The organism is Psychrobacter cibarius, from assembly GCA_030686115.1.
Lineage (GTDB): Bacteria > Pseudomonadota > Gammaproteobacteria > Pseudomonadales > Moraxellaceae > Psychrobacter > Psychrobacter cibarius_C.
In genome coordinates this window covers 806,430-864,100 of record CP131612.1, presented here as the reverse complement: position 1 = coordinate 864,100, position 57,671 = coordinate 806,430, and the positions used below count along the sequence as shown (strand labels likewise).

Below are 57,671 nucleotides of genomic sequence, written 5' to 3'. Positions count from 1 at the left end.
CTGGATAATATGCCGTTAATATGGCAGCGGCCATCGGGCTGCGGCATATATTGCCAACACAAACAACCAAGATCTGATCAAACGCTCCCATGACTGACTCCTATATCCCTGAAATCACATTGATTGCTGATGTTGAAGGCAGTATGGCGCTAATAATACGATTCCAGCGCGCCAAGCCAGTTGGATCAACATAAAGAATGTCATTGGCTTGCATGTCAAAACGACTGGCCAAGGCAAAACTTGTGATGCTCTGCATGTCGACATAATAAATATTGGTGTATTGATACTTTGGATTATCCCGAACGATATATACTTTGGCGGCGTTGGCCGTATTAGAATTCAATCCATTTGACTCACCTAATACATGCGCTAGGCTCAGCCCTTGCTCAGGAATAGCAACGGGCTCAATTTTGCCAAATTCTCCCAATACATAGACCTTATTGCGGCTTTGGCTATTGACATGAATAGCATCGCCGTCTTGTAAGTATATTTGATTGGCAGACAGCCCCATTTGATTCAATGATTGGATACCAAGCTTGTAACTTTTGCCTTGACGGTTTAATACGATATGGTTTGAATCACCCGTATCAGTCGTACCACCCGCCATAGAAATAGCGCCATATACTGAGATGGGCACATCTGCGATAGCAAACTCACCAGACTGCTTGACCTCACCATCCACGAAAAACTTACTACCACGGTAATTGATGATTTTGACCTGAGGATCTGAGTATTTGAGATAGCGTTGGAGCTTACTTTGCAAAGTGGCGGTGAACTGCGGCACACTGAGACCGCTGGCTTTGACTCTCCCTATTAAGGGGAATTGTATAAACCCTTGCTGGTCAACGGTCAGACTAGACGTTGAGGCATTAATATCTGGATAATTGGTCAGGATAATATTGAGAACATCCCCTTTAGCAATGCCATAGCTGACACGCCCAGATGTTTTTACTAAATGATATAAATCTCGATCAAGGATGACGGCTTCTTTAGCTGGTAGATTAGCCAAACTCAAAGGTTGAATATAGAATTGTAGACCGTTTTCTGCAGTGAATGTCCCTGACTCGGGTAATTTTCCAGACTGAAGTCCTGAATTTATTGTGCAACTGCTGAGCAATACTGTCAGCAATAAGCAAGACGCACTTGCTATTAAGGAGCGCTTTTGTACAGAAATGAAATATTTATAAACCATAACAGTTACTCATATTTATATTCGTGAATCAAAAATAAGTGCCTTGCTGCTATCAATATATTCATAAAAAAGGATGTATTTATTGAATATACACCTAAACTATACATAACGCAATATTTATAAACATTGATGTAAGAACATTTTTTTAGTTAATTTATTTTAGGTAAACCCTTTTCAAAAAAGGTGTATAGCGCATATCGATAAAAACAAAAAGACAGAAAAATCTAAATCGGCAGACATATTCAACGGAGTTAGCAGTATTTTTTAGGGTTCATGCTGTCAAAAATATAAATTTGGTATTGGTTATACTGCTTAATTGATCTTAATAATATTCGAAGAAATCACTGTTTTATTAAAAAATAAATATAAGCATTTGTGTGCAAATACCTTACTTTTATAACACCCTAATCAACTTTTATTTTAGAAATCTCTTTTAATTTAGCAAACTTTCTTTTATTAATATAAAACGATAAATTGATACCGTTTGTAGATACTGGTTTGCGTGCTAAAGTCATCAAAATAGCGTAGAATAGTCAATCCAATTTTTTACATTGAGAAATGTAAACCCACCGACTCAAGGACATGATTATGAAAGATGAAAAATTACAGAAAGCCCTCGCCCGTATGGGTCTTGGCTCACGCCGTCAAATGGAAGAAGTCATAAAATCAGGGCGTGTTACTGTTAATAACGGACCTGCGACCATTGGTGATCGCGTCGAGCAAGGCGATGAGATTCGTGTTGACGGTCGTCAGATTAAATACACCTCTGAAAACGAAAAGCGTCGCCGTGTTATCGCTTACTACAAACCTGAAGGCGAAGTCTGCTCTGCTAAAGATCCAGAAGGCCGTCCAACCGTTTTTGAGCGTTTACCAAAACTGACTCATGATCGCTGGGTGATGGTTGGTCGCTTGGACATCAATTCAACTGGGCTATTATTGTTTACCAATGATGGTGAGATGGCGCATCGCTTGATGCATCCGTCTGGCGAAGTCACTCGCGAGTACGCAGTACGTGTATTGGGTGAAGTGACTCCTGAAATTGCACGTGCATTAACGGCTGGCGTTATGCTAGAAGATGGCATTGCAAAGTTTGAAGATATCAAAGAAGGCGGTGGTGAAGGCGTCAACAAGTGGTATCACGTCCAACTAAAAGAAGGTCGTAATCGCGAAGTACGTCGTTTGTTTGAATCACAAGGCCTGAAAGTAAGCCGTCTACTACGCACGCGTTACGGTACGATTGCTCTACCAAAAGAGCTACGTACTGGTCGTTTCTTAGAACTCGACAGAAAAGATATCAATACGTTGACCGATCTAGTGAGCTTACGTCCTCGTTATGGTACGGGTCTGCATGGCGCAGCGAAAGAGAAGCAAGAGCGTATCAGAAGCAAGCCGCTTAAAGCGCGTCGCGCTACTGACAGTCGTAGCGACACTCGCAATAGCAGCGCGAAGCCTAAAAGCAGTGCTAGCCCTGCCAGCCGTGGTACGCGCAATACTCGTGACCGCAACGACAAACGCTAATTGTATCAATCTATCCTGATTTTAAATCTTTAATTGATTTAAAGTAGACCACAAAAAAGCAGCCAATGATTATTCATCATTGGCTGCTTTTTTATATAAGTTTTACAAAGAGTCGTTGTCAACCTGACGACTTATATTTAGCTATCGTGGCTATTAATATAATTCCTCATGACTCGTAGCTCTTGCAACTGCTGACTTTCCATTTGTTCTAATAATCTATCTAGACGCTGCTCAATATTATTAAATACCTGCTGTAATAACTGATTGGCTTCTGCCTTTTTTTCATTATCTGCATTGTCCGCGCTTATATTAACATTCGCTAGATAATGATGACTGGCAAGCATTTCAGGCAGCCTAGTGTGTAACATCTTATTCAATAAAAACTGTTGCTCGGTTACGGCAGGCGTTTTATGCTGAGCTTGTAGTGACTTTGGATACGCTTGATAGCGGGTTACTTTTTCATCGATACGTTTTAATTGGCGCAGCTGTGGCTCTGACAAATTTTTCAGGTGTTTTTTATGTAAATTTAGTTGCTGCCAACTAAGTTTGGACAATGACAACGGTGCATCATAATCCTGATAAGTGAGTACACCTGGCGAAATACCGACCGCTTTGTGTAGCGCATGCCAGCCTTTTTTACCCAAATAAAAGGTGGTGACGGTCGTTACAATGCCAATGCCTATTAAGATGCTCATATACCCTTACTCTTCATCGTTTAATCACACCACTTTGCCTTTACAGTTTAATATTCTCAGCACTCACATTCTTACCAGTTGCGCCAGTTGGATTTTCAATCGCTTTAATTTCTATATTAGCACTATTGACACTACTAACATTGCTATCGAGCTTTTGCATATCTGTCGTAGCAGCAGGATTATTAAAGCGTTTTTGTAGATAGCGGTTGGTCGCCAGCAGCTTTTGACCATCTTGATGATAAGAGGCATTCAGTAAATCATCAAACTGAGTATTAATGGTACGTAATACATCTAATAGCGCTTCTTTTCCAGTCACATTAGAGTGCTTGATTTTGGTCGTGTCAGCGCGTGCGCCATCCCCCACATCTAAGTCGTGCAAGCGGCGATAGTCAGTTACAGCAAGTGGCACATGTCTGTCCATTAAATTTTGAATCATAATGTAGGTTTCATTGACCGTGTCTTTATCGTCTATCTTGCCATCATTATTGGTATCGCCATAAATGACCCGCAGCTTTTCCCCTTTTTCATTGATTTGGTCGAGTGCTGTTTTGACTTCAACAGGCAAGCTTTTTTCTGGGATATAACCCAATTGCGGCATCGCTTTGTACTCAAGCATTTTAGGCGCAGTCATTTTTTTGACACCACGATACCCCAAATATAACCCAGCTACTGGTAACACTCCATATAAAATGAACATGACAAACATCGCAGTAACTTGAGTCATTAGAGTATCCTAATTATTGAATAAAATGGCTTGGTAAATTTCTTCTTATTTTAAATAGCTTATTATTCTAAATAAGATAGATGGTTATTATTAAACAAAAAAATAAGGCTCTATTAAAGCCCTATATTGTTATGCATTGCGTCGCTTGTGTGAAAACCATGTTAGGACGTGTCCCTAATTCAATCACAGCTCTGGATTATGTTAATTTTATAATGCCAATTAACAGCCATTATCTATTAGCCATTAACTTTTTGTCCGGCTTTTGACATAACGGTGCGTTGAAGCCAAACGATTCATCACCGTTTGATGCAGCTCATCTAACAATTCATCAAGCTCATAATCAATCTCTAAAAACAAATCCGTCAGCATGTCACCTGCTGTCATCTTGCCTTGCACCATATTGTTTTTGGTGCGGTGCGGGCTAAAACGCTGTAATTGCTCATAATGATGGAGGGCTTCTGGAATGCTCTCTGACACCAGCTTATCGATGACAAATTGGCGTTCATTATGTTGCTGTTGTTGCTGTTCGTTGAGCTCACTGCTCCACTCACGATAGCGTTTTAACTTACCATTGATACGGTCTAGTATCGCAACCGCCTCGATGGGCATAGCGTTTAGGGTGGCTTCATCGACCACATCAACAAGCTCAGTCATAATCGGGCAGCGTCCATGTTTGAGATACCATAAAGTATCGGGATCAAAAGGCGGTCTATTGGTCGGGCGCATCTGAGCGCGATTGGACAGGTAGCGATCAGTCAATGGTGTCGGCGTTCTGATATCACTCACTTGCGCCAAAGCATCACAAATACGTTCGGTGCGTTCAGGCGGCGTCAGTACGGAACGCTGACTGACAGCTTGATCATTTTTATCATTGTTTTTACTATTGTTATCAGTCACCTCTATATCTTGACTGATAGCCATCTCCTGAGCATTTTTGGCTGCTAGCGTTGGCAGGTCATCTTGAGCTTGCCCAAATGACTTTAGCATTCTTGTCAGACTTACCACCATGACCTACCTTGCCCCTCGTCCCGTGCACGCTTATTGCGCTCGTATTGCATAGATTTATCCAATAGCGTATCTTAACAGCTTTTTACCGCGCTGCCAGTAAGCAAACTGTCAACACCTCTCATCCGCCCCATGCTAAGCACACTATTATGAATGCGACCGACTACACCTCTGGATTCTTACTTGGGCTATCGCTCATCATCGCGATTGGCTCACAAAACGCCTTTGTACTCAAACAAGGGCTCAAACGTGAGCACATATTTTTTGTCTGCTTATTTTGCGCGGTCAGTGATGCGCTGTTAATCTCTGCTGGCGTTGGCGGTTTTGGCGCGGTGACGGCGCAATATCCGCAAGTGGTCAATATCGCAAAATTCGCTGGTGTTGTATTTTTGCTATGCTATGGATTACAGAGCTTATATGCCAGTGTGCGCGTCACACATGCACTCACCGTCGAGGGACAAGTCGTCACCAGCTTAAAAAAAGCCCTGTTATTATGTTTTGGCTTTACTTGGCTCAACCCACACGTCTACTTAGATACATTGGTACTCGTTGGCATGGTTTCAACGGGTGCTAGTAGTAAGCTGGCATTTGCAGTTGGCGCAGTCAGCGCCTCATTCTTTTTCTTTTTTGCGTTGGGTTATGGGGCGCGATTACTCAAACCATTATTTGCCAAACCAAAAGCGTGGAATATACTCGATGCTTTGGTAGGGATACTCATGTTGTATTTGGCGTGGCATCTGTACCAAAGTTAAAAACAACGATAAAGGCAAAAATAGGTGATAGGCTAAACCATTAACACAGCTTCTACATATAAGTATAAAAAAGCCAAACACCTTATATAAATGCGTTTGGCTTTTTGGAATCTGACACTTTTACTATTTACGATACTTTTTTACGCTTTTTAGGCTTAACGAAGGTTAAGTTCAAAAAATGCTCAAGCGAGTCATCAAGGACGTCCAACCAAGGCTCTGGCAACTCAGGCGATAGCGTGCCTGTTAACGTAGAGCGATACGCCTTTTCTCTAAAGGTCATGATATTATCGGCTTTGTCTTTTTGCCACTCTTTTAAGATTTCACCCTGTTTTTCAACAGCAAATTCTGGATAATCGGTCGCGTTGGTTAAATCACGAATATAAGCGGCTTGAAAGTCGATTGAATCACTGACCGTCACGCACTTCGCGTAAGTTGCCAACCACTTTTTCTCATCTGCTTCACGGTGTACCAATTCAGGTAACTCGATATCGCCCATCATCACATCACGTGCATACCATGCTTGAGCGTCAAACATATTAAAGGTGAAATACTGATCCTGCATACCTAAATAAATGAGCTTTGGGTTTGGCTGCCAGAAAATCCCTTTGTACAAGTTGGCTGGATATAAGCAGTTATGCGTTTGCAGACGTAACTCATCGGGCATAAAGGGGAAATGAAACAGATAACCGGTACACATAATAATGGCATCAAATTTTTGGCTGCTACCATCGGCAAAATGCGCCACATCTTCTTCAAAATGGGTGACCAAAGGCACTTCTTTGATGCCCTCTGGCCAATCATAGCCGAGTGCTTGCGTACGATAGCTGATAGTGACTGATTTGGTGCCATACTTATAGCACTGCGTGCCAATGTCTTCGGCTGAATAACTACTGCCGATGAGCAAAATATCTTCGTCTTTGAACTCTAAGGCGTCACGAAAATCATGCGCGTGCAGAATGCGACCGGGAAAAGCTTCTAACCCTTCAAAGTAAGGCATGTTGGGCGTGGAGAAATGACCCGTCGCCACGACCACATAATCAAATTCTTCCACTTCTTGCTCATTGGTTTTATGATTCATCACCGTCACGGTGAATTTTTGCGTCTCATCATCGAATGATACCCAACGTACTGGGCATTCAAAGCGAATGTATTTTTGGATATCTTGTTTATCAATACGCCCCATAATGTAGTCTTTTAGGACTTCACGCGGTGGGTATGAGGGAATCGCTTCACCAAAATGCTCGTCAAACGAATAATCAGCAAACTCTAAGCACTCTTTGGGACCATTGGACCATAAATAACGGTACATACTACCGTGAACAGGCTCACCATTTCTGTCTAATCCTGTGCGCCAGCTATAGTTCCACATGCCACCAATAGCGTTTTGCTTTTCATAACAAACTATCTCAGGTAAGTTTTTTGCGCCAGCCAAACGAGCTGCTTCAAAAGCGCGTAATTGTGCTAAACCACTTGGACCTGCACCTAAAATAGCAATTCTTTTATTACTCAAGACTAACTCCTATGATAATAGTTGTCTCTCCACTGTAACATATTTTTATGAATGGTGTTTTTTCGAATACTTTTGGTGATTAATTGGCCATAGCTTAAGACATGACTATTCTCCAAAAATGGCTTCTAACCGAATCTTTGGTTTTTAAATTTGATATGAGTTAACACGTGCTTTTCATTAGGGCGTATTAAATATGCATAAATCGGCACTGTCAGTGCTAGGGTTGAATACTGAACACGCCCATTAAGGAATAAATCAAAAAATTGACGGACAAACATAACGTAGCAGCGTCATTACACTAAATCAGGAAATAAAGTGCGTAAGCCATTAACGATAATTTCGATAGAAACTGCCGCCAATAACATCCCCATAATTCGGCTCATGATGTTCAATCCAGTATCACCCAGCAAGCGACTGATACGACCTGCCGCCATCAGTGCTAGATAACAAAACAGACTGATAAATAAACCAGCAATCAATATGGCAGATACTTGCAAAATACCAGAGACTTGTGAAGAATAAATAATCACCGTCGAGATACCACCTGGTCCAATCATCATTGGAATAGCGATAGGCACAACTGCTGCAGCCATGGTGGGCGGCGCGTCTTGTACATGGTCAACATCGAAGTTTTCTTGATCGGGCTTCACGGGATTACCGTCGCCATTCATCATATTAAGAGCAATCAAAAACACCAAGATACCACCTGCCAGCTGAAACGAGCCGATAGAAATACCAAGTGCCTTTAGTAATGTCTCGCCTGCTACCGTAAAGAAACTAATAGTGATAAAAATCGTCAAACAAGCAACACGCGCCACTTTGCGTCGATTATTCATCGAATAACCACGGGTCAAATCCAAAAATAACGTCAAAGCGCTAAAGGGATTAATCAGTACCATAAAGGCTAAGATTATCTTGATGATTTCAGTATTCACTGAGCGCTCGCTTGTCTATTAGTCAAATCGGGCAAAAAGATAAGGTCATCGTGCGAGTGCAACGATGACCCAATAGATGGTTAACAATAACATTGTAGCTTATATTGTATCATAGGCAGATAAGCTAATTAAATCATTAACTTTGCTTACCTTTCTAGCAGCAGACTATCAACGAAAATAGAGGCTCAACATTGACCTATCAGCCACCATTTGGCGGGTAAAAAACCTCATAAAGCTTAATCGCTAAAACAGGCAGGTGAAGACAGCCATGTTGAAAATCATGCGCTAAAATCAAGACCGATATCTAATGCCGTGGTACTGTGCGTCAAATAACCCATGGCAATAAAATCAACACCCGTTTTTGCTGCTGCTTGCACCGTTTCAGGAGTAATACCACCTGAAGCTTCTGTTCTAGCGCGGCCTTTACACATCGTTACTGCCTGCGCTAGTATTTCAGGGGACATATTATCTAATAGCACCAAGCTCACGCCAGCGTCTAGTGCCTGCGCTAATTGCGCTAAAGTATCGACTTCTACTTCGATGGGAATTAAATGCCCAGCAAAATCTTGGGCTTGTTTAATCGCAGTCTTTATATCACCAGCGATGGCAATATGATTGTCTTTGATTAAAATAGCATCATCCAGTCCCAAACGATGGTTGCGTCCGCCGCCGCAGCGTACCGCGTACTTTTGTACAATGCGCAAGCCTGGAATGGTCTTACGTGTACAAGTAATTTGCGCAGGATACTCTGCCACACTATCTACAATTTTTCTGGTATCTGTCGCAATACCACTCAAGTGGGTCATAAAATTGAGCGCGGTACGTTCTGCTGTCAGTAAATGGCGCGCATTACCACCCACACTAGCCAAGACTGTACCCGCGTCGACCCATTCACCATCAGCAACTTGAGCCACAAACTCAATCTGAGGATCAACCATCGCAAACGATAAACGTGCCAAATCCATACCACATATCACGCCTGCTTGCCGCGCTTTAATCTCTAGCTTTGCTTGCATATCGGCTGGAATGGTGGCTTGTGATGTGACATCTCCGCGTCTGCCCAAATCCTCAGTTAGCGCAGCTTCAACCAAAGGTCTAAGCAATACATCATCCAATGCTGGTTCTTTTTTAACTATCATCTTTAACCCTTAAATAAACGTGGCGTTCATATATGCTGATGCAATTAAACTCAAAATGAGCATAAATATATCGTAAAGTTAACAGCCTCGCAAGGAACCGTCATCATTTTGTGCAGCCGACAGGGTTTTATAATCATCAAAATAAAGATAGCAAGGTAGTCTATCGACTCCTATTTACGCTTAGGCAACTTACTATCCATCAATAAGCTTTGTAGTTCAATATCATGACGAAATCGATAAAGCTTGGCAGGGCGACCACGTTGGGCGCTACTACTCTGTCCTGTTTCCATCACAAGTTTTTGTGAATCTAGCAAACGACGAAAATTTTGCTTGTGCAAGCGCACTCCTGAGAGCGCTTCTACGCTTTGTTGTAATTGTGACAAGGTAAATACATCTGGCATCAAGCCAAAAATAAGCGGTCGGTATTCAATTTTGGCACGCAGCCGTGAAATAGCCGTCGCAATCACTCGGCGATGATCATAATACATCGGCACCCCAATGAGCTGTGACCAGTTTTCAGGTAGCTTATTCTGATGGCTCGATTTATGGCTAGGTTGATGAATGCTTTGATGATTCATTGAATAGCTGGGTGGATAGTTTGGTGCTTCCGGTATCAGTCCCGCTTCATACAGCATCTCATAGCGCAGTAACACATGCTCAGCGACCCACTCTCTATTTTCATAATGCTCATAGGCTGTGTATTCATTATCCGCATTTTCACTTGTGGGCATATCACCCACTAAGAGCGCTTCACTTACACCCCAACATAGACCAATACGCTGACGGCGGCGCTGCTGAATGCCTGAATCTTTAGCGCTATCTGCCCAGCTCAATAATGCTGGCACAATATTATTCATAATGATGCTAGGTATGCCATCCAAATGATTTTCCCAAGGAAAGTAATCATACCAATCGCGCCACAATGCTTGGCTTTGTAACTGCTGCGTTTGTGTCTCTTGCACCAATCCCAAATAGCTCACGTAGACCAGTGCATGACCATCAACGTTGCGCCTATTGGTATCGACAAAGGTGTATAGCTGCTCCAAATAACCAAGTGGTTGCTGTGTTTGCTCCTCAACCCATTGGCGCACACCCGCTTGCAATGAGCGATGCAACGGCATCAATGGACCATTGGGTAACAGCTTTCCTTGATCAACGGTTAAGACCCGAGCGGTATGCTCAGTAATGGCGACTAGCACGGCCACGACTTCTGTAGTGCCACTACCTTGCTGATGCGCGTGTGAATAAGACAACGTCATGACTTTAGTGATTACCTTTTATTTTAATTATTAAATAAAGCTCAACTGCTCAGCTGTTGACCATTTGCTCAGTATAGCTTGAATCAACGATTATCATAGTTCGTGGTTGTAATTATATAAAATGAGTCTTTATAAATCATAAATGTACAAATCATAAATGTATAAAAAATACTTGTATTTATGCTCAAAATGAGCATAATTAAAACATCTGATTAGCCAGCGATATTAATTGACTTATTTTTAGCGGCATATCGCTTGTCGTTACTGCCTAAAAGGTTTGCATCTATGAAAACTTATCCTTACGACGCGCCCATCATGAGTAATGACAATCGTATTGCCACTCAAATGAATATTGAATATGCCAAAGCTAAAATGCCAGCAGACTTGCCGCGTGCTGAACGTCTTATGGTCGAGGAAAACATTAAACAGCTATTAAAAGCGCATAATGCAGTATTGGTCGCCCATTATTATGTCGACCCCTTTATTCAGGATTTGGCATTGGCAACGGGCGGTTGCGTGGGTGATTCGCTGGAGATGGCACGCTTTGGGCAAGCGCATAGCGCCCAGACCTTAGTGGTCGCTGGCGTCCGATTTATGGGCGAGTCAGCAAAAATTTTAAGTATGGAGAAGACAGTACTGATGCCAGACCTAGAAGCCGAGTGTTCGCTTGATTTGGGCTGCCCTGCTGACGAGTTCTCCGCATTTTGTGATGCTCACCCTGAGCGTACGGTTGTCGTTTACGCCAATACCAGCGCCGCCGTCAAAGCCCGTGCCGACTGGGTGGTGACGTCATCGGTTGGCATCGATATCATTCGCCATTTGCATACCAATGGTGAAAAAATCATCTGGGGTCCTGATCGCCATTTAGGTAAATATATTGCTGCTGAGACTGGCACAGATATGCTGCTTTGGCAAGGCTCGTGCCTCGTACATAATGAGTTTAAAGCGACCGAGCTGATGCAATTAAAAGAGGAGCATCCAAACGCCAAAGTGTTGGTGCATCCTGAATCCCCTGATAGCGTGGTGGCGCTCGCCGATGTGGTCGGCTCGACCAGTAAGCTGTTGCAATCGACTCATGAGATGGATGCCGATACCTTTATTGTCGCCACCGATTTGGGTATTTTGCACGAAATGCAAAAGCGCTCGCCAAATAAGCGTTTTTTGGCTGCACCTACTGCAGGTGAAAGCGCCAGTTGTAAGAGTTGCGCGTTTTGCCCATGGATGGCAATGAATGGTCTAAAAGGTATTGAACAGTGCTTGACGCAGCGCAGCGGTGAAGTTTTGATGACGCCTGAGCTGGCAGTCGCGGCTAGAAAACCCTTGCAACGCATGCTTGATTTTGCCGAAACGCAGAAGCAACGTGTGACAGCGAGCGGCGATATTGTCAAAGACCGCGAGCTGTTTGCCAATGTCGGGGCTGCCTAATATGAGCGCGGCATTGACAGCGGAATCATTAGGTCTCGATAGCCCTGCTGCTATGGTACAAACTGACGTACTTATCATTGGCGCGGGATTAGCAGGCTTAAGCACAGCTCTAGCATTACCAAAATCGTTAAACATTACCATATTGAGCAAAGCCGCCTTAGAGATTTGCTCCAGTCATTATGCCCAAGGTGGCATCGCGGCAAGTTTGGATAAAGAGGACTCTGTCGCTGACCATATCACTGATACCCTAATCGCTGGCGCAGGGTTATGCAATGCTAATAATACCAGCAGCATTTTAAGTGCCGGGCAACAGGCAGTGCAATGGCTGTGTGAGCAAGGTGTGCCTTTTACCCAAATACCGCAAGAAGATAATACAAAACCTTTCACCGAGCTACAGACTGAACTACAAACTGCCGACTTACATTTAACCAAAGAAGGCGGGCATGGTTGCAGGCGGGTCGCACATGCGGATGATGCGACTGGTCGACACATAATGGAAGCCTTGACTATAAAGGCGAAAAACGCTGCCAATATCACTATTTTACCTTATCATGAAGCGCTGAGCCTTTTAACAGACAGTGCCAATACAAATAAGCAATGCCAAGGGGCGCAAGTTTTTGATCATAATAATCAACGACAACTGACTTTTTATAGTCGCGCAGTCGTACTGGCTAGTGGTGGCATGGGTCAATTATTTAAGCGTGCCAGTGCACCCAACGTCTGTGTCGGCGATGGTGTGATGATGGCCTGGCAAGCAGGCTGCCGATTAGCAAATTTAGAATTTATCCAATTTCATCCGACGGGCTTAGCAGTGGCAGACAGCAGTTTTTTAATATCTGAAGCCTTACGCGGTGAAGGGGGGCATCTGACCTGTCCACAAACCGGTGCGCGCTTTATGTTGGAAATTGATGAACGGGCAGAATTGGCACCACGCGATATCGTCGCTCGCGCCATCGCTGAGCAGATCAGTAATAACGGACTTGGCTACGTACATTTAGATGTCAGTCATTTACCAGATCAATTTTTACGAGAACACTTCCCACAGATTTATCAAACATTATTCAACCTCGGCATTGATATGACTAGGGAACCTATCCCCGTTGCCCCGACTGCGCATTATAGTTGCGGTGGCGTGGTTACTGACGCCAATGGTGTAACCGATGTAGCAGGGCTTTATGCAGCTGGCGAAGTTGCCTATACAGGTTTGCATGGGGCTAACCGCTTAGCAAGTAATTCACTTTTAGAATGTGTAGTCGTTGGGCGCAATATCGCTGCTGACTTACCGCGATATTTAGAAGCATTAGAAAATCTAAATCACGTTACCAGTTATGATCACTCAGATTTATTAGCAACTGCCATTTGGACAGCACCAACGCTTAAAGATATTCAAGCTATTAAGCTTCCTTGTTCTCCTACCATTCTATTTAATTTATCTCATTGTGATGACACTGATATCGTTACCCATGATTATGCTGGCAAAATAGTCACAGAATTAAAAGTTTTAATGACTGCTCATATGGGTATCACTCGTAGCGCTGGGCAATTAGCACAAGCATTGCTACAAATAGAAAATTGGCAGCAGCAGCTTAGATGCCCCAAGTCTCATTCAACCACTATCAGTAGTAAGAGCGATAAAACTACCCTTGCCAGCTTGAGATACTTTCAATTAGCACGACAATTACAATTAGCCACATTGGTTATTCAGTCAGCTTATCAGCGTTATGAGAGTCGCGGTGGTCACTATCGTCAAGACTATCCGCATTTGGCATCCACACCTCGGACCAGTGTGATTGCGCCCTTATCGAAGTTGAGAGAAGCTGACAAAACAGGCAGCAGAGAGGGTGGCATTGATTGGCTGCTTCAGCCTATAATCGATGACACAGAGGCTAGAGTGGTAAATACAGTTGCTAACATCTAACAGCAATTGGAGGCTACCACTTTAGCCATGAAAAACGGTAATCCACCGTTTTCTATTGACCTCAAAGTGCTAAAAACATGGCTTCTGATTTACGATTTGTGATCGTTCTAATATTAGTCGTCAGTTCGGTTTGGGCGATACTTGCCCTACCTCGCTTACGTCAGCGCTTACCGAAAATCTATTTAATCGCGCGCTCATGGTGGCTCATGTTAGCGGCGCTTTGCCTTTGTTATGTTATCGCTAAGGTAACGGATAATAGCCACCCCTCACAGCCTCCTAACTACCCCTACCAGTGGCTGCTCATCGCCTTTTTCGTTTTAATTGGTCTGCGTGGCGGCTATGAGATCAAACGCTTATGGTGTCTGCAAAGCAAAGCTGTGCTGATTGAGAAACTGCAAGCGCGCGGTTTACAACCCAAGATATTGCCTTTTAGCCAAACCTCTTCCCATTCTACTCAAGCTTATACGCGTCTAAATCGGTTAGACTTAGTCTTTAGCTTTGCTTTTATCACACTGATTATCAGTCTCATTGCCTTACAACAATTAATCTGGCAGCGCGAGCAGTATGGCGTTTTGTTTTTTGTGTTATTCGCCAGTCAATTTAATGATATTGCCCAGTATTTATGTGGACGATTGCTTGGTCACAAGTTGTTTAAGCGTGGTCTTGCCCCAATTATTAGCCCGAATAAAAGTATCGAAGGCGCTCTTTTCGGCAGTATGCTAGCAGCGATATTGGCAACGCTATTAGGCATTTGGCTCACGCCTTTTAACTGGTGGATTTGCTTATTAGCCGCTTACGGCTTAGCGGTCAGTGGTATCGCTGGAGATTTATTAGAGTCCGCCTTTAAACGTCAGCATGGGGTGAAAGACACGGGTACGATGCTCGCCGGACATGGCGGCGTATTAGACAGAGTAGATAGCTTGCTCATTGGCGTGCCGCTATTTACCTTGTTTTATTGGCTGCTTGGGTAAGCTATTATCAAGTCGTTTTATCCAATCTACTGCGTAATATCCAGTTAAGCACAGGCTTAGGCAAATGATTGAGCGCCCGAGTAATATAACGCGTGGAGCGCGGAAATACTGCCAGCTCAATATTTTTATCAATGGCTTGCATAACATGCTTCACCGCCGTTTGCGTACTGATGACGAATGGCTTATGACTGGCATCGCCGTCATTCAAATCGCGTAATGCTTGAGTATCGATATAACCTGAGGCGATGCAGTTGACTTGAATATGATACGGCGCAAGTGCCGCTCGATAAGCGCTGGCAGTCGCAATCATCGCGCGTTTGCTTTTGGCGTAAAGACTGGCATAAGGATAATTCATGGTACCGGCAATAGAAGCGATACAAATCAGACTTAGTTTGTTGCTTTTATTAAAATCCATTGAATAACTTTGCTGTTTTAATTGCTCACTTGCCCATCTAAAAACCTGCTCAAATGCTTGCAGATTAATTGCTAGCATTTTATCGCTGTCAGCTTGACTCAGATGATGAACACGCTCATTGGTGTAACTACCCGCGCTATAAATTACTCTTTGAAAACTAATATTAGACAAAACCTCTAACAACGTTTGTGTTTGCGCGCTATCGGTTAAATCACAGCATTGAGTAACAATGTCAGGATGCTGACTATTGATATGGGCTATCTTCTCTACGCTATGACCAACCACGCTCACTTGCCAGCCAAGCGCCTGATGATGCAGCGCCAACGCCCAGCCAAGTCCACTCGTACCGCCAAAAACGACAATATGTGACGGCTTATGAGCTGAAGTCGACTGTGTGATGTTTTTCATTTTAGAGTTCATATACCATGCTGCTGTACATAGTCAGCCGTACGCTGATAGCCATATTGCCATTGCGCCTGCACTTGCTGCACAAAGCCGTCATAGTCACTGTGAATGAGTTCAACCGTCATTTGCTTTATATTAAAACGCTTTTGTACATGCTGTCCTGCCAACTGCTGACCGTTATCTGCAAAGGGCAACCAATGTAGCTGATTCACTCGATGCTTGATTGCAGCAGAATCAGCAAGTGACAGTATTTCTGCTGACTCATAACCATGCACTTGTGCCAAGCGCTCATTGGGGTCAAAACCAAAAACGCGCTGGATCGCAGGAGCTGCAAGCCATGAATCATAACCTGCCTTAGTCTCTGCAAATACCGTCTGCCCCAACTGACATGCTAGCTCAATCGGCGTGAGATTAATCACCCCGCCTAAGCACCAGCCGAGCGTCTCAATATGCGTTGGCGGTAGATAATACATATCTGCCATAGAAGCACGAACCGCTGAACTAAATTCCCACTGCTTTACGATATTTACTGACTGATGGATACGCCTATCGGCAAACGTATGCACTGGTGAGTTAAGCATTTGCTCAAAGTGCTCTGATGCTGCCAAACGAGGTGGTGCAAATAACAACTCTTGCAGCTTAAACTCGTCGTAAACAGAACTATCAGCAGTAGGCGTTTGATTGCCGGGTTGATTGGGTGCTTGATACAGTCGGCTAGCGATAATGGCTATCTCTGGCGCGGCGGTATTAAAAGAATTATTATTCTGCTTGGGAGAAAAATGAGACAATTCATCAAGCCATTGCCGCTCGCCATCAATTCGAAACATCGCCAGATGCTGCAACTCACTTAATAGTCGTTTGTAGCTGTCTGCTTGTTGCTGTTTTTGGCGGTTGGACAGCTGCCGTGACAAGCGCCAGCGTTTAAGTGCCTGAGTCATATAACGTATTTTTAGTCGCCTATTGGCTTCGTCTGGCGCGACATGTCTGATTGCAGTAATGACACGGTACAACTCACGGCTACACATCAGCTCCTGCAAATCCTTGGGGTCAGGCGCTAAATTGACTAAATAAGCCGACAGACTACCACCGCAAGTGCCGACGATGATATCTGGCGTCAAATCATGGGCAACCAATGCCGCATAACTGCCCAAATAATAACCAAAACGCGAGCCACCTCCGGAGAAAAGCTGGACGCGCTCATAAGGTTTGGCATGAGTATTATTCATGATTGGTTGATGCTGTTTTGATCGCTAGCGACACGGTAAAGATACCAAAGCGATCGATACGCATGGCGACTTTTTTAAAGCCAGCATTTTCAACCAATTGATCCATTTCTGCTTGCGAGCGACAGCGCATCACCCAACTGCTACCGCGATGATTGTTTAAGGTTTTACTGATAAATTCCTGCTCAGGATGCCACGGCTGATTGGTATAAAGTAAATAACCATCAGCTTTTAAACTGTCATAAATACCTGATAACGCGGTAGCTGGTAACGTATTATCAGAAAATAACTCAAACACGCCAGAGGCGATAGCAATATCGAATTTTTTATCGTCAAGGCCTTTAGTATTGTCACTTGCCTTCTGTAAATAAGAATAACTGGCAGAGTCAAACGCATCTTTTTGACAAGTAAGGACACGATCAGAAATCTCTAACTGCTCTGCCTTTGCCTGTAATGCTTGGATATTATGCTGCTCATAATCGCGTAGCTCAGCGTGCAAGTTAGTAAACTCTGTCAGTAAATCAAAGGCATAAAAGCCATGCCCACTGGCAATATCGAGTATTTTTGGTTGGTATGGTTTAGTACTGCTCTGGTTTTTGTCTTCAATATCTGCCAGAGCTTCACGTGCCAGCTCCAATATATGCTCACGGCGAATACGAATCCCTTGCCAACCAATATTGCTCAAGTAAAACTTATCGACTGCTTGACCAAATTTATTTTGACCACTCGGCTGATTATAGTAGACGTGATCGAGCGAGTGCCCCGAATCAAACCCATGCTCCAGTCCTGTGGCAATCGCGTCGCTGACATGACCAAATTTTTGCATGGCAAATCGAGTAATGGCAAAGCTTGGGTTAAAGGGTTTAATCGCTAAACGGTCAACCTTATCTTTACTGGCACTATTAAGATGAGCCGCGCTTAAATCAGGCACCTTAACATCCGTACTGAATACCTGCTCAGCGAACTCGATACAATCTGCAAAGACGTCTGCCTTATTGGTCTCATGGAAGATTGCATGATAGCTATCTGGATATAACTGCCAGCGTTTATTGGTCGTATTAATCGCCTCATAAAAATCGCGCTCTGCCTGTTTATCGACCACGTAATCTTTACCTGCACATAATATAAACGTCGGTACAGTAATAGCGCTAGCATCATCGAGCAAGCGTTGACCGGTTGCATGAGTATCGATAAGCAGATCAGTTGAAATGCTATTAGATATCAGCGGGTCGGCATTATAAGCTTGCTGTGCGTCTTTATCATGAGTCAATACTTGCGCTTTGACGTAACTGCTCACGCGTGACATCAGTCCAAGCGCGCGAGCTACCTTTAGCGATGGTATCGCAAATGGCATATACAAGCGAATACTCAACGCTGGTGTACCCAATATCATCCCGCGAATGTTGGGTGCGTAATCATGTACCCATGCTGCGGCGAGTACTGCACCGATACTACTGGCGACGATTAAGGTATCCTCGATAGCAATGCCCGTTTGCCCGATAACCAATTGCACAAAACCATCTAAATCGCGCTCAAGCTCGGTAACACTTTCGGCATGATCCTTGATACCACCTGAGCGCCCATTACCACGCGCATCCCAAGCGAATACTTGATAGCCTGCTGCCGCAAACTGTTGCCCAAGTTCTGCTAGTCGTCCCGAATGCTCGTGACCACGATGTAATAAAATGACTTGACGCAGAGGCTGACTGGTTTGTTTGATACCTTCTAAAGGCATCGTCAGCCAATAGCGATAATAAATCGCCGTGCCATCGTAAGCATTGTAGCAATTTTCACCGCTTATCAATTTGGAAGACGATAAATTGAGTGTATCGCTAACCTGCTCCACTTTTTCATGATTATTGAGAGGGGTGGTCGGCATTATCTTAGGCTCCAAAAAGGAAGTTTTAATAGCAGAATTTGATAAGGGGGCATTTAATGAAGAAAAATTTGATAGAGGATAGCTTAATAAAGAATAATTTGATGAAACAGCATCGAAAAATAGCGTATTGGGTTGACCAACATTCTCTTGGCAACCAAGAAGAAAAACTGATTTATGCGATGACTCTGGTATTAACTCAAGAGTTTCTGAGTAATTTGAACGAAGCGCGGGTGGTTTACGTATCAAGTATAAATCTGCCATATAACGCAGGCGATTCAAGCAGGTTTTTAGTAGCAGCGCCTCTGTCAGCATCAATAGTGGACCCGCTTTGATATGCGATAGCATGATCGGCATTTTAGTCGCCATGAAAGCGCCAAGCAAACCTAGTAAAAAAGCACGATCGCTTTTGCCTAAAGGCCCTTGGTTTGCTCTAATGTCTAACATCGTATTACTGGTGATACCTAGTAACTCGGTGCTTATACTAAGCGCAATCAGACCGCTAATATGACGCTGATGGATTGATATATGGTTTGGTAATTTGACTGCCGACGTTTGTAAGTTACCATTAGCAACATGCGGAGCTAAACTTGCGATAAGCGCCGTATCAGCCACGATATCACCCACTTCATTCAGCACTGCCCCAAACCTTGAGGCTTGCCCATGCTCACGCGCCATCATGCCATCGATAGCATTGAGCGCCATACGCACGAACAGTGATGAAGGTAACAGCAACCATAATGCCTGCTGCTCAGTTGCGGGTTTGGCAATCATATAGGCCGTACCAAGGCTCAGTAATACGGCTGACACCGTCACTTGATTTGCTGTCACCTTTTGCTCGACCAACGCATCACTTATTGGGCGCAGCTGATCTTGAAACTGAGACTTGAGCTGATATAGCGACATGAGGCAAGCCAAATATAGTAAGTCTATTAATGTAGCAACAAAAGTTGGTCAGGTAAATACTTAAGCGTTGTTAGCAGTCAAATTATCATGAATGAAATCCTGACTTACGGCTTAGTGATTCACGATTTTATCTTAACGCTCAATAGTTGGTCGTTAAACAGTCGGCTTTTACACGGAATCTTAGCCGCTCATGTCAGCATTGATCGTTTCATGTGATACAATTTCCAGCTTCTTAAAAACGCCTTTGAAAATGCCGCGAGCCAATCACCATGCAAAGCCTAGTTACCCTTGTTCTGGTATTAATGCCAATGTTTATTGGCTTTGCCATTCCTTCTCATCCAACCATGACAAAGCTTGCAGATAAAGGCTTATCTTATCTGGTATTTATCATCTTAGCGCTGATTGGTATTGAGCTGTCACAAGTTGAAGGACTTGGCAGTCAGATAGGCGAAATTGCGCTGTATGTGACCATACTATCGATTTTGACAATTGGCAGTGGTTTATTTGCCCTGATGTTATTTGACCGACTGCGTCCATGGCATGCCAAAAAACCCAGCGTAAAATCTAAAGAACATCGCGTGAGTATCCGTGGTAGCCTCGCTCAAGTCGTTTGTGTGGTCATTGGTATGGTGATTGGTTATTTCTTACCAGACAATTATATGCCGCCTGAAAATACCATGACGGTGATGCTGATGATATTAATTTTGTTGGTCGGCATTGGCTTAAAAGGCTCAGGTATTACGCTAAAAGAAGTGCTGCTGAATAAGCGCGGCGTTGAGATGAGTGTCATCTTTACACTAGCTGTATTGGTTGGTGGCTTGATATTTGCGCTGATGTTCAGTGAGGTATCGTGGACCAAAGGCTTGGCACTGGCGTCAGGGTTTGGTTGGTATTCGTTATCAGCGATTGTGATGACCGATGCTTATGGCGCGGTTTGGGGCAGTGTCGCGCTATTTAATGACTTGGTACGTGAGTTTTTTGCGCTGATATTTATTCCCGTGTTTATGCGTAAATATCCATCAGCAGCAGTTGGACTTGGCGGCGCGACGAGCTTGGATTTTACCCTGCCAATTATTCAGCAATCAGGTGGTCTAAAAGTTGTGCCTTTAGCGATTAGTTTTGGCTTTATTATTAATATTGTTTCGCCAGTGCTGATGGTGGTGTTTTCAGCGTTAGGGTAGTTTTTATTACTTTCTAGATTATCATTGGAAACGATTGATCGACTGTCACTCTGCTCGAAAATGCTTTGGATCAATTTTATAATTTAAGATAACTTATATGGGAGAGTCATCGTTAGCCTCTAACCCATTTATTTTGACCCCATTATCACTTAATAAAGATAAAGCCGCCGAAAATTGAACACTCTGCTCTGGAAAGTGTACGTCTGTAGTCAGCGCTTGTTGATCATTTAAAGCAAGTACTCGCTCTAACTGGATCACAGCACCAAGTGCAGTGAGATGAGTCTGCCCTTTTGGATCGACAATACTGACCACTGATACTTTAGGATTGCCAGAACTATTAGTTCCTACTATTTCAATTATAATTTCATGAGAGGCTCCTTCGCCAGAGCTATATAATAGACCGCGTCGTATGCCATTGAATATTGGTCGATCTAATAACTTCATGACTCCAGATTTTATCAAAAAAGCTAAACTGCCAGTGACTAAAGCGCTATCATATCCTATACGGGTACTCACACTTTTAGCATTAAGAGAACTAGGTAATGTCATTTGATCTGGCGTATCAAAACGATATACTCTCCCTTTATACCCACTAGGAAATTTGACTGTCTTTGGGTCACTAAACGGATATCTTTGCTGCTTTTCTCCCTCTACTACTATCTCAAAAGGGATCGCCATTCGATCTATATATTCTATTGAATTAGGGCCTGACTTATCCCCTATGCCATACAGAATATCAATATCTATATTATTAATGATCGCAAACTTTTGACTAGCGACAGCAGTTATTATTGCCGTTACACCAGCCATCCATCCTGAACTCAATAAAACTGGCGCCTGCAAATCTCTTGTAGAAGTACACAGAATAGCTTCACGCATCTTATCCGTCCATCTAGTAACATCGACATAGGCTATTGAGCGATTAATACTGCCTATTAAAAGATTATTGTCCGAGTCATTAACCACATTTAATATCACTATCGGGTTGCTATCTAATGTCGCCAACGGCTTATCAACAGTTACGTCCAGTTCAATAGCTTTGGCGTTACCAATCTCGTCAATAAGCGTACTTGCAGATTCTGGGTTACGACCTCCGAGTAATAAAGGAATATCAGGATGACGCTGCCTAAACAGGCGTGCTACTTGACTACCGACTACGCCATAACCGCCTGCGATCAATACTGCTTTTTCAATATTTATGCTCATAAAGCTCATCCACATTATTAAAATAGGTCAAACGACCTAATAATAAAGTAAAGACTAATTTAACACAAGACTTAAATAGGTAACTTGACCTAAAGTAGTATAGTATTCGATGCAGCTTCCTGTACAATCATACTATATGTAAATAATAAGCGGATAAATATGAAAAAAAAAGAAGTCAAAGATTTAGGAAATCGTCAAGGGACAGCGGTGCAGCAAAAAGGTCGCGCACGTGTTAAGCAAATATTGGATGCTGCAACAGCATTGCTGATTGAAGAAGGCTACGGTCAATTTACTATGCGTCAATTGTCAGAGCGATTAGATATTCGACTTAGTAATCTGCAATATTACTTTCCCTCGCGTACCCTACTCATTCAAAAACTATTAGAGCGTTTTTTGGAGGATTACATACAGCAAATATCACAGTTTGCTGTCGAGCAAGAAAATACTGCACGCCAGCGAGTATTTGCTGCTATAGATTACTTACTAAGAGATCAGCAGCAAGAAGAATCTTGCAAAATATTTTGGGAGTTATGGGCTTTATCAGCTAGAAACCCTGAAATTTCAGAAGTAATGAATAGCTTTTATAGTGCTTATATCGATACAGTCGCCGAAATGCTGCAAGAGTTAAATCTAGAAGTATCTTCTGATAAGACTAAGAAAATTGCTGTATTAATTGTTTCTATGATTGAGGGTTTATCGTTGGTGCGAGGCTTTGGTAAAAAGCAGCATAGCTTTTTGAGTGGTATTGAATCTGAAGTGCGTAATTCTGTCTTACATTTGATGAATATAGGCTTAGAAGATTAGAGCGTGTCTTCAAATCACTTCATAGGCATCTAAATGGTAATAAAAATGAAGACACGCCCTAGGTTCGATATCATCTTTTGACATAACATTGATAAAGTAAAAAATATTTAAGCCATCTCTAGATTTTTTTCCACCTGATAAACTCTATCATGCCACTCGACAAAAGCATCAATAGCTTGCGTAGCTGCTATATTTCTATCAATAGATTCTTTCCCAGAAAAACTCTCAACATAATGACAAGCACGATAGCCTTTTGCAAAACGATCATAGTCAACAATCCACTGTTTACGTGCTTTTAACTCATCTTGACGTTGCTCAATGCTACTATCTACATCGATATTATTAGAACCAAACCAAAAGTCCTTAGCAGGGATATCTTTAGCCAACTTATTGTTTTCAACCTCACTCATACGCCACGGCTTAGCAGTGAGCCGCGCTCGGAAACACTGCTGCGCCTGACAGAGACGAACATAATTGGTATCCGCATGGAAATACGCAAACCAGTCTTTTACCACGTTATCACTTGGCGATACAACATCGTGAGTCGCAATAATACGAAAGCCTGCAGGTGTTTGATATAAACGAAAACATTCGATAGGATGATTCGCAACACGTTTTTTGATCAAATCCGTCATATAGGGCAGTAGTGAGGCGGCATCATCGGCATATTTTTGCGCTCGGGTCTTGTCTCTGGCACTGGCTTGTTGCCATAGATAAGCAGTCACACCAAACATAACTGCCAATAGCCACAACCAAGACAATCCTAGCCAAGCGATGACACTGGCAATAATTATAAAAACAACAACAAAAAGCCAAATTTTAATTTTGCTGGCGGGATTGCTTTGATTAACGAGGAAGGCAGGCATAAAGCCATGATGAGTATAATCATCAGGATAGATATGACGCAATAAATCATCATTATCGACATCGATAATGGCAATATTATCGACGTTAGCCACTTGAGCACCGTAGCTGTTACGCGTAACGATAAGCTTCGTTACTGCTGCACTATTATTAGATAGTTCATTTTCTGGAAAATCATGCTCAGAAATAATCTCTTCACGAATAGGAATGCTATTGCCTTCGTTATACTCTTCCCTGCGCTCACGACGTAAGATATCTTCACCTGCCAGCCAGCGATTATGCGCCTCATTGACTCGTGATTTAGCATGGGATAGCGCTTCCATTTGGCTGATATCTGACCAACCGTAACGTTTGATAGTGGCTTGCTTGGAAGGGTTACTAGACGTTTCTAGCGATTCAAAGCGCTGTTTGTGTTGCGCCCAGTATTTAGGGATAAGCATGAGATTTGCCTTCGAGTAGTTATTTTTATCTTATGGTTATTTATTAATAAATGACAAAAACTAAAACTCGATACACCTGTTTGAGCCTAGGTCACTTTGATAATAATTAGCTTTGCAGTTTTTTAAATCAGTTACTAAGCTATAAACTCTACGATTCATAGATCTGCCTTCCTCGGTATCAGAAGGTGCAATAGAACCTTTAATACCGCAATCGAGAGTAGTCAGACGACTAGACTCGATTTTGTGATTTAAAATTAGGTAATTTTTGACAATGAGTGCTCTATTCTTAGCCAGTGAGTTTGATTGCAACATTGAGGTAGAAGCTTTATTGACCTCATCCTTCGAGACATGAGCTTCAATTTTCATAGTAGCCGTATCATAGTTATTCATTTGTTCTGCTACTCTATCAAGCTCATCATGATACTGTGGCAGTAATTCACTGCTGTCCTTGGTAAAAAAAGCACGATACTCCATCATTGGAGGCATACCAATAAGACTTGTAATCTCAGGACAACCTCTTTCGTCCACTACCACGTTCTCTGTCGTATTTGGGCATTGATCTAAATCATCAGGCACGCCGTCGCCGTCGCTATCTAAATTAATCAGAATAATTGGCAAATTAATAGTTTGAGCTTTTTGGTTAGACAAGTCATGCGTTTGACATGCGGATAGCGTTAAGACGCTGATTAAAACAACAAGTATACTTCTCAATAGCGTATTCATAAATTATTTCTTCTAAAGCTGCTGACAGACTTCTTTATAATGCTTTAAAGAATGCTGCTCATCAGGGTAATTCCTAGAATATGCTTTATCAGCTTCTATTACCGCCCCAAAAACTCTTTGATTCAACGATGACATTTCAGCAGCATGCTTTTCAGTTTCAATATTAGCACCTTCATTATTAACACCAAGCTGAATTTTATCCCTGCAATCAAACGCCAAAATTTTATCAGCAACAATCCCTTGCTCTACTAAATAATCTTTGACTAATTTCACGCGATTACTCGCTAAGCGCCTATTATTAGGCGTGGCGTTAGTGGCTTGACGGTTTTCAGCTTCAACTTTGGAGATATGGCCTGATAAAATGGTAACTAAATTAGGGTTGTTACGCGTTTTTTCAGCGACCTTTTGTACTTCAGTTAAATAAGCTTCGTTGGTTAGGGTAAGGCTATCTGAGGTGAAATAGACTCGAATATCCATTACTAGTGACCCAATCAAATTGACCGCCACTGGACAACCATAGGGATCAACCTTGACCTCTTCAGCAGTGTTAGGACAGTTATCAAGTTCATCGGGCACGCCGTCATTGTCTGTATCTGCAAGTGGCTCTATCAATACTTTAGGTGTGTTGTCTGCCTTTTTATCTATTGTATTATTTTTAGGTGTAGATTGGCAGGAGGCTAAAATAAAACTAGCTATTACGATGGCTATCGCCATCCATGACTGAGTCTTCATACGCCATCCTTAGTTTAGTTAATAACTTGATTCAAACCTTAAACCCCACTCGCCTGCTTAGCAAACAGTCTCATTAGTAGCTTAATTTTGCCAACGCGATACATACCTTCATTACGAATTTGTTGAATAGGACGCATCTGTGCAAGCGACCCTGCAAATAGCCAATTAAGCGCCGAGAAGCTGTGCATCATTAGACTGTTATGCGGACGGCGCAAACGCTCGTAGCTACGCAACGTTTGATTACTGCCCCAACTGGTTCCACCACTACGTTCAAAATCATGTGCCAATTGCTCGCTTAAAGCCTGTACATCGAGCATGCCTAAATTCAACCCTTGACCTGCCAGCGGATGGACGCCATGCGCTGCATCACCGATCAAGACTAAGTTGTCCGCAACGTAGCTTTTCGCTTGTTGCGCAGTCAGTGGAAAGCTAGCAATTGACTCAATCTGAGTGATAGCACCTAGCTCATAGTTACTGGCAGCAGCCAATTTATCAGCAATGACGCGCGCGTCCTCCTCTATCAACGCCAATGCTTGATTACGCGGCAATGTCCATACGATCGACTGCCAATGTTGTGGGTTGGCTTTATCTGCATCAGTAATATCAGCGAGCGGCAATAGTGCCAGCGTACCTGTAGGCAGCATCGCCTGACGGGCGGTTGCTTGATGCTGTTTCTTGGTGTGAATCGCACAGCAAATAGCGGTTTGATTATAATCGAGTGTGTCCAGCCCAATCGCCGCTTGTTGGCGTACAAATGAGCCACGACCATCGGCACCAACCAGCAGCATCGCATCGATAGCAGTCTGATTGTCTAACGTCACACGGTAGCCTTGCTCTGCACCTAACCAATCCATGTTTGTAACTTTTTGCCCCGCGATAATGGTTAGATAGTCACTGACATCATCTTCATACAGGCATTGCCATAACGCATGTTCAATGACAGCAGGCTCGACCATGCTACCGAGCATTTGCGGTAAATGATTGTTAGGATGATTATCGCCGCTATCGCCAAATAATAGCTCACCCATGCCGTTTAGTTGCCACACCTGCATTTGCGAGTAGTCCGCTTTGCGCTCTGATGCTGCTATCTTTTGCCATGCGCCCACGTCTTTAAGTAAGTTAATACTTGCCAAGCTCAAGGCATAAACGCGCGCATCCCGCTTGCCAAGCACCTGTTGCCATTCTGAGTCATCACGTGCAGGACGGGCATCAATTAACGTCACGGGCATTTTTGCTTGCGCCAACTTTAAAGCAAGCGTTGCCCCAACAATACCGCTACCGATAATCAGCGTATGATTATTCTTCATAAGTTATTCCTACAGTTAAGTGCAATCGTATAGAACATTGGTCTAGACCGTTAATATACCGTGATATGGCAAACTAAGACTTTAATCCCATCGCGTAGTTAGCGACTAGTGGCTTAATATTTGGCAGTTTATCAAAGGCAACCAAGGCCACATTTCGCGCCAACTTGATGGCTGGATTAGGATGGGTAAAACCATGTACCACGGCATCACAGAATCGAATGACGCGTTTTTGATCGCTTAGACGTGCTTTTTCATAGCGTTTTAACAGTTGCGTATCGCCGATGTCTTCGCCTTTTAGCACTTGCGCGCTCATCATTTGTGCCAGCACATGAGCATCGCGCATACAGAGGTTAAAACCTTGACCAGCGACAGGGTGCAAGGTATGAGCAGCATTGCCCATGATGACACAGCGACCCTCTACTTGCTTATCTGCCAGCACGCGTGTCAGTGGATAAGCGCCGCGGCGACCAGCAGCGACAAACGTGCCCGCACGCTCACCAAAGGCTTGCTGCAATGTCGCTAAGAAATGGGCATCCTCTTCTAAGTATTTATTTTCTTCCCCTTTTGGACATACCCAAACTACTGAGCGTCTATGACCATTTTGATAGTCGTCATTGCTATCGCCGTCTGGATCAGTCAGTGGCAATACCGCCAATGGCCCTGCTGGACTAAAACGCTCAATCGCTACATGCGCGTGTGGCTTGTCAGTTTCTACCACACCGACGATAGCCGTCTGCTGATAATCATAAGTCGTCGTGCCAATATTTAATAATTGGCGTACCGTCGAATCGCGACCATCACAAGCGACCAACACGCTAGCTTGCAATTGCTGCTCATGTTCCCCTTCACCATAATAGTTAAAGCTGAGTGTCACTCCATCCGCTTGTTGGGTCACGGCACTGACACTGGCATTATCGATCAAAGTGATTAATGGCTCTTGCTGCGCGGCTAATAAAAGCTTACGTCCGAGCCACGCATTTTCCATCACTTGTCCAAATGACTCGACCCGCTCTTCAGCTTTGTTTAATTGTGCACGCCCAAAGCTGCCTTGCTCACTAATTTGCACCGCATCGATACGACAAGCATGACTTTGCAACTCATCCCATAACCCAATCTCTTGATAAATCTGTACCGTACGACGTGACAGTGCTGTATTGCGGCTGTCTAAATAATGGCTGCGATTGCTGTCCTCATTTGGACTGATGGTTGGGTAGCTATTTTTTTCTAATAACGTGCTAGCAATACCATGATGCGCTAGTAACAGTGCAAAGGACAATCCCACATGACCACCGCCAGCGATGAGGACCTGCTGTTCAGTAGCTGCCTTTTTATGTTCAAACTTTTTTTTAGCATTCGATAAATTTACATCAGTATTTTGCATTATTATTCCTAATTTTCATGTCTATTTTACGCTGTTGGGCGCACGCACTATAAGCGATGAATAATCGCTAGAATTATTTTAATTTTTTAGGGCATATTGAACATTTACACATTGGCATAGCCTTAGTCGAATACGTAATACGCCCTAACCTTCGTCAGCTTTCATCAGCCTTCATCATTTTATTCATATTTTAAACTCAGCGATAAAGCACTATGACATCACCCATAGATTACCACAAATCGCCTCCAACTCTGTCGCCTTAACAGTAGCCAAAACGTATAACTGAAACGCTTGATTTCGTCACGCTCTAAAAGTTATTTGACATGCCGTAACCCGCTCAAAAGTAGACATAAAAATATCAAGGTCGAAAAGCGGTTGCAATCGTCGTACAAAAACAGTGGCATCTGTTCGACGTATGGCTTGAAATTTAAAATCTATCGACCATAATAAAGGCAAGACCGTTACTTATCACCACTCCTAAAACGAATAATAATTCTACCGTCATTTCTATCTCTATAACGTAAAGCCAAGACCATAACGACCGACCATTTTATCTCTTAAACCCGCAATGCCATCAAAACCAAATCATAGCGTTGGGGTACATAATAAAAGGATAATCGCTTGACTGATTCCATGAGCCGCCGTATAAAGTTTGAATCATTGACACCCGCACAGCTCAAAACCGTGCTTGGTGAATACAACAACCACATGAAATATATCCAACAACGCCTCGATATCAAAATCATGCAGCGTCAAGGTGACTTCTGTTTGAGTGGCGACATATCGAATGTCGAGCGCGGTGAACGTATTATTTATAAACTGGTAGATGAGGCACAGAATACCAAGGACATTAGTGCAGCGGAGCTACATCTTATTATCCAATCGAGCATTTCTCGTGATGAAGATATGGAAGCGGATGAGCAAGAAGCCAAGGATAATGCAGACGCTGAGGCGGACTTAGAATCAGCTCACGAGTTTACGCCAGTTAGCTTACGCACGCGTAAAGGTCGTATCATTCCTCGCGGTGGCAATCAGCAGACCTACGTCCAAAACGTACTGAACTCTGATGTCTCATTCGGTATTGGTCCTGCTGGTACGGGTAAGACCTATTTAGCCGTGGCTTGCGCCGTGGATATGCTTGAGCGTAATGAGATTGAGCGGATTTTATTGGTGCGTCCGGCGGTAGAAGCTGGTGAAAAACTGGGCTTTCTGCCAGGTGACTTGACGCAAAAAATCGATCCCTACTTGCGTCCATTATATGATGCGCTATATGAGATGATCGGCGTTGAAAAAGTGGGCAAGCTGATTGAAAAACAAGTCATCGAAATCGCACCCCTTGCCTATATGCGCGGTCGTACTTTAAATAACTCGTTTGTCATCTTAGATGAAGCGCAAAACACTACGCCTGAACAGATGAAAATGTTTTTGACCCGTTTGGGTTTCGGTTCACGAGCAGTAATTACAGGTGATATTACACAGGTCGATTTGCCACGTGGTCATAAGTCAGGCTTAGCGCAAGCAATGGAAATCTTAATTGGTATTGAAGAAATTCATATCACCAAGTTTGATTCAAAAGATGTGGTACGTCATCAATTGGTACAGAAAATTGTAGAAGCCTACGATGTTTATGATGAAGAACAAGTAGCGTTAGAAGAAAAGCGTAAGTTTGAGCGCAGAAAAGAGCAAGAGCGTAAACAAGTTATTGCTAATGCTGCAGCCAAGCTATAAACGGTCTAGCCTGCTACTTAATGTTATAAAAATGCAAAGCCGGATTACTGTCAGTAATCCGGTTTTTTACGACTAGCATTTTTTAGCTTTAGTCATAAGTTCTATCAGATGATAAAGCACACCATCTTACAATAAAGTAAAAGGATAATGGCATGAGCCAAGAGAAGGGTAACAACAGTTTTGACAACCATGATACAAATGAGCGTGCTGGCGATGATGCCAGTTTGGCAGCACTTGATATCAGTGCCACCAGTAGTATTGATGATGACATACTAGACACTTTTTATGATCGTAAGCACTTACAGTCTGTGATGATGGCAGCGTTGGATTATATCGATGGGCGCATTAAAGAAGGTCTAACGCTACCCTATTTTGTAGATATCGACCCTGAGCTATGGCAAGAGAAATCTAAAGTATTAGACATATACATTACCGATGAAATTGAGGGTCAGGCATTAAATCTGGAAGCACGCGGTAAGGATTATGCGACCAATATTTTATCTTATCCAAGTGATCTGCCAGCCGCAATTATTGAGCTGATGCCAACGCTTTCCCTCGGTGAGCTGGTCATCTGTCATGGCGTCATAGTACGTGAGGCCGCAGAGCAAGAAAAGACAACCGCACAGCACATTAGCCATTTACTGATACATGGTGTGCTGCACTTATTGGGTTTTGATCATGAGCTTGGACAAGCCGAGCAAGATGAGATGGAACGGTTTGAAATTGAGATTTTAGCAGGTCTCAGCCTTCCAAACCCTTATACTTAATTCATATTTTTTAGAGACTAGTCTTTGGTCATCGGTAGCTTTTGTGCTTGACTCATCTGATTAATCATCTGATCCAATCCTTTAACATGGACATTACGCTGCGGGAATGGAATGTCGATTTTTTCATCATCTAAGGCGTATTTGAATTGCTCAAGCAAATCACACTGCATTGTCCACCAGTCAGCATTGGTTGTCCAAATATTTAGCGTCAAGTCTACTGAGTTATCACCCAAATTGGTGACGCGTACGATAGGTTCAGGGTCAGTAAAGGCCAACGGATTATTTTTTGCCAAATTCAGCATCACGTTTTTGGCAGTTTTGATATCGGCATCATAGCCAATACCGACCGTGATATCGACACGGCGGTTGGGTAGCGCCGTATAGTTCGTCACAGCTGAAGTCGTAATATCACTATTTGGGATAATGATATCGTGATTGTTTATCGTCGTCAGGTGGGTATTGACCAAAGTGATTTCTGTTACGGTTCCTGTGTAGCTGCTGATTTGCACATAATCGCCGCGCACAAAGGGGCGAAACGTCACAATCATGATGCCAGCGGCAAAGTTAGACAACTGATCTTTTAGTGACAGACCAATGGCTACTGCAGCACCGCCCAATATAGCGACGACTGAGGTAGTCTGTACGCCAACCTTACTCAAGGCAGCTAATGCAACCACGACCAGTAACACTCCGTAGATTAGACGACCTAAAAAGTTCGCAACGGTGTCATCTAAGCGACTACGCAACATCATTTTGTGAGCAACGGTGACTGCCTTTTTGGCAAGCCAGCGACCTACGACGAATATTAATATCGCTAGCGCAACTTTAATGACCAAGCTTAATGCGTTACTGGTTAAGTTGGCAACATCTATTGTAAAACCTAAAAATTCCATACTGACTCTTTATTTTATAGCGGTGTGTGGTATTCGTTTGTTATAAATATTGGTATCTTATCTGTTTGCAGCGTAGCTAACGCTCATCATCTATATATTCAACACGCCCTAATAAGTAACATCCACTTTATCGCTGTAACGATAGGTACGTATCAAACGCAGCTCAACAATATCTTCCATGTCTTTGGTGAACTTACCAAAGGGCGCTGCTTGGCGTACTGATTGTTTTGCTGCTTCATCTAATAATGTGGAGTTGGAGCTTTCAAGCAGACGTATGGCTTTAATATTACCATCACTACTAATGATGACCATAAGGCGCACTTCGCCCGTGATACCTTGAGCCCGTGCCTGCATGGGATAATGCAAATTCCCAATGCGTTCGACATGCTCACGGAAAGTATTAATATAATCAGCCGCGGCACCACGCGTCGTCGAGTTGCTATCGACCGTCACGACTTTTGATTTGGTTGCATAGACTTGCTGACGTTGAGACAGCTGTGTCTCTAAAGTAGCAATTTGTTTACGCAGACGCTCTTCTTGCGCCATCATATCATCTTGTGCTTGCTTGCTATCATTATCAGACTCCACGCTCGCTTGACGCCAGCTTAAGGTGGTACGCAGATAGCTTTCTTGGTAATGCTGCTGGCGGACTTGACGCTGCAGGCTAATCACATCTTGCGTCTCACTTATTTGCTCAGCAGACAATGGGCTGATTTGGTCGTTCTCTTGTCTTAATTGCTCCTCCACTGTGCCGCCACCTTTTTGGGAGGCATTAGCAATAAAGTGAGCGTCTTCATTTGGCTGCATATTGTCGGTTAGCGCTTTTGCCACATCTTGCATCATTGCCGCAGGATCTTTGCCCATCGAAAAGCCAATACCAAAAATAATAATGGCGTGTACGGCCACAGCGATAACGATGGCTACCGGTAAACTAACATCCCGCTTAGGTGCTTGCGCGGAAAAATGATAGCTTTGTGAATCTTTGATATAGGCCACAATGGGTCTCAGCTTATGAATATGAGCTTATAAATACAAGACAGCAAGTAATAAGCGTTATGATAATGGGCAGGATTTATACTGGCGCTATCATAACATGACATAGAATTCTGTCGCTAGCACAACCGTTGCCGACTCATTTTAACCCGCTCACACATTATTTGTCTCCTTTGGTCAATTTATTGACAAGCTAAACCAGCAAAAATGATATAACACCAATGCGAGTATGTCATCGCTAGACCGTATTTTGAACATATAAGCATTGCCAATTAAATGATTTGCGACAAAACCCATGTGTCCATTTTGAAGCCATCATATTTGTTATATACTGTTTTATAATTTTTGTGTCATTAGGGCGGGTTAAATAGGCGTAAATAAACTGGACAGATTATTGCTGATTAAGCAAAAACGCATGTAATGATCACTCGCCAGCTTTCATTAAAGAACAGTCTGTCTGTCATTTTTTAATCAGTCGCTCTTTATGCCATTGAGTCAGCTACCTCCCCTATAATTATAAGGATAATAAGTTTGAGTGATTTTGATAACAGGGATAATTCAGACAATTTTGATGAATTTTTTGAAAATATGGGCTATCGTTTCGACGAATCATTTAGCGATGGTTGGGAGCGCCTTACCCAATCCATCAAACAGATATATCATAGAACGACTGATAAATTCGAAGATGAGTTGTCGCTGCCAGTGGCACAGATTTATGTCAATGATGCGCTGCAGAAGTTCGTCACTGATAATGTAAAAGCCATCTTAGAGCTACGTGTTGAAATGCATGATGACTGGTTCCGCTTATACTGTACGGTCGATGCTGGTGGAATTTATGCAGAGGTGGCGAGTAATTTTAGTTTGATTCATGTACAGCTCGATCGTAACGTCCAGCGATTTGTCTTTGGTCAACAGACTTATACTGATGTGCTAAATCTACGTTGTGAGTCGTTTATTAAGCGCCAAGGTATCAAACTGTTTATTTGGTTTTATCACACTATTCTAAAAAAAGACCCATTAGGCTTTATTCTCTCTTATATCAATATCGCCCGTGCAAAAGACGAGGTTATCTACCTTGATATCAATCGTTGGTTAAAAAAGAACAAAAAAATCATGAGCACTTTGCATAAAGTTCAAGTCAACTATGGCGAGCTTGAAGAAGAGCAAATGATTTTAAAAACTCAAATCAATTATCGTGATTTATTGGCTGCCAGCAGTAACGAAGATATTATCGGCGATGATGATGAGCCTGAGCTGATGCAAGGCCCTATTAACCCAATAGATGATGCGACCGAGCCGAGTCAGGTATAAACCCCTCAGTATACAAATGACGTTTTTTACTTAGCAAAAAAGCGCTGACACTTAGAGACTATTGTTGTCTTTTAGCGTCAGCGCTTTTTTATCAAGAAAATTTTCAATGGCTTCTAAAGCGTGCCGTCATCAATCATGCAACTACCAGTAATTTTCTACCGCAATATTGCCCTCGCCGCGACGATTCATCACCAAACCTAAAGTCTTGAGCGCCTCTTTGGTATCTTCCACCATGTCTGGATTGCCACATAACATGACGTGCGTGCTATCAACATCCAAGGCGATGCCCGCTCGCTCTTGCAGCGTACCATCTAGCAGCAGCTTGGGCAGACGCTCTGTCAGGGCGCCTTCGACAGGTTCACGGGTAACGATAGGAATAAAGATTAGTTTTGCAGGATTATTAACTAGAGAACCAAAGTCTTCTTGCAAACTTTCAATCTTGTCGATATAGGCAAGCTCTTCTATCGAGCGCGCACTATAAGCCAAGATGATGTGCTCGTAATCTTCCCACGTCTGCAAATCTTGTAACATTGATAAAAATGGTGCCAAGCCCGTTCCAGTCGCGAGCAGCCATAAATCTTTTGGTAAAGGCTTTTGATAACGTGCTAACGTCAAAAAACCAAACGGCATGGTATTAAGCAGCAGCTCATCGCCCACTTCTAGGTGCTGCAACTGCGACGTAAATGCACCATCGGGGATGACAATAGAGAAAAATTCTAATACTTCATCAAAAGGTGAAGAGACGATGGAATAAGCCCGAAAGATGTCTTCATTCAATGCAGCATCAGGTACATCGTTAACGGTGTCGCCTTGTTGCTGCTGGTAATATTTTAATTGACTGGGATTGACGCCCAAACGCACAAATTGACCCGCAGTAAACTTAAAGCTATCAGGACGGCTGACAGTGAAGCTAAATAGGTTTGGCGTCCACGTGGTCTTACTAAGCACAGTTACTGTCTGAATATTATCACTCATAAGAATTATCGACTCACTTTTTAGTAATCATTATTTTTATCAAGACTTTAAACGACACAAAATAAAAGATGCGCCAAGCTTATCACAAAGCTGGCGCATCTTGGGTTTCTGACCGTAATAACAGATAAGCAGCGGTATCAGCATACCCCTACTTACCCTTTTGCTATTTACCAAATACGTGCCAGACTTGCCCATTCAATCATGCTGTTTGGCAAGATACCAAAGAAGATAATCATCGCGGTCACCGCAATAACCATGATCCCGCCAGTACGCATCGCCCATTGGCTAGAAACGTCAAACTCAATGAACTGTTTCGGACGTTTAAAGAGGGTGAGCATCACGCGCAAGTAATAGAATAAGCCGATCGCACTACCCAAGATAATCATCGCTGCCAAGAACCAATTAGTTCCTTGTACCGCTGCCAATATCGCAAATAGCTTGGTAATAAAGCCTGCCGTCAACGGAATACCCGCCAATGACAACATCATAATAGTCATAACCGCAGTCAATACGGGACGACGCCAAAACAGCCCTTGATAATGGGTCAGCTCATCAGCCTCACCAGATAAACGATAAGGGCTCGACATCAAGGTCACAACACCAAAGGCACCGATAGAGGTTAATGCATAAACAGCCATATACATACTAGAGATACTATCCGCTGCCGCGCCGATACTGACGATGACAATCAACACATAACCCATATGGGCAATGGATGAATAACCCAATAGGCGTTTGAGGCTGGTTTGACGTACTGCTAATAAGTTACCGATCAAAATAGATAAAGTTGCCATGACCATTAACAGCATTTGCACCGATGGCAATGCCAATAAAGACGTATCGATTAAGAAACGAACCGCCAAGCCCATCATAGCTACTTTTGATACCGATGCTAAAAAGGTAGCGATTGGTGCTGGAGCGCCTTCGTATACATCTGGTGTCCACATATGAAACGGCGCAGCAGAGAGTTTGAAGGCGATACCAAACATCATCATCGCCGCACCAAGTATCAGTAGTGGCGACTCAAAAACATCACCTAATACCATACTGATTGGCTTAAAGGCGAGCGAGCCTACTTCGGCGTAGATAAATGCCATACCCATGAGCAATGTCGCCGATGCCGTCGCTGACAGCACCAAGTATTTCAGTCCTGACTCAAGCGAGCGGTTGCGCATATAGGTATATGACAGCATGCCGTATAGCGGTATAGACAGCATCTCTAAGCTCATAAAGAATGACGCTAAATGCTGAGCACTGACCATCAGTAAAGCACCAATCGTCGATAGCAACATGAGCAAATATAGCTCTTCTTTATTATCCTTGAGATTGGCCAAATACGCATAAGATAACGTACAGCAAGCCAATGCACAGATAAAAATAATCACCATGTTAAACTGAGCAAAGTTATCAATAACGAATAACTGCTCAGCATTTGGCACGAGAGTACCGCTATTCACCATACCTGTCATTTGCCCAATGAGGGTAAACAGACCAATATTTAAGCCGACGACCGTTATCGTACCAGTCACCATATGTGAGCGTTTAATTGCGATGGCAATCATGACCACCAATACCGTAATAACAACGGCAATGATTGGCGCATAAGGCAACAATCCCATCAAATCATTCATCGTAATATCATTCATGACTTAACGTGCCTCCATTGCATCAAGCAGTTGCGACGCATCTACTTGTGTGACTTGACTGTATATATATGCATTATTGATCCACTGCATCGCATGACTTGAGGTATCAAGGAACGGCTGTGGATATAGACCGAGCCAGACCAAACCTGCAGCGAGCATCAATAACAATGACAACTCACGCTTGCCCAAATCTTTTAATGGACGCATAGGCAAACCATGTAACTTGGTTTCTTGCATGGCGACTGCTTCGATGTTGTTTTTACCAAATAGTGCACGGTGAATCAAAATAAGCGAGTATAGCCCTGCTAGTACCAGACTGAATGTTGCAAAGACCACAAATACTGGATACTGAGCAAAAGCACCAAATAAAATCATGAACTCGCCGATGAAGTTACCTGTGCCCGGAATACCGAGCAATGCCGCACAGAAGAACATCAGTATCGGTGCGTAGTAACGGAACTGACCCCACATACCACCCATCAAGGTCAAATCACGCGTATGTAGACGCTCATATAACTGTCCTGCCATGATGAATAGCGCTGCTGAGCTTAAGCCATGTGCGAGCATCTGAATCATCAGACCTTGCAAGCTTAATAAAGTGCCTGCATAAATCGCCAATACCACAAAGCCCATATGCGAGATACTGGTATAAGCCAGCAAACGCTTCATATCGGTCTGCATAAAGGCGAGCCATGCACCATAGAAGATACCAATCGTACCCAAGGTCATCGCAATCGGCGCAAAATCTTGTGATGCTGCTGGAAATAATGGCAACACGAAACGAATCAAGCCATAAGCTGCGGTTTTAATCAAAACCCCTGCCAAATCCACCGAACCTGCCGTTGGTGCTTGTGCATGCGCATCTGGCAACCAGCCATGGAACGGAATAATCGGCAACTTAACCGCAAAGCCAATAAAGAAGCACAGCATGATCGGATATTCCCAGCCGCCAAGTGACGTACCGAGCAAATCATTATAATTAAAGCTCACCACCCCTTTTTGAGCGTAGCTGATAATGACCAATATCAAAATGCCGACCAGCATAATAAGCCCAGATGCCTGGGTATAAATAAAGAACTTAGTCGCTGCGTATTCCTTAGTTTTGCCAACCACATCATGACCCCAAATAGCGATCAAGAAGTAGATAGGAACCAGCATCATCTCCCAAAAGAAGAAGAACAAGAAGAGGTCAATGGCTAAGAAAACACCAATGACGCCGCCCAAACTCCACAAAAGGTTGAGATGGAAAAAGCCGACTCGACGCTGAATCTCATTCCACGAACAAGCCACTGCGGCAATACCGAGCAATCCTGTCAACGCCACCATCATCAGTGACAAGCCATCCATCGCTAAATGGAAGCTAATACCAAAGCTCGGTATCCATGGCACACTAAATTCAGCGACCCAAGGCACAGCAGCGTCTGGCGCAATGACTTGCTTACTCATGCCACTAAAGTCGCCGTATTGCCACAGCACTAGCGACAATACAAAGGTCAACGTCATACCGATTAGAGCAATCCAGCGCGGCAGACGTTTATTAAAGCGCTCGACCAACCAACATAACAACCCGGCAATAAAGGGAATTGCAATTAATGCTGGTAGCATCCACGTTTGTTGTAACTCAATCATCTTATACCACCGTCATCATTACCAGCACTAGTAATACAGCCATGCCCAAGCCAAAGCTTGCAGCGTAACCTCGAAGTGACCCTGTTTGCGTCGCAGACAATACCTTATTACCAGCAGATGCCAGCTTAGGCAAGACGAGCCACGCTTTATCGATAGGGTCGGCTTTAAATAAGCGGCCGATGAACAAAAAGGGTTTTACAAAAATTACATCGTATAGCGCATCAAAACCTAGACCATGATAACACCAGTGATATAGCGCCCCACCAACACGTGAGCGCTTAAAGCGGGTGAGCACGCGACCTTTATCCACCACATATAATAGCGCCGCTATTATTAGACCAGCCAGCATCGCACCCATGGCGATAAACTCAGCCGTATGCTTACCATGCGCTTGACCAGCGACTTCCAATAAATGCCCAACACTCTCTGGCAAGACGCCTTGTAATGGCGGAGTGATAAATGCACCCACTGCCGTTGATAATACGAGCAACACACTAAGTGGCAGCCAATATGACACACCAGATAATTTATGAGCATGGGTCTTTTCTTCACCAAAGAAGATAATCCAAATCATACGGAAGGTATAAAGCGCGGTTAAGAAAGCACCGAATACACCCATATAGAATAAAACCATGTGACCAGTTGCATAACTCTCCCAAAGAATCGCTTCTTTAGAGTAAAAACCGACCGTGACCCAGGGTATAGCTGCCAATGCACCGCCACCAACGATATAGCACCAAAATACCAACGGTATCTTTTTACGTAGACCGCCCATCTTAAAGATGTTTTGCTCATGATGTACCGCAAGGATGACGGCACCTGATGATAAGAATAACAGGGCTTTAAAGAAAGCATGAGTCATCAAATGGAAGATTGCGCCTTGCCACGCGCCAACGCCGAGTGCTAAGAACATATAGCCGATTTGGCTCATCGTTGAATAAGCAAGAATACGTTTGATGTCGGTTTGTGCCAGTGCACAGAATCCAGCAACGACCAACGTCAACGCCCCTACGCCGCCGACCCAATATAATAAAATACCAGGGGTCAGCTCAAACAATGGATGTAAGCGAGCGATTAAATAAACACCTGCCGTGACCATCGTTGCCGCGTGAATAAGCGCTGATACTGGCGTCGGACCTGCCATCGCATCAGCAAGCCATGTATGTAATGGCAGCTGCGCTGATTTACCCATCGCGCCGCCAACCAACATCATGGTGGTCAACATCATCGTTGGATTGTTGATATCAAACACTTCTGGTGCACGAGTAATAATTTCTTGAATATTAAGCGTACCAAATTCACGGAATAATAAAAACAGACCGAAGGCTAAGAATACATCACCCACGCGCGTCACCGTAAAGGCTTTCATCGCTGCAAGACCATTGGCGCGGTCATGGTAATAAAAACCGATCAGTAAGTACGAACAGATACCAACGCCTTCCCAGCCAAGATAAAGCAAGAACAAGTTATCTGCCAAGACTAGCAACAGCATGCTGGCGACAAACAAATTCATATAGCTAAAGAAGCGGGCAAAGCCAGTGTCACCTTTCATATACCAAGCGGCAAAGAGATGGATTAAAAAGCCAATCCCAGTGATGACACCCGTCATCGTCAGTGCCAAACCATCAAAGCTCAGACCGAAACTTGGGGCAAAATCTCCGACTTGGAACCATGTCCAAAGCGGGATCTCTATGACTGTTCCTGCTGGATTATTGGTTAAAAAAGTATAACTAACGATTAACGTGCATAGTGCTGATAACAGCATACTACCGACACCGACAATCGCTGCCACCTGCTCTGTTAGCTTGTCGCGCATAAAGGCTAAAATCAAAAAGCCAACGAGCGGGAATATAAAGGTTAATGGTAATAAACTCATGACATCATCCTTTCATCTCATTGGCGCTATCGACATCGAGATGCCCACGCTGATGATAAAACCGCAATAATATTGCCAAACCAATGGCGGCCTCTGCTGCTGCCAAGGTCAAAATAAAGATAAACATAATCTGTCCATCTGGATCGACCCAACGACTACCTGCCACCACAAATGCTAATGCTGTTGCATTCATCATGATCTCAAGGCTCATTAGCATAAATAGGAAATTACGTCGTACCATGACGCCGCACAGACCAATGGCAAATAAGATACCTGCCAAAATCAGTCCATGGCTCATGGGTATCATGCCCAGTACATTCTGCGCCTCAGCAACTGGCTGTACTAAGCCTGCTACCTCGTGGGCAAACGGCACGTTTGACACATCTTGTGCCACGCTCGCTGCTAGTACCATTAGTCTGACTCCTTGCGCGTGACTTTATTCACACCCAGCTGCGTACCTGCATTCATACTTACATAGTCATGCGGGTCAACATCTTTATATTCGTAAGGTTCTGCCATTTTCGCCGCGTCAGCATCTATAGGCATGCCGTGATCATCGTAGTGTTTGATACTCGCGACATTAGCATTAGATACTTGACTATCATTACTGTGGTTTACATTAACAGTAACCTCATCAGCGATAGACTCTTTACCCAAATGATAAGCGGCGACCAAGGCTGCCAACAGTAGCAATGCCGCCACTTCTATCAACATCACATATTTAGTAAATAGCACCGTACCGACTGCTTTGGCAGATATTGTCGAGCCACCAATCATTGCCGCTTCGTCATGACCCATACCAATCATCGCATACAGCACAACCGCGATAATAATCGTTAACCCTGTCGGTAGCGCCCAAGTGCCCGCATCAAGCCAGCGCTCTTCACGCTCATCATTGCTCATACCCAAGTTCAGCATCATAATAACAAAGACAAATAGCACCATAATAGCACCGGCATAGACGACTATCTCTAACGCACCAGCAAATGGCGCGCCTAGTACAAAAAATATCCCTGCGATTGCCAGTAATGACACAATCATCGATAAAATAGCATGCACTGGATTGGCTTGAGTCACGACGCGCAGACTGGCAAATATGGCCACTGCTGCAAGCGAATAAAACCCAGCCAGTTCAGGATGGTTCAAAATATTCATCATGGTAGCAAGCTCCTTAGATCAATCGGTGCAGCTTCGTTTTGTGCTGCGCCTTTTGGTTTGTCCGCTACCGCCATACCCGTCACACGATAATAGTTATAATCAGGATATTTACCCGGCCCTGAAATGAGCAAATGCTCTTTTTCATAGACCAAGTCTTGGCGCTTATATTCACCCAACTCAAAGTCAGGCGTCATTTGAATGGCTGTCGTTGGACACGCCTCTTCACACAAGCCACAAAAAATACAGCGCGAAAAGTTAATTCGAAAAAACTCTGGATACCAACGACCGTCTTCACGTTCCGCTTTTTGTAAGGAGATACACCCTACCGGGCATGCCACCGCACACAAGTTACAAGCCACACAGCGCTCGTCTCCATCAGGGTCACGCGTTAGGACAATACGTCCACGAAAACGCGGCGGCACAGGTACCGGCACCTCAGGATAAAGGATGGTGTCACGCGGTCTGAGCGCATGACTATTGACCATCCACATGCTGCGGACAATGGTAAATAGTCCAATGACGGTCTTTTTTATGGTAGTAAACATGGGATTATTATCCTTATCAGCTTTACCCTAGTTCATCAATGATGGCTAGTAATGGCTACTAGTGATGACTATAACGTTGGGGAAAAGATCAAAATGACCGCAGCAGTAACCAACAGATTAATCAGCGTTACTGGCAGACAAACTTTCCAGCCAAAGTTCATCACTTGATCATAACGCGGACGCATGAGTGAGCCTCGAGCCAAAATAAACATGGTCATAAAGAACAGCGTTTTAATCATGAACCAAAAAGCTGGTGGAATAAACGGAATATCTAAATTAAAAGGTGCCAACCAACCGCCAAAAAATAGGCAAGTCATCAAGGCAGAAATCAGTACAACGTTGACATATTCGCCAATAAAAAACATACCGAACTTCATGCCAGAATATTCAACATGATAGCCTTCAGCCAGCTCTTGCTCTGCTTCTGGCTGATCAAATGGATGTCTATGGGTGACTGCAACACCAGCAACGACAAAGGTCAAAAAGCCAAAAAACTGCGGAATGATATACCAGCCGTCGATTTGCGCTTCAACAATAGCACGCAAGTTAAATGAGCCGGTCAATGCGACCACACCCATTAGCGATAAGCCCAAGAAGACTTCATAACTGATCGTTTGTGCTGCTGAACGTAGCCCGCCGAGTAGTGAGAATTTATTCGCTGATGCCCAGCCACCGAACATGACTGCATAGACGGCAATACCTGCCATCGCAAAGAAGAACAGAATACCGATATCCCAGTCAGCAACACCAAGCGTTGGCGAGATAGGAATAATGGCAAATGAGGCCAATGCGGTAAACATCGCGACCGCAGGTGCCAAGGTAAACATGAACTTATCGGTAAAGTTCGGCGTCCAATCTTCTTTAAAGAAGATTTTGAGCATATCAGCAACCAGCTGCAACGAACCAAAGGGTCCGACGCGGTTTGGACCGTAACGATCCTGCCATAAAGCTAGCATACGGCGCTCATAGACAATCATCATAGCGGCAACCATAACCACGACCAAGAAGATGACCAGTGATTGCCCGACCATAAATAAAATGGACCAAGCATCAAAGCTCATGCTATCAGCCAATAAGCTTGGCACATCAGGGATAATACGGGTAACTTGCATATTACACCTCCTGTGTGGTGGTCGGTGCTGTGTTCATTTGCGCAGCATCGTTATTGTTCATCATATCGTTAGCCATGCTACCCATCATCGTCACTGGTGCATCCACTTTGCGAACCGACGCTGGCATTGATGGATGAATGATACTCACCTGCCCAACTGGGTAACCGATACAGCCTTCTGCTAAATAACCGACAATCTGTACTGGCAAGGTGATTTGTTGCTTATCGATTTCAATCGCTAAGTAATCGCCATTAGCGATGTTCCAGTCCTTAGCATCATCCATCCCGATACGCCATGCAGCAACAGGCAGTTGCTCCGCAACCACTGGGCTACGTGACGCCATCATAGAGCTGGCATAGATATTATGAATAGGCACCAGTTTAGCTTGTCCTTGCTGCATATCCGTCGTCTTCGCAGACATAGCATCTGGTGCAACATATTGACGTGTTTCTAAACGTGCTAGCTGATCGAACATGCGCACACCTGGGTCGCCATTTTTTAGATGACCACCGACCTTATCTTGATACTTGTTCCACGCTTGTGGTGAGTTCCAACCTGCCGCATTGGCAAAAGGAATCATCGAGCTTGGCGTTTCTTTACCACTATAACCTTCCATTGAGAAGGTTAAGCCAGTATCCAAATCTTTTGGCTGCATCGGCTCATGCACAGATATCGGTGCACGCATAGCGGTACGACCTGAATAGCGACGCGGCTGACGAGCAATCTTCAGACCAGTCATACGGTAATCGGCATCAGGAGCAGCATTTTTAATACCCGCAAGCTTAGGATGTGTAGCAATTAATGCATTGATGACGTCATCTAGCTGCGTCCAATCGACATCACGACCTTCGATGCTGCTATGCACGGCATGTAACCAGCGCCAGCCTTCTTTAATACTGCTCATTGGATGGTAGTATTCGTTGTCGTAAACTTGGAAGAAGCGCTGTGCACGACCTTCAGCCGATATCAACGTACCATCCGCTTCAGCAAAGCTTGCTGCTGGCAATACGATATCGACATCTTTATGCCAATCAAGCAGCTGGTGATCTAAGGCAATGACAGTCTTATCGGCTAATAGTTGAGTCAACTTACTGGCATCGATGGCATCTGTTAGCTGATTTTCGGCAACAATCACCACATCAAAATCAGTCGCCAGTAGCTCTTCGACTGATTGACCGCCAAGCATGCAAACACCCATGCTATTGGCATCGGTAACCGTTAGGTAAATACCTGCTTGTGCCTGATATTTATTGTTTACTTCTTTCAGCTCAAGTTTTTTAGCAGGAGCGCGTTCTACATTGTCTTGCGTTTCTGTATCAACACCGGTTTCAGGTTTGTTTGGCTTGGCAGATAGCTCTTTATCTTCTATTTGCGCTTGCTCATCACGGACTTGAGCATTATACGTGTCCACTTGCTGCTGTTCAGTCGCTTTAATGGCTGAGCGTTTCTGCGTCAATGCTTGAGTAATCTGCGCCGCTGCTTCAATCAAAGCCGTAGAAGATAAGCTACTACCCGAGATGACCAATGGCTTGTCTGCTTGAATCAAGTCATAAGCGATTTGCTTAGCTAATGCTTGCATGCCATCTGTCTCAGCACTGACATCTTGATCAGCCGCTTGTGGGTCTGCGATTTCTGCGAAATCATCAGCGAAATTGACAATCTCATCAGCCACTTTAAAGCCAAGTTTAGTGATGTCTTCAGGCGTTGCTACGACACTGACTTTACTGATGTCTTCTAGCTTAGTTTGCACCACATCGATGACATAAACTGGGCTTAACGCATCTTGAGCAATACGTTTAACAGGCTCTGCAAGCCACGGCTGCGTTTGCAATGCCGCTGCCATTTTCAGGCCTTCGTTTTTTGCCGCTTGGCGTACTGACAACGCGACACGCGATGAGGTTTGGGTGATATCTTCACCCAATACCAACACCGCATCATAGCTTTCGATATCAGTCATGCTTGGGTTATAAATGCCATCAGTACTTAATACTTCGATGCATTTATTGACCAGTGCTTGCTGCTGATGATTGAGACCCGTTGAAAACTTATCAAAGCCAACCAGATTTTTTAGTGCAAAGTTGGTCTCTAGACTGGCGCGCGGTGAACCAATACCGATAACTTTTTTATCTTTGATACGTTTGATGGTTTCATCGAGTGCGTAGTCAATATTGATTTTGACATGCTTATCATTGATACGTTCAAGCGCTTGCGTTGGACGATCTTCACGATTGACATAGCCATAACCGAAGCGACCACGGTCACATAAGAAATAGCGGTTTACTTCACCGTTATAGCGGTTTTCAATACGGCGTAATTCACCATAACGTTCACCTGGTGAGATGTTACAACCTGCTGAGCAACCATGACAGATGCTTGGCGCATATTGCATGTCCCATTTACGGTTATAACGCTCAGAGTGGGTTTTATCGGTAAAGACACCCGTTGGGCATACTTCCGTTAAGTTGCCTGAGAATTCGCTTTCGAACTGACCATCTTTATCACGACCAAAATAGACACGGTTATTTGAGCCATAAACGCCCAAATCTTCGCCGCCTGCGTAGTCTTTATAAAAACGGACACAGCGATAGCAAGCGATACAGCGGTTCATCTCATGCGCGATGAATGGGCCAAGCTCTTGGTTATGATGGGTGCGTTTGGTAAAGCGATAACGACGACGGCTATGACCTGACATATAGGTCATGTCTTGCAGATGACAATGTCCACCCTCTTCGCAAGTTGGACAGTCATGTGGATGGTTGGTCATCAGTAGCTCAACCATCGACTTGCGGAATGCTTTGGCTTCATCGTCAGTAACAGAGATATACATGTCATCGCCCGGAGCGACCATACATGACATCACAAGACGACCACGACCTGCTTCCATATCTTCTTTGTTTTGGAATTGCTTGACCGCGCACTGGCGGCACGAGCCTACTGAGCCAAGGGCTGGATGATAACAAAAATACGGCACATCAATGCCGAGTGATAAGCAGGCTTGTAGCAAGTTATCTGCGCTATCTACTTCGACAGTGGTTCCATCAATATGTATGACTGCCATGCCGCTCTCCTTATTTCACTTCTGGCTGTTGATTGGCTGCCGCATCAATGACATCGACACCAACCGCCTGCGCGATTTTTTGATCAAACTCTGGACGGAAATATTTAATCGCACTCATCAGTGGTTCCATCGCACCCGGCGCATGTGCACAGAAAGTTTTACCAATCCATAAGTCACGCGTGAGGCCTTCTAGCTTTTCCACGTCGCCCACTTGCCCTTCACCATCATTGATAGCAGTAAGCAGTTTGACACCCCACGGCAGACCATCACGGCATGGCGTACACCAACCGCAGGATTCGCGCTGGAAGAAAATCTCGAGATTACGAACGAGTGGCACCATATCTTGTGCTTCATCCACCACCATAATTAGCCCAGTACCCATACGGCTACCTGCTTTTTGAATGGTGTCAAAATCCACCACCACATCTAAATGCTCAGTGGTTAAAAAGTCAGTAGAGGCACCGCCCGGTAGCCAAGCTTTGAGGGTTTTACCTTCGATCATACCACCCGCTAAATCTTCAATGATTTCGCGTGCCGTATAACCAAACGGTAATTCCCACAGACCTGGGTCATTGACTAAACCTGAGCAGCCAAACAGTTTGGTACCCGGTGTCTGGCTCTTGCCTTTGATGTTAGATAATGACTGATACCATTCAACACCATGGTTTAGGATGGCTGGCATGTTACACAAGGTTTCAACGTTGTTGACGACGGTTGGACGACCCCATGCACCAGAAATTTGTGGAAACGGTGGTTTGGTACGTGGATTAGCACGGCGACCTTCTAAGCAATTAATCAATGCCGTTTCTTCACCGCAAATATAACGTCCAGCGCCAGTATGCACATGCAGATTAAAACTAAAATCTGAGCCTAAAATATTCTTGCCCATGAGATTGTTAGCCAAGCATTCTTCGATGGCAGTGACCAGACGCTGGGCGGCTAAGATATATTCACCACGGATAAAGATATACCCGTCAGTTGCACCAATCGCATGAGCGGTAATCAACATACCTTCAATTAACTGAAACGGTAGGCGCTCCATCAATAGGCGATCTTTAAAGGTGCCCGGCTCCATTTCATCAGCATTACAGATGAGATAACGTGGTAGACCATCTGGCGGTGACATAAATGTCCATTTCAAACCAGCATTAAAGCCTGCACCACCGCGACCTCTGACGTTGGCAGCTTTAATCATGTCACCGACTGCTTTAGGCGATTGACCCAAAGCTTGCTTTAAGCCATCAAAGCCTTTTAAAGACTCATAGGTGGTCAAATCTAGGACGGCATCATGATGTGCTAGACGCCATGTTAATGGTTTGGTTTCGCTAGTCGCTGTGGCTTTATCGCCATAAATTGGAATGCGCTGCTCATTAAGCTGGCTAGGTGCTTTGCCTTGACTACGTTGAGCAATCTGCTCTGAAAGCGTTAATCTCATGCGTATAGCTCCAATAATTGCGTGACTTCTTCAGGCTGAACAGGACCATACGTGTCTTCGTCAATCAACACAGCAGGGCCTTTATCACAGTTACCTAAGCAGCAAATTGGCAATAGCGTAAAACGACCATCAGCCGTTGTCTGACCATACTCAATACCCAGCTGCGATCTGATTTCAGACGATAACGCCTCATAGCCTGTCAAAAAACAAGCCACTGAATCACAGATAAGGATGACGTGGCGACCGACAGGCTGACGATAAATACGGTTAAAGAAAGTAGCAACCCCGTCCATATCTGACATCGGAATGTCTAGAATATTGGCAATGGCATTCACTTGTGCGTCATCGACCCAGCCGTTGCGCTTTTGCACAATCTTTAGCGCATCGAGCGAAGCAGCACGTGCTTGTGGGTAATGGTGCATAAACTCATGAATAGCCGCAATTTCCTCGCTAGTGAGGATGCTTGCCACATCTACTTTTGGCATTTTGTCGGAAACAATTTTCATAGTCTTCTATCTGTCCTCACTCATCACGCTTTATCAGCTAATAACGACAGTCTTATGAGTGTCGCTACATGGCAAGATATCAGCATTTTGGTGTGCCATTTGGCAATGATATATTGATAAACGTATTTCTTTAATAACGATAATTTTCTGATCAAAGCATTAGACTAAAGTATTAGCGATCACGGTACTAACGATCACAGTCGGCCATTACGATATCAATCGATGCCAAATACATGATGGCATCAGAAACGAGCGAACCATTAATCACCGATGGCATCTGCTGTAAATGTGCAAACGTCGGCGTACGGATACGGGTACGATAGCTCATCGTCGCCTTATCTGAGGTGATGTAATAGCTGTTCAAACCTTTGGTCGCTTCTACAATTGTCGTACACTCGCCCGCTGGCATCACAGGACCCCAAGATACTGAGATAAAGTGATTAATCAAGGTTTCAATATCGTTTAAGGTACGGTCTTTTGGCGGTGGTACAGCGAGTGGATGATCGGCTTTATAAGGGCCTTGTGGCATATTGTCCATACACTGGCGAATGATACGTAACGACTGACGCATCTCTTCGACCTTGACCATACAGCGATCATAAGCGTCACCGTTGTAACCCACTGGCACTTCAAAATCGTAATTCTCATAGCCCATGTATGGACGCGCTTTACGCAGATCAAAATCAACGCCTGTCGCTCGCAGACCAGCGCCCGTCACGCCCCAAGCAAGTGCTTGCTTAGCATTATACTGCGCAACACCTTGGGTACGACCTTTGAGCACGCTATTTTGCAATGCCGCTTTGACATATTCGTCCAAGCGTTTTGGCATCCAATCCAAGAATTCGCGAACCAGACGCTGCCAGCCACGTGGCAGATCAGCAGCCGTACCGCCGATACGGAACCAAGCAGGATGCATACGATAGCCAGTCACGGCTTCGATGACGTCATAGGCTTTTTGGCGATCGGTAAACATATAGAATACCGGGGTCATGCCGCCCGCATCCTGAATAAACGTACCAACAAACAGTAAGTTATTGGTAATACGAAAAAACTCGCTCATCATCACGCGAATGGTTTCAGCGCGCGGTGGAATCGTAATTCCAGCAAGCTTTTCAACCGACATGATGTACGGCAGCTCATTCATCACGCCACCGAGGTAATCGATACGGTCGGTATAAGGAATAAATGAATGCCAAGTTTGACGCTCAGCCATCTTCTCTGCGCCGCGATGGTGATAGCCGATATCAGGGATACAATCGACGACTTCTTCACCATCAAGCTGTAGTACTAAACGGAATGCACCGTGAGCAGAAGGATGGTTAGGACCGATGTTCAAGAACATAAAGTCTTCATCACGACGTGAACGCTTCATGCCCCACTCTTCTGGGACAAAACGCAAGTTTTCTTGCTCGTATTGCTGCTTGGCAGTGTTCAAGAAGTACGGGGTAAATTCCGTTGCACGCGCATGATACTCTTTACGCAGTGGATGACCTTCCCAGTATTTTGGTAATAGAATACGGGTCAAATGCGGATGACCGGTAAAGACAATACCGAACATGTCCCACACTTCACGCTCGTACCAGTTGGCATTTGGCCAAATCTGCGTAGCGCTCGGTACATTGACATCGTCTTCACTCAGCGCGACTTTAATACGCACATCACTATTACGCTCAAGCGACATTAGGTGATAAAACACTGTAAAGTCACTGTCAGGCAACCCTTGGCGATGCTGACGCAGACGCTCATCTATCGCTGACAAGTCAAATAGCATGACGTATGGCTGGGGTAATTTACGCAGGTATAGAAGAATATCCAGCAAATCAGCACGTGCCACCCAAACCGTTGGAATCTCATCCACAGTGTGCTGCACGACAAACTTACCGGCATACTTCTGCTCCAGCTCGGTGATAACCGCTGGAACAGGCTTAATGTTAGGATCTATGTTTTCGACTACCGTGACCATGAATGATTTATTCCTTCATTAATCATCATTGAGCTATGTTGAGCCTAACCGAGCTATGTTAATCATAACTGAACCATGTTAATCATAACTAAACTACGCTAAACATAAGCGAACTACGATGAATATATGCGTACTGAGCACTTTTACGGATTGTGTATGATTGAGCCAAGCTAAAACATGATATAGCCAAATAATTTATGCCTAAATGCTGGTTCTCACATGCAGTTTGGCTACAGGCTCGCTGATTAAATACTGTCTGGGCTACGCAAGTTTTTCACAGCGATACGATCTGCTTGCTTACGGTCACGCTCAGGCGTCATTTGTGGCTGATAGATACCCTGATCATTGACATGAATACCTAGCGGGCGACGCTCTTTAGTAATCGACTCTTGCAGCAACATCAAGCCTTGGATCAACGCTTCTGGACGCGGCGGACAACCGGGCACATAGACATCAACAGGGATAATTTTATCCACACCTTGCACGACCGAATAGATATCATACATACCGCCAGAGTTGGCACAGGCACCCATCGAGATAACCCATTTTGGCTCAAGCATTTGTTCATAAAGGCGCTGAATAACCGGTGCCATTTTGACAAAACAAGTACCAGCAACGATCATCACGTCTGCCTGACGGGGCGACGCGCGAATGACTTCGGCACCAAAACGTGACAAATCATGAACGGCAGTTAGGGTGGTGGCATATTCGACATAACAGCAAGAGGTGCCAAAGTTAAATGGCCAAAGTGAGTGCTTGCGCCCCCAGTTTGCTGTTGAATGGACGAGGTCTTCGAGACGACCCATAAAGACGTTTTTATTCACTTCGTCTTCGATTGGATCATTGACCGTTTGACTGGTCTGTGCAGGATAGACATCTGCATCAGGGTTGGCTTTTGTTAATGTGTATTTCATAACATACAACCTTTATATTAGGCGAAGCGCAGCAATCATCTTGCTTCCGCTATCCCCTTAACTTCTATTATTAATAAGCGACCATTTTGCAGTAACGTGCCACAAGACCGTCAAAAGCGATTAGCGTTTGACTTTGTCTTGTTGCGCAGATGTGGCAAAATCCATGGAAGTCACATTACCAGTAGTATTAATATGATCGATATTTTGCAAGTGACGACGGTTGGTCTCGATATTGTTCGAGACATTAATCTGCCCTGAAGACTGGGCTGGTATCTTGCCAGTTGGATCGACCATCAGCTCATCGACGCCATCAAACTGCGTAATATCGGCCAAATTAAAACCTGCCGGAGCTGCATATAGACGTGGTTGCTTGCGACGCTTGTCCGATGGTGCCCAATTCATCGCACCCAGACTGAGCTCGTATACCAAGCCTATAATCAAGATGGTAATGAATATCGCGGCAGCGGCGAAGCCCAGCCAGCCTGCTTCACGTACTGAAACGGCATAAGCGTACAAATATAGTGCTTCTAAATCAAAGATAACGAAGAAGATTGCCACCAAATAGAATTTGGCAGACAAACGAATACGGGCGTTGCCAGCTCCGACAACACCCGCTTCAAATACTTCTTCTTTTTGTGAGCCCTGAGAGCGACCGCCAAGCAAACGCGGCACAACCAGCATAAAGACCACTAGCCCAATGGCGGCTAAGATAAAAGCAATGGCTGACCAATTAAAAGCAGACATGATAATACGTGCTCCTCACCCAATCGAGTGTCAAGCGCAGCGCGCATACTCACAAACTATAGAGTGGTAATAGCGACTGGCATAACGCAGACGAAAACACAAAGTAACTGCCATTGGGTCTTAATAACTCAATGGCTCATATAGATACTGTGCTGGTAATAACCAATTATCAAGCTTATTGACGACGATGTCAGACATGACCAACTATAGATACTCCGATGTATAACGGAGAAAGGCTGGTCGCCTAACGCATCTTCTAACAACGTAAGATCAACGTATTAAATCAATATCATATTCGATAGTTTATTTAATTGATTTAATAGCTCATTACACGTGGTCAACAATGACGAGACAACTGGCATAAATTATTTACGTACTATACGCATATCAGTGCCTAAAAGCTAGTTTTTAACTGTATTGAACGGTCACTTTATAGGTGAAAGAAACATGTTTTTTTTGCCATGAATTATGATATAGACGTTACCTTATATTAAGCCCAAATCCATATTTTTGAATGGACGCTAGTATATATAGTATAAGTCACGAAAAATTAACGCTTTTTTACTGGGTGCCGATCCTTGAACTCCTCCCCAATGTGACGGTTTTTGCTTTATAATAACCCGCCTAATTGCATGCTAGTATCAGCGGCTGTTTTAACGATGGCGCTCTTGATTAATTGTCACAAAATATTAACGGTCATGAGCGTGATTAGCGGATAGGTTGATTAACCTTATCGACGCTATGTTTTGATATTGAGATGATGCAACAAACTATAATGCTATGTTGCCGTCTTGCGCTATCGATCTGCCTCATACGTGCCGTTTTTATCTCACTGAGCAACGCTTGATATCAACACTCGCCTTTTTTGCTTTCTTTTTGCTTTTGTCTTACAGGTCACCTTATGAGTCAACTTAATCCCAAACAACAAGAAGCGATGCTTTACGTATCCGGTCCATTGCTTGTGCTAGCAGGTGCCGGCTCCGGTAAGACATCGGTGATTACCCGCAAGATTGCGTATCTAATCGAAGAATGCAACATGCCAGCCGAGCGCATTACCGCGGTGACCTTTACCAATAAAGCGGCGCGCGAGATGAAAGCCCGTGTCAGTAAATTGCTGCCGAGTGAAAAAACTCGCGGGCTGACGGTGTCTACCTTTCACCAATTTGGGCTACAGTTTTTGCGTTATGAGCTGATTCATACACCGCTCAAGGGTAACTTCTCCATCATGGACAGCGACGACAGTAAGCGTTTGCTGATGGAGCTGATGATGCGTGACAATTTAAGCGGCGCTGAAAGTCGCGAATTGGTCGGCAAAGCCATTAAAATGATTTCTGACTGGAAAAACGACCTAATTGAGCCGGATAAGGCGATGGAAACCTTGGACGATCCAGAAGACATGATTTTTGCGACCCTCTATGCCTTATATGAGCGTAACCTGCGTGCTTATAACGCTGTTGATTTTGATGATTTGATTGTCCTGCCGACCAAGATATTACGTGAAAACAGAGAGCTGCGCGATAAATGGCAAAACCGTATTCGTTACTTGCTCGTCGATGAATATCAAGATACCAACACCGCCCAGTATGAGATGATTAAATACTTAGTCGGACCGCAAGGGCGTTTTACCGTCGTGGGCGATGATGATCAATCTATCTATGCGTGGCGCGGAGCAAAACCTGAAAACATGGCGCTACTCAAAGAAGATTTCCCAAAACTCAAAATCGTCATGCTTGAGCAAAACTATCGCTCGACCACGCGTATTTTGACCTCTGCCAATGCCGTTATTACCAATAACGAGCATTTATTTGAAAAGAAACTCTGGTCAGATAAAGGTCAAGGCGAAAAAATTCGCATTATTAACTGTCGTAATGATGATGATGAGTCTGAGCGTGTGGCAAAAGAGATTGTCACTCATAAACTGCGTTTCGGTAATGAATGGGAGCAGTACGCCGTTCTTTATCGCAGTAACTTTCAGGCGCGCATGCTAGAGGCGCAGTTGCGTCAATTGCAAGTGCCTTATAAGTTGTCGGGTGGTCAGTCGTTCTTTGCGCGTAGTGAAATCAAAGACATCATGGGCTATCTACGTTTGATTCTGAACCCCGAAGATGACAGTGCATTTTTGCGCATTATTAATACGCCTAAGCGTGGTATGGGACCAGCAACGCTAGAGAAGTTAGGCTTATTTTCACAAGAGTATAGCATCTCGCTACTCGCTTCTTGTACCCACGCAGGGCTCGCGCATGTTTTACCGTCGAAGGCTTATGGTACGATAAAGGAGTTTGGTGAGTTTATTGAACATTATACGCGTGAGCTGGATAAGCATCCTGATCCTGTGCCTATCGTCCGCCAAATGATTGATGAAACGGGTTATATCGACTTTGTGCGTAGCGACGCCAAAACCCCGCAACAAGAAAAAAACCGTATCGATAATATTGATATGCTCTACACTAGTATTCAATCACTGATTAATCGGGCCGAAGAAGACGAAGATCGCACCATTGATACCATCATTCGTAAGCTGGTGTTGCTGGATATGCTCGAGCAACAGCAAGAAGAAGAAAATACCAACAAGGTTAACTTGATGACCTTGCATGCGGCAAAAGGCTTGGAGTTTGATTTTGTGTATATCATGGGGCTTGAGGAAGAAATGCTACCGCACCGCAATTCCATCCTAAGCGAGACGGTCGAAGAAGAACGGCGCTTGATGTATGTGGGCATTACTCGTGCCCGTCGAGAACTGACATTGACGCTAGCGACTCAGCGCCGTGCAGGCGGACAGATGCGTGTCACTTCTGAGTCAAGATTTTTAGATGAGTTACCAGAAGAGCATATCGACTGGCCAGCCAAGGCGAAAAAGAAAAAAGCGACTAAAGACCCTGAAGCCGTTGCTGATGAATACTTGGCTAATATTCGCGCTTTATTGGGTAATCGTTAGCGTTAGGCTCAACACTTGAGAGCATCATCAGTTAGCGACATGAGAAATTAGCACTTATTCGACATTTTAGTGTTTGTTATTATTTATACTTTCTAAAAACTTTGGAACCTTTATGCCTACCCCTATGCCTGATCAGGAACGACCATCTACGCTACAGGGAGATTACAATCCAGCAGAGTATAGCGGCGAATATAAGCTTCTATACTTGCAAAGTTTGGTTGCTGACAAGGCATACGAGGCGATTACTGAGTTTTTAGAAAAGCAGTCCAAATATGAGATTGCGAGCCTATTAGAATCGTTCCCTAGCCAAAATCGCTTGTTGATTTGGGCACAAGTACCAGAAAATATCAAAGGCGAAGTGCTTGCCGAGTTAGAGTTTGATACACGCCAGCCGCTGTTAGAAAACGTCTCATCGAAAGATATTTCCTTATTTACTCAAGACCTTGATGCGCAAGACATCTCTGAGATTTTAGATACTGTCACCGAAAGTGTGCGTACCTCGGTCATGGCAACCTTGGATGAAGACATCCGAGTGCAGGTCAACAAGCTTGACACCTATGCTGACTGGGAAGTCGGTCGTTATATGGATCCTGACCTCATTCAGATCAGGGATGATATCACCCTTGCAGAAGTACAGAACTGGCTACGAGAAAATGACGACTTGCTCGATGATGAAAGCCAAGAGCTGCTGGTCGTCGATCAAAGCCAACAATTACTCGGGCTGCTCAGTCTGGTCGATTTGATTAAACATGATCAAACTACCTTAGTCTCAGAATTGATTGATAACGCCATCACTATTAACGATCGCTTAGACATCCAAGATGCCGCAGCGATTTTCCGCTCAGAGGACATTCGTTTTGCCCCCGTTATTAATAGCCATGGTGAGTTGGTCGGTCAGTTAAATGGCGAGGACATCATGGAAATTATCCAAGATGATGTCGATAGCACCATGAAAAACCTCGCGGGTGTCAGCCAAGATGAAGAGCTGTTTGCGCCTATTTTAACCAGTGCTAAAAGCCGCAGTATTTGGCTAGGTATTAACCTGTGTACCGCCTTATTGGCTGCGGCTGTGATTGGTCAGTTCGAGGCGGTACTGGCAAAAGTGGTGGCGCTGGCGATACTCATGCCTGTGGTCGCGAGTATGGGCGGTATTGCTGGGTCACAAACTCTCACAGTGGTTATTCGTGGTATGGCGATGGGTCAAATCGGTGGTTCCAACCGTTTGTGGTTATTAAATAAAGAGCTGTGGGTTGGCGCGATAAACGGTATCATATGGGCGATAATCATGGCGATTATTGCCCAACTATGGTTTCATGATATTAAAATCAGTGCCGTCATTGGTTTTGCCATTGCGATTAATATGACTGCTGCTAACGTTTCGGGCATTAGTATTCCACTGCTCCTAAAACGTATGAATATTGACCCTGCCCTATCCGCCTCGGTTATTTTAACCACCGTGACAGATATCGTCGGCTTTATGTCATTCTTAGGTTTGGCAAGTGTGTTGATACTATAATCACATAGCCAACGTTAAAACTATATTATTTAGAAACTATCCAACCGTTAAGTGAGTGCGTTATGCAAGCTGTACAAGTTAAAGTATTAAACCCTAAAATTACTGAAGATAAAGCGTTCTCGTTACCGACACGCGCCACTGATGGCAGCGCTGGTATCGACTTGCGCGCTTGTATTGATGAGCCATTGACGATTAAAGCAGGTGCCACACATTTAATTGGTACTGGTTTGGCGGTTTATATCCAAGACCCTAACTTTGCAGGGATGATTTTACCGCGCTCAGGTCTTGGTCATAAGCACGGTATCGTCTTGGGTAATTTGGTTGGCTTGATTGATGCCGACTATCAAGGTGAGCTGATGGTCAGTATTTGGAATCGTAGTAATGAAGACTTTGTGTTGAATCCTGCGGAACGTATGGCACAATATGTCGTCGTACCCGTTGCCCGCCCTGAGTTTGAAGTGGTATCAGAATTTAGTGATACCAGTGCACGCGGTGCAGGCGGCTTTGGACATTCAGGCCGCCAATAATCAGTCGTCATTACTGATTTGCCATGTTAATTATCTTTTAGTCATCACAAAATCATCATCACGTGAATCACGCCATAAGGAGAGTAAGCGATGCCGTCTTTTGCTGCGCAGCAATGCTTATTTCGTGCTTATGATATTCGTGGTTCACGCCAGCATTTTACCACTGACTTTATTCAAGCATTGGGCAAGGCATTTGCTCAGCTTTATAGTGCCGCAGATTGCAACTCAACCGCAGCTCCTGTCAAGGTCTGCCTACCAAAACCAAGTATCGACCTTAAAAGAACCGTCATTGTGCTTGGTTATGATGTGCGTCTCGGTAGTAATATTATCGCTCAGAGATTGGCTAATATACTGACTGAATATGGCTTACAAGTTATCCAGCTGGGGTTAATTACTACCCCCATGATGGTTTTTTGGGCAGAGCAATATTCTGGTCATGGCATTATCGTCACCGCCAGTCATTCTGCTAAAGACATTTTAGGTATTAAATGGTTGGTCAACCATCAATCTCCGAGCCATGCAGAGATTCAGTTGCTTTGGCAAAAAACACGGTCTACCTATGCTTGCCACCTCAATCACGCTCAAGCACAGATTGATGCTCAAAATACGCTGACAAATACAACTGCTAAATCTATTTGTAATCAACCTTTCAATTTATCTGATGCACAAGTCGCGACGACTTATATTGAGGCTATCGCTCAAGTCTTTAAGCAAATCCATCCCTGTAATAAACCACTTCTCAAAGATAACCAACAACCATTTGGCACCCTTGATGTGGTGGTGGTCATAGACTGCATGCATGGGGCGACCAGTAATATCGCCCAGCGTTTATTTGAGCATTTTTGCCAGCAGGTCATCATGATTAATGACCTCGCAGATGGCAGTTTTCCCTCTGGCAATCCTGATCCCACTGAACCACACCGTCTTAAACAAT

At 44.1% G+C, this 57,671-nt stretch carries 48 protein-coding genes (2 of these 48 cut by a window edge); 14 read left to right on the top strand and 34 right to left on the bottom strand.

Going from position 1 to position 57,671, the window contains the following annotated elements; genetic code table 11:
- A protein-coding gene (locus Q6344_03710; GenBank protein ID WLG14453.1) for a low molecular weight protein-tyrosine-phosphatase crosses the window boundary here: on the bottom strand, positions 1–91 show its 5' end (the start). It extends 386 nt beyond the left edge of the window; 91 of the gene's 477 nt are visible here — the first part of the coding sequence; it begins with the start codon at positions 89–91; the stop codon falls past the left edge of the window.
- A gap of 9 nt (positions 92–100) precedes the next feature.
- Positions 101–1,192, bottom strand: a complete 1,092-nt coding sequence (locus Q6344_03705) for a polysaccharide biosynthesis/export family protein (GenBank protein WLG14452.1) — start codon at positions 1,190–1,192, stop codon at positions 101–103.
- Between the two features lie 588 nt (positions 1,193–1,780).
- Between Q6344_03705 and rluB the strand changes: the two genes are divergently transcribed.
- The gene (rluB, locus tag Q6344_03700; protein WLG14451.1) at positions 1,781–2,710 is read left to right on the top strand and encodes a 23S rRNA pseudouridine(2605) synthase RluB; all 930 of its coding nucleotides are present in this window, start codon (positions 1,781–1,783) and stop codon (positions 2,708–2,710) included.
- 137 nt (positions 2,711–2,847) lie between these two features.
- Here the strand turns inward: rluB and Q6344_03695 are convergent, their stop codons facing one another.
- The 3 genes from Q6344_03695 to Q6344_03685 form a co-directional block, all read right to left on the bottom strand.
- Positions 2,848–3,405 carry a hypothetical protein gene (locus Q6344_03695; GenBank protein ID WLG14450.1) on the bottom strand — a complete coding sequence of 186 codons (558 nt, stop codon included), beginning with the start codon at positions 3,403–3,405 and terminating at the stop codon, positions 2,848–2,850.
- 40 nt (positions 3,406–3,445) lie between these two features.
- Complete coding sequence (locus Q6344_03690) at positions 3,446–4,129, bottom strand: hypothetical protein (GenBank protein ID WLG14449.1); 684 nt, start codon at positions 4,127–4,129, stop codon at positions 3,446–3,448.
- Positions 4,130–4,372: 243 nt separating this feature from the next.
- A complete protein-coding gene (locus tag Q6344_03685) occupies positions 4,373–5,116 on the bottom strand; it encodes a hypothetical protein (GenBank protein WLG14448.1) in 744 nt (247 codons plus the stop codon).
- A 167-nt stretch (positions 5,117–5,283) separates the two neighbouring features.
- Between Q6344_03685 and Q6344_03680 the strand changes: the two genes are divergently transcribed.
- On the top strand, positions 5,284–5,886 hold the full coding sequence (locus Q6344_03680; protein WLG14447.1) for a LysE/ArgO family amino acid transporter: 603 nt from the start codon (positions 5,284–5,286) through the stop codon (positions 5,884–5,886).
- Between the two features lie 127 nt (positions 5,887–6,013).
- On the opposite strand, the gene Q6344_03675 is transcribed toward Q6344_03680, so the two are convergent.
- From Q6344_03675 to Q6344_03660, 4 genes are all read right to left on the bottom strand, one after another.
- Entirely contained in the window at positions 6,014–7,396 is a 1,383-nt protein-coding gene (locus Q6344_03675; GenBank protein WLG14446.1) for an NAD(P)/FAD-dependent oxidoreductase, read from the bottom strand.
- A 293-nt stretch (positions 7,397–7,689) separates the two neighbouring features.
- Complete coding sequence (locus Q6344_03670; protein WLG15139.1) at positions 7,690–8,295, bottom strand: MarC family protein; 606 nt, start codon at positions 8,293–8,295, stop codon at positions 7,690–7,692.
- A gap of 314 nt (positions 8,296–8,609) precedes the next feature.
- Positions 8,610–9,470 (bottom strand): carboxylating nicotinate-nucleotide diphosphorylase, encoded by an 861-nt coding sequence (gene nadC / locus Q6344_03665; GenBank protein WLG14445.1) that lies wholly within the window; start codon positions 9,468–9,470, stop codon positions 8,610–8,612.
- 170 nt (positions 9,471–9,640) lie between these two features.
- Positions 9,641–10,729 carry a hypothetical protein gene (locus Q6344_03660; GenBank protein ID WLG14444.1) on the bottom strand — a complete coding sequence of 363 codons (1,089 nt, stop codon included), beginning with the start codon at positions 10,727–10,729 and terminating at the stop codon, positions 9,641–9,643.
- Positions 10,730–11,101: 372 nt separating this feature from the next.
- Here Q6344_03660 and nadA point away from each other — a divergent pair, with 372 nt between their 5' ends.
- From nadA to Q6344_03645, 3 genes are all read left to right on the top strand, one after another.
- Positions 11,102–12,154: a quinolinate synthase NadA gene (gene nadA / locus Q6344_03655; protein ID WLG15138.1), complete on the top strand. Its 1,053-nt coding sequence runs from the start codon at positions 11,102–11,104 to the stop codon at positions 12,152–12,154.
- A gap of 1 nt (position 12,155) precedes the next feature.
- The gene (nadB, locus tag Q6344_03650; protein ID WLG15137.1) at positions 12,156–14,072 is read left to right on the top strand and encodes an L-aspartate oxidase; all 1,917 of its coding nucleotides are present in this window, start codon (positions 12,156–12,158) and stop codon (positions 14,070–14,072) included.
- Positions 14,073–14,149: 77 nt separating this feature from the next.
- Positions 14,150–15,043: a phosphatidate cytidylyltransferase gene (locus Q6344_03645; protein ID WLG14443.1), complete on the top strand. Its 894-nt coding sequence runs from the start codon at positions 14,150–14,152 to the stop codon at positions 15,041–15,043.
- 7 nt (positions 15,044–15,050) lie between these two features.
- On the opposite strand, the gene Q6344_03640 is transcribed toward Q6344_03645, so the two are convergent.
- From Q6344_03640 to Q6344_03630, 3 genes are read right to left on the bottom strand one after another with little or no spacing between them, the layout of a single operon-like run.
- Positions 15,051–15,866, bottom strand: a complete 816-nt coding sequence (locus tag Q6344_03640; GenBank protein ID WLG14442.1) for an SDR family NAD(P)-dependent oxidoreductase — start codon at positions 15,864–15,866, stop codon at positions 15,051–15,053.
- An 8-nt stretch (positions 15,867–15,874) separates the two neighbouring features.
- Positions 15,875–17,089, bottom strand: coding sequence for a patatin-like phospholipase family protein (locus Q6344_03635; protein ID WLG14441.1), 1,215 nt, complete (start codon positions 17,087–17,089; stop codon positions 15,875–15,877).
- On the bottom strand, positions 17,082–19,868 hold the full coding sequence (locus Q6344_03630; GenBank protein ID WLG14440.1) for an alpha/beta fold hydrolase: 2,787 nt from the start codon (positions 19,866–19,868) through the stop codon (positions 17,082–17,084). Before Q6344_03630 ends, Q6344_03635 begins: the two co-directional genes overlap by 8 nt.
- Before the next feature lie 269 nt (positions 19,869–20,137).
- Here Q6344_03630 and Q6344_03625 point away from each other — a divergent pair, with 269 nt between their 5' ends.
- Positions 20,138–21,049 (top strand): lysine exporter LysO family protein, encoded by a 912-nt coding sequence (locus Q6344_03625; protein WLG14439.1) that lies wholly within the window; start codon positions 20,138–20,140, stop codon positions 21,047–21,049.
- A gap of 93 nt (positions 21,050–21,142) precedes the next feature.
- Here the strand turns inward: Q6344_03625 and Q6344_03620 are convergent, their stop codons facing one another.
- The gene (locus tag Q6344_03620; GenBank protein WLG14438.1) at positions 21,143–22,255 is read right to left on the bottom strand and encodes a hypothetical protein; all 1,113 of its coding nucleotides are present in this window, start codon (positions 22,253–22,255) and stop codon (positions 21,143–21,145) included.
- Between the two features lie 159 nt (positions 22,256–22,414).
- Here Q6344_03620 and Q6344_03615 point away from each other — a divergent pair, with 159 nt between their 5' ends.
- Entirely contained in the window at positions 22,415–23,059 is a 645-nt protein-coding gene (locus Q6344_03615; GenBank protein ID WLG14437.1) for a TetR/AcrR family transcriptional regulator, read from the top strand.
- 107 nt (positions 23,060–23,166) lie between these two features.
- Here the strand turns inward: Q6344_03615 and Q6344_03610 are convergent, their stop codons facing one another.
- The 5 genes from Q6344_03610 to Q6344_03590 form a co-directional block, all read right to left on the bottom strand.
- Positions 23,167–24,363 (bottom strand): hypothetical protein, encoded by a 1,197-nt coding sequence (locus Q6344_03610; GenBank protein ID WLG14436.1) that lies wholly within the window; start codon positions 24,361–24,363, stop codon positions 23,167–23,169.
- 60 nt (positions 24,364–24,423) lie between these two features.
- Complete coding sequence (locus tag Q6344_03605; protein WLG14435.1) at positions 24,424–25,086, bottom strand: OmpA family protein; 663 nt, start codon at positions 25,084–25,086, stop codon at positions 24,424–24,426.
- 12 nt (positions 25,087–25,098) lie between these two features.
- On the bottom strand, positions 25,099–25,818 hold the full coding sequence (locus Q6344_03600) for a thrombospondin type 3 repeat-containing protein (protein ID WLG14434.1): 720 nt from the start codon (positions 25,816–25,818) through the stop codon (positions 25,099–25,101).
- Between the two features lie 38 nt (positions 25,819–25,856).
- Positions 25,857–27,125, bottom strand: coding sequence for an FAD-dependent monooxygenase (locus tag Q6344_03595; GenBank protein WLG14433.1), 1,269 nt, complete (start codon positions 27,123–27,125; stop codon positions 25,857–25,859).
- Positions 27,126–27,198: 73 nt separating this feature from the next.
- The gene (locus Q6344_03590; GenBank protein ID WLG14432.1) at positions 27,199–28,506 is read right to left on the bottom strand and encodes an FAD-dependent monooxygenase; all 1,308 of its coding nucleotides are present in this window, start codon (positions 28,504–28,506) and stop codon (positions 27,199–27,201) included.
- Between the two features lie 633 nt (positions 28,507–29,139).
- Between Q6344_03590 and Q6344_03585 the strand changes: the two genes are divergently transcribed.
- Together Q6344_03585 and ybeY are read left to right on the top strand one after the other, a co-directional pair.
- Positions 29,140–30,234 (top strand): PhoH family protein, encoded by a 1,095-nt coding sequence (locus Q6344_03585; protein ID WLG15136.1) that lies wholly within the window; start codon positions 29,140–29,142, stop codon positions 30,232–30,234.
- A 152-nt stretch (positions 30,235–30,386) separates the two neighbouring features.
- Positions 30,387–31,001, top strand: a complete 615-nt coding sequence (gene ybeY / locus Q6344_03580; protein WLG14431.1) for an rRNA maturation RNase YbeY — start codon at positions 30,387–30,389, stop codon at positions 30,999–31,001.
- A gap of 17 nt (positions 31,002–31,018) precedes the next feature.
- Here the strand turns inward: ybeY and Q6344_03575 are convergent, their stop codons facing one another.
- Both Q6344_03575 and Q6344_03570 read right to left on the bottom strand, forming a co-directional pair.
- A complete protein-coding gene (locus Q6344_03575) occupies positions 31,019–31,894 on the bottom strand; it encodes a mechanosensitive ion channel (GenBank protein WLG14430.1) in 876 nt (291 codons plus the stop codon).
- Between the two features lie 108 nt (positions 31,895–32,002).
- Complete coding sequence (locus tag Q6344_03570) at positions 32,003–32,890, bottom strand: energy transducer TonB (protein ID WLG14429.1); 888 nt, start codon at positions 32,888–32,890, stop codon at positions 32,003–32,005.
- 528 nt (positions 32,891–33,418) lie between these two features.
- Between Q6344_03570 and Q6344_03565 the strand changes: the two genes are divergently transcribed.
- Positions 33,419–34,198, top strand: a complete 780-nt coding sequence (locus Q6344_03565) for a hypothetical protein (protein WLG14428.1) — start codon at positions 33,419–33,421, stop codon at positions 34,196–34,198.
- 141 nt (positions 34,199–34,339) lie between these two features.
- Here the strand turns inward: Q6344_03565 and Q6344_03560 are convergent, their stop codons facing one another.
- The 14 genes from Q6344_03560 to ndhC form a co-directional block, all read right to left on the bottom strand.
- Entirely contained in the window at positions 34,340–35,173 is an 834-nt protein-coding gene (locus Q6344_03560) for a ferredoxin--NADP reductase (GenBank protein ID WLG14427.1), read from the bottom strand.
- Positions 35,174–35,340: 167 nt separating this feature from the next.
- Positions 35,341–36,819, bottom strand: a complete 1,479-nt coding sequence (gene nuoN, locus Q6344_03555) for an NADH-quinone oxidoreductase subunit NuoN (protein WLG14426.1) — start codon at positions 36,817–36,819, stop codon at positions 35,341–35,343.
- 3 nt (positions 36,820–36,822) lie between these two features.
- Positions 36,823–38,448: an NADH-quinone oxidoreductase subunit M gene (nuoM, locus tag Q6344_03550; GenBank protein WLG14425.1), complete on the bottom strand. Its 1,626-nt coding sequence runs from the start codon at positions 38,446–38,448 to the stop codon at positions 36,823–36,825.
- Between the two features lies 1 nt (position 38,449).
- Entirely contained in the window at positions 38,450–40,324 is a 1,875-nt protein-coding gene (gene nuoL / locus Q6344_03545; GenBank protein WLG14424.1) for an NADH-quinone oxidoreductase subunit L, read from the bottom strand.
- Between the two features lie 4 nt (positions 40,325–40,328).
- Positions 40,329–40,637 carry an NADH-quinone oxidoreductase subunit NuoK gene (gene nuoK, locus Q6344_03540; protein ID WLG15135.1) on the bottom strand — a complete coding sequence of 103 codons (309 nt, stop codon included), beginning with the start codon at positions 40,635–40,637 and terminating at the stop codon, positions 40,329–40,331.
- Positions 40,638–40,735: 98 nt separating this feature from the next.
- The gene (gene nuoJ, locus Q6344_03535) at positions 40,736–41,482 is read right to left on the bottom strand and encodes an NADH-quinone oxidoreductase subunit J (GenBank protein WLG14423.1); all 747 of its coding nucleotides are present in this window, start codon (positions 41,480–41,482) and stop codon (positions 40,736–40,738) included.
- Positions 41,479–42,027 (bottom strand): NADH-quinone oxidoreductase subunit NuoI, encoded by a 549-nt coding sequence (nuoI, locus tag Q6344_03530; protein WLG14422.1) that lies wholly within the window; start codon positions 42,025–42,027, stop codon positions 41,479–41,481. The genes nuoJ and nuoI overlap by 4 nt, the downstream gene beginning before the upstream one ends.
- A 68-nt stretch (positions 42,028–42,095) precedes the next feature.
- Positions 42,096–43,088, bottom strand: coding sequence for an NADH-quinone oxidoreductase subunit NuoH (gene nuoH / locus Q6344_03525; protein WLG15134.1), 993 nt, complete (start codon positions 43,086–43,088; stop codon positions 42,096–42,098).
- Between the two features lie 52 nt (positions 43,089–43,140).
- Positions 43,141–46,197: an NADH-quinone oxidoreductase subunit NuoG gene (gene nuoG / locus Q6344_03520; protein ID WLG14421.1), complete on the bottom strand. Its 3,057-nt coding sequence runs from the start codon at positions 46,195–46,197 to the stop codon at positions 43,141–43,143.
- A gap of 10 nt (positions 46,198–46,207) precedes the next feature.
- Positions 46,208–47,632 (bottom strand): NADH-quinone oxidoreductase subunit NuoF, encoded by a 1,425-nt coding sequence (nuoF, locus tag Q6344_03515; protein WLG14420.1) that lies wholly within the window; start codon positions 47,630–47,632, stop codon positions 46,208–46,210.
- Positions 47,629–48,138: an NADH-quinone oxidoreductase subunit NuoE gene (nuoE, locus tag Q6344_03510; protein ID WLG14419.1), complete on the bottom strand. Its 510-nt coding sequence runs from the start codon at positions 48,136–48,138 to the stop codon at positions 47,629–47,631. Before nuoE ends, nuoF begins: the two co-directional genes overlap by 4 nt.
- A 187-nt stretch (positions 48,139–48,325) precedes the next feature.
- Positions 48,326–50,101: an NADH-quinone oxidoreductase subunit C/D gene (nuoC, locus tag Q6344_03505; protein WLG14418.1), complete on the bottom strand. Its 1,776-nt coding sequence runs from the start codon at positions 50,099–50,101 to the stop codon at positions 48,326–48,328.
- 245 nt (positions 50,102–50,346) lie between these two features.
- Positions 50,347–51,015, bottom strand: coding sequence for an NADH-quinone oxidoreductase subunit B family protein (locus tag Q6344_03500; GenBank protein ID WLG14417.1), 669 nt, complete (start codon positions 51,013–51,015; stop codon positions 50,347–50,349).
- Between the two features lie 120 nt (positions 51,016–51,135).
- Entirely contained in the window at positions 51,136–51,759 is a 624-nt protein-coding gene (gene ndhC, locus Q6344_03495) for an NADH-quinone oxidoreductase subunit A (GenBank protein ID WLG14416.1), read from the bottom strand.
- 901 nt (positions 51,760–52,660) lie between these two features.
- Between ndhC and Q6344_03490 the strand changes: the two genes are divergently transcribed.
- The 4 genes from Q6344_03490 to Q6344_03475 form a co-directional block, all read left to right on the top strand.
- Positions 52,661–54,694: a 3'-5' exonuclease gene (locus tag Q6344_03490; protein WLG14415.1), complete on the top strand. Its 2,034-nt coding sequence runs from the start codon at positions 52,661–52,663 to the stop codon at positions 54,692–54,694.
- Between the two features lie 112 nt (positions 54,695–54,806).
- The gene (gene mgtE, locus Q6344_03485) at positions 54,807–56,210 is read left to right on the top strand and encodes a magnesium transporter (GenBank protein WLG14414.1); all 1,404 of its coding nucleotides are present in this window, start codon (positions 54,807–54,809) and stop codon (positions 56,208–56,210) included.
- A 62-nt stretch (positions 56,211–56,272) separates the two neighbouring features.
- Positions 56,273–56,737 (top strand): dUTP diphosphatase, encoded by a 465-nt coding sequence (gene dut / locus Q6344_03480; protein ID WLG14413.1) that lies wholly within the window; start codon positions 56,273–56,275, stop codon positions 56,735–56,737.
- 90 nt (positions 56,738–56,827) lie between these two features.
- A protein-coding gene (locus Q6344_03475; GenBank protein WLG14412.1) for a phosphomannomutase/phosphoglucomutase crosses the window boundary here: on the top strand, positions 56,828–57,671 show its start. The gene runs 935 nt beyond the window's last position; only the first 844 of its 1,779 coding nucleotides appear in the window; it begins with the start codon at positions 56,828–56,830; the stop codon falls past the right edge of the window.

Bases quoted from the DNA above. Each gene is read 5' to 3' on its own strand.
- Q6344_03605 (WLG14435.1), bottom strand. From the start codon at position 25,086: ATGAATACGCTATTGAGAAGTATACTTGTTGTTTTAATCAGCGTCTTA.
- nadB (WLG15137.1), top strand. From the start codon at position 12,156: ATGAGCGCGGCATTGACAGCGGAATCATTAGGTCTCGATAGCCCTGCT.
- dut (WLG14413.1), top strand. From the start codon at position 56,273: ATGCAAGCTGTACAAGTTAAAGTATTAAACCCTAAAATTACTGAAGAT.
- rluB (WLG14451.1), top strand. From the start codon at position 1,781: ATGAAAGATGAAAAATTACAGAAAGCCCTCGCCCGTATGGGTCTTGGC.
- Q6344_03560 (WLG14427.1), bottom strand. From the start codon at position 35,173: ATGAGTGATAATATTCAGACAGTAACTGTGCTTAGTAAGACCACGTGG.
- nuoH (WLG15134.1), bottom strand. From the start codon at position 43,088: ATGAGCTTTGATGCTTGGTCCATTTTATTTATGGTCGGGCAATCACTG.
- ndhC (WLG14416.1), bottom strand. From the start codon at position 51,759: ATGTCTGCTTTTAATTGGTCAGCCATTGCTTTTATCTTAGCCGCCATT.
- Q6344_03630 (WLG14440.1), bottom strand. From the start codon at position 19,868: ATGTCGCTATATCAGCTCAAGTCTCAGTTTCAAGATCAGCTGCGCCCA.
- nuoI (WLG14422.1), bottom strand. From the start codon at position 42,027: ATGTTTACTACCATAAAAAAGACCGTCATTGGACTATTTACCATTGTC.
- nuoN (WLG14426.1), bottom strand. From the start codon at position 36,819: ATGAATGATATTACGATGAATGATTTGATGGGATTGTTGCCTTATGCG.
- Q6344_03635 (WLG14441.1), bottom strand. From the start codon at position 17,089: ATGAATAATACTCATGCCAAACCTTATGAGCGCGTCCAGCTTTTCTCC.
- nuoJ (WLG14423.1), bottom strand. From the start codon at position 41,482: ATGATGAATATTTTGAACCATCCTGAACTGGCTGGGTTTTATTCGCTT.
- Q6344_03690 (WLG14449.1), bottom strand. From the start codon at position 4,129: ATGACTCAAGTTACTGCGATGTTTGTCATGTTCATTTTATATGGAGTG.
- Q6344_03680 (WLG14447.1), top strand. From the start codon at position 5,284: ATGAATGCGACCGACTACACCTCTGGATTCTTACTTGGGCTATCGCTC.
- Q6344_03640 (WLG14442.1), bottom strand. From the start codon at position 15,866: ATGAAAAACATCACACAGTCGACTTCAGCTCATAAGCCGTCACATATT.
- Q6344_03625 (WLG14439.1), top strand. From the start codon at position 20,138: ATGCAAAGCCTAGTTACCCTTGTTCTGGTATTAATGCCAATGTTTATT.
- Q6344_03615 (WLG14437.1), top strand. From the start codon at position 22,415: ATGAAAAAAAAAGAAGTCAAAGATTTAGGAAATCGTCAAGGGACAGCG.
- Q6344_03590 (WLG14432.1), bottom strand. From the start codon at position 28,506: ATGCAAAATACTGATGTAAATTTATCGAATGCTAAAAAAAAGTTTGAA.
- Q6344_03500 (WLG14417.1), bottom strand. From the start codon at position 51,015: ATGAAATACACATTAACAAAAGCCAACCCTGATGCAGATGTCTATCCT.
- mgtE (WLG14414.1), top strand. From the start codon at position 54,807: ATGCCTACCCCTATGCCTGATCAGGAACGACCATCTACGCTACAGGGA.
- Q6344_03620 (WLG14438.1), bottom strand. From the start codon at position 22,255: ATGAGCATAAATATTGAAAAAGCAGTATTGATCGCAGGCGGTTATGGC.
- nuoL (WLG14424.1), bottom strand. From the start codon at position 40,324: ATGAGTTTATTACCATTAACCTTTATATTCCCGCTCGTTGGCTTTTTG.
- nadA (WLG15138.1), top strand. From the start codon at position 11,102: ATGCCAGCAGACTTGCCGCGTGCTGAACGTCTTATGGTCGAGGAAAAC.
- nuoM (WLG14425.1), bottom strand. From the start codon at position 38,448: ATGATTGAGTTACAACAAACGTGGATGCTACCAGCATTAATTGCAATT.
- nuoE (WLG14419.1), bottom strand. From the start codon at position 48,138: ATGAAAATTGTTTCCGACAAAATGCCAAAAGTAGATGTGGCAAGCATC.
- Q6344_03705 (WLG14452.1), bottom strand. From the start codon at position 1,192: ATGGTTTATAAATATTTCATTTCTGTACAAAAGCGCTCCTTAATAGCA.
- Q6344_03695 (WLG14450.1), bottom strand. From the start codon at position 3,405: ATGAGCATCTTAATAGGCATTGGCATTGTAACGACCGTCACCACCTTT.
- Q6344_03685 (WLG14448.1), bottom strand. From the start codon at position 5,116: ATGCTAAAGTCATTTGGGCAAGCTCAAGATGACCTGCCAACGCTAGCA.
- nadC (WLG14445.1), bottom strand. From the start codon at position 9,470: ATGATAGTTAAAAAAGAACCAGCATTGGATGATGTATTGCTTAGACCT.
- ybeY (WLG14431.1), top strand. From the start codon at position 30,387: ATGAGCCAAGAGAAGGGTAACAACAGTTTTGACAACCATGATACAAAT.
- nuoC (WLG14418.1), bottom strand. From the start codon at position 50,101: ATGGTCACGGTAGTCGAAAACATAGATCCTAACATTAAGCCTGTTCCA.
- Q6344_03670 (WLG15139.1), bottom strand. From the start codon at position 8,295: ATGGTACTGATTAATCCCTTTAGCGCTTTGACGTTATTTTTGGATTTG.
- nuoF (WLG14420.1), bottom strand. From the start codon at position 47,632: ATGAGATTAACGCTTTCAGAGCAGATTGCTCAACGTAGTCAAGGCAAA.
- Q6344_03585 (WLG15136.1), top strand. From the start codon at position 29,140: ATGAGCCGCCGTATAAAGTTTGAATCATTGACACCCGCACAGCTCAAA.
- Q6344_03610 (WLG14436.1), bottom strand. From the start codon at position 24,363: ATGCTTATCCCTAAATACTGGGCGCAACACAAACAGCGCTTTGAATCG.
- Q6344_03645 (WLG14443.1), top strand. From the start codon at position 14,150: ATGGCTTCTGATTTACGATTTGTGATCGTTCTAATATTAGTCGTCAGT.
- nuoG (WLG14421.1), bottom strand. From the start codon at position 46,197: ATGGCAGTCATACATATTGATGGAACCACTGTCGAAGTAGATAGCGCA.
- Q6344_03600 (WLG14434.1), bottom strand. From the start codon at position 25,818: ATGAAGACTCAGTCATGGATGGCGATAGCCATCGTAATAGCTAGTTTT.
- Q6344_03595 (WLG14433.1), bottom strand. From the start codon at position 27,125: ATGAAGAATAATCATACGCTGATTATCGGTAGCGGTATTGTTGGGGCA.
- Q6344_03490 (WLG14415.1), top strand. From the start codon at position 52,661: ATGAGTCAACTTAATCCCAAACAACAAGAAGCGATGCTTTACGTATCC.
- Q6344_03660 (WLG14444.1), bottom strand. From the start codon at position 10,729: ATGACGTTGTCTTATTCACACGCGCATCAGCAAGGTAGTGGCACTACA.
- Q6344_03575 (WLG14430.1), bottom strand. From the start codon at position 31,894: ATGGAATTTTTAGGTTTTACAATAGATGTTGCCAACTTAACCAGTAAC.